At 72.6% G+C, this 55,851-nt stretch carries 55 protein-coding genes (1 of these 55 running past the window's edge); 22 read left to right on the forward strand and 33 right to left on the reverse strand.

The features are described 5' to 3' along the window. A protein-coding gene (locus ABTY56_RS06440) for an ArsR/SmtB family transcription factor (RefSeq protein ID WP_350627146.1) crosses the window boundary here: on the forward strand, window positions 1-181 show its 3' portion. 353 nt of this gene lie to the left of the window's left edge; 181 of the gene's 534 nt are visible here — the last part of the coding sequence; the start codon falls outside the window, past its left edge; the stop codon is at window positions 179-181. A gap of 56 nt (window positions 182-237) precedes the next feature. Here ABTY56_RS06440 and ABTY56_RS06445 read toward each other — a convergent pair whose 3' ends face one another. Beyond that, entirely contained in the window at window positions 238-1,326 is a 1,089-nt protein-coding gene (locus ABTY56_RS06445; protein ID WP_350627148.1) for a vWA domain-containing protein, read from the reverse strand. 404 nt (window positions 1,327-1,730) lie between these two features. Between ABTY56_RS06445 and ABTY56_RS06450 the strand changes: the two genes are divergently transcribed. Next, a complete protein-coding gene (locus ABTY56_RS06450; RefSeq protein ID WP_350627150.1) occupies window positions 1,731-2,498 on the forward strand; it encodes a hypothetical protein in 768 nt (255 codons plus the stop codon). 394 nt (window positions 2,499-2,892) lie between these two features. Continuing rightward, entirely contained in the window at window positions 2,893-3,159 is a 267-nt protein-coding gene (locus tag ABTY56_RS06455) for a hypothetical protein (RefSeq protein WP_350627152.1), read from the forward strand. A gap of 58 nt (window positions 3,160-3,217) precedes the next feature. On the opposite strand, the gene ABTY56_RS06460 is transcribed toward ABTY56_RS06455, so the two are convergent. The 3 genes from ABTY56_RS06460 to ABTY56_RS06470 form a co-directional block, all read right to left on the reverse strand. Then, window positions 3,218-4,021 (reverse strand): RICIN domain-containing protein, encoded by an 804-nt coding sequence (locus ABTY56_RS06460; protein ID WP_350627154.1) that lies wholly within the window; start codon window positions 4,019-4,021, stop codon window positions 3,218-3,220. A gap of 395 nt (window positions 4,022-4,416) precedes the next feature. Further along, a complete protein-coding gene (locus tag ABTY56_RS06465; protein WP_350627156.1) occupies window positions 4,417-5,178 on the reverse strand; it encodes an SDR family NAD(P)-dependent oxidoreductase in 762 nt (253 codons plus the stop codon). Then, entirely contained in the window at window positions 5,175-5,597 is a 423-nt protein-coding gene (locus ABTY56_RS06470) for a VOC family protein (RefSeq protein WP_350627158.1), read from the reverse strand. The genes ABTY56_RS06465 and ABTY56_RS06470 overlap by 4 nt, the downstream gene beginning before the upstream one ends. Window positions 5,598-5,644: 47 nt before the next feature. On the opposite strand from ABTY56_RS06470, the gene ABTY56_RS06475 reads away from it, so the two are divergent. Beyond that, window positions 5,645-6,367, forward strand: coding sequence for a GntR family transcriptional regulator (locus ABTY56_RS06475; protein WP_350627160.1), 723 nt, complete (start codon window positions 5,645-5,647; stop codon window positions 6,365-6,367). On the opposite strand, the gene ABTY56_RS06480 is transcribed toward ABTY56_RS06475, so the two are convergent. The 4 genes from ABTY56_RS06480 to ABTY56_RS06495 all read right to left on the reverse strand — a co-directional run bounded on the left by ABTY56_RS06480 (window position 6,334) and on the right by ABTY56_RS06495 (window position 12,749). Continuing rightward, window positions 6,334-8,790 carry a DEAD/DEAH box helicase gene (locus tag ABTY56_RS06480; protein ID WP_350627313.1) on the reverse strand — a complete coding sequence of 819 codons (2,457 nt, stop codon included), beginning with the start codon at window positions 8,788-8,790 and terminating at the stop codon, window positions 6,334-6,336. The genes ABTY56_RS06475 and ABTY56_RS06480 overlap by 34 nt on opposite strands. Window positions 8,791-8,886: 96 nt before the next feature. Further along, window positions 8,887-9,633, reverse strand: coding sequence for a VOC family protein (locus ABTY56_RS06485; protein WP_350627162.1), 747 nt, complete (start codon window positions 9,631-9,633; stop codon window positions 8,887-8,889). 84 nt (window positions 9,634-9,717) lie between these two features. Further along, on the reverse strand, window positions 9,718-11,274 hold the full coding sequence (locus tag ABTY56_RS06490) for a hypothetical protein (protein WP_350627164.1): 1,557 nt from the start codon (window positions 11,272-11,274) through the stop codon (window positions 9,718-9,720). Window positions 11,275-11,276: 2 nt separating this feature from the next. After that, window positions 11,277-12,749 (reverse strand): condensation domain-containing protein, encoded by a 1,473-nt coding sequence (locus ABTY56_RS06495; RefSeq protein ID WP_350627166.1) that lies wholly within the window; start codon window positions 12,747-12,749, stop codon window positions 11,277-11,279. A 505-nt stretch (window positions 12,750-13,254) separates the two neighbouring features. Here ABTY56_RS06495 and ABTY56_RS06500 point away from each other — a divergent pair. The 3 genes from ABTY56_RS06500 to ABTY56_RS06510 all read left to right on the forward strand — a co-directional run bounded on the left by ABTY56_RS06500 (window position 13,255) and on the right by ABTY56_RS06510 (window position 15,824). Next, complete coding sequence (locus ABTY56_RS06500; protein WP_350627168.1) at window positions 13,255-13,950, forward strand: alpha/beta fold hydrolase; 696 nt, start codon at window positions 13,255-13,257, stop codon at window positions 13,948-13,950. A gap of 448 nt (window positions 13,951-14,398) precedes the next feature. After that, on the forward strand, window positions 14,399-15,070 hold the full coding sequence (locus ABTY56_RS06505) for a VC0807 family protein (protein WP_350627170.1): 672 nt from the start codon (window positions 14,399-14,401) through the stop codon (window positions 15,068-15,070). A 166-nt stretch (window positions 15,071-15,236) separates the two neighbouring features. Then, the gene (locus ABTY56_RS06510) at window positions 15,237-15,824 is read left to right on the forward strand and encodes a DinB family protein (protein ID WP_350627172.1); all 588 of its coding nucleotides are present in this window, start codon (window positions 15,237-15,239) and stop codon (window positions 15,822-15,824) included. Window positions 15,825-15,931: 107 nt separating this feature from the next. Here ABTY56_RS06510 and ABTY56_RS06515 read toward each other — a convergent pair whose 3' ends face one another. The 10 genes from ABTY56_RS06515 to ABTY56_RS06560 form a co-directional block, all read right to left on the reverse strand. Next, the gene (locus tag ABTY56_RS06515; protein ID WP_350627174.1) at window positions 15,932-16,630 is read right to left on the reverse strand and encodes a helix-turn-helix domain containing protein; all 699 of its coding nucleotides are present in this window, start codon (window positions 16,628-16,630) and stop codon (window positions 15,932-15,934) included. Then, the gene (locus tag ABTY56_RS06520; protein WP_350627176.1) at window positions 16,627-18,954 is read right to left on the reverse strand and encodes a hypothetical protein; all 2,328 of its coding nucleotides are present in this window, start codon (window positions 18,952-18,954) and stop codon (window positions 16,627-16,629) included. Before ABTY56_RS06520 ends, ABTY56_RS06515 begins: the two co-directional genes overlap by 4 nt. Window positions 18,955-18,961: 7 nt before the next feature. Beyond that, complete coding sequence (locus ABTY56_RS06525; protein WP_350627178.1) at window positions 18,962-19,594, reverse strand: MerR family transcriptional regulator; 633 nt, start codon at window positions 19,592-19,594, stop codon at window positions 18,962-18,964. Window positions 19,595-19,764: 170 nt separating this feature from the next. Then, on the reverse strand, window positions 19,765-20,202 hold the full coding sequence (locus ABTY56_RS06530) for a hypothetical protein (RefSeq protein ID WP_350627180.1): 438 nt from the start codon (window positions 20,200-20,202) through the stop codon (window positions 19,765-19,767). Window positions 20,203-20,341: 139 nt separating this feature from the next. Next, window positions 20,342-21,130 carry a MerR family transcriptional regulator gene (locus tag ABTY56_RS06535; RefSeq protein WP_350627182.1) on the reverse strand — a complete coding sequence of 263 codons (789 nt, stop codon included), beginning with the start codon at window positions 21,128-21,130 and terminating at the stop codon, window positions 20,342-20,344. 162 nt (window positions 21,131-21,292) lie between these two features. Next, on the reverse strand, window positions 21,293-21,433 hold the full coding sequence (locus ABTY56_RS06540) for a hypothetical protein (protein ID WP_350627184.1): 141 nt from the start codon (window positions 21,431-21,433) through the stop codon (window positions 21,293-21,295). Window positions 21,434-22,794: 1,361 nt separating this feature from the next. Further along, window positions 22,795-23,409, reverse strand: coding sequence for a DUF6939 family protein (locus tag ABTY56_RS06545; RefSeq protein WP_350627186.1), 615 nt, complete (start codon window positions 23,407-23,409; stop codon window positions 22,795-22,797). 435 nt (window positions 23,410-23,844) lie between these two features. Next, window positions 23,845-24,807 (reverse strand): nucleoside hydrolase, encoded by a 963-nt coding sequence (locus ABTY56_RS06550; RefSeq protein ID WP_350627188.1) that lies wholly within the window; start codon window positions 24,805-24,807, stop codon window positions 23,845-23,847. Between the two features lie 306 nt (window positions 24,808-25,113). Continuing rightward, entirely contained in the window at window positions 25,114-25,416 is a 303-nt protein-coding gene (locus ABTY56_RS06555; protein WP_350627189.1) for a hypothetical protein, read from the reverse strand. A gap of 330 nt (window positions 25,417-25,746) precedes the next feature. After that, window positions 25,747-26,073, reverse strand: a complete 327-nt coding sequence (locus ABTY56_RS06560; RefSeq protein ID WP_350627191.1) for a hypothetical protein — start codon at window positions 26,071-26,073, stop codon at window positions 25,747-25,749. 1,255 nt (window positions 26,074-27,328) lie between these two features. Between ABTY56_RS06560 and ABTY56_RS06565 the strand changes: the two genes are divergently transcribed. The 3 genes from ABTY56_RS06565 (at window position 27,329) to ABTY56_RS06575 (ending at window position 30,070) form a co-directional block, all read left to right on the forward strand. Continuing rightward, window positions 27,329-27,886: a hypothetical protein gene (locus tag ABTY56_RS06565; protein WP_350627193.1), complete on the forward strand. Its 558-nt coding sequence runs from the start codon at window positions 27,329-27,331 to the stop codon at window positions 27,884-27,886. A 599-nt stretch (window positions 27,887-28,485) separates the two neighbouring features. Further along, window positions 28,486-29,025 carry an HAD domain-containing protein gene (locus tag ABTY56_RS06570; RefSeq protein WP_350627195.1) on the forward strand — a complete coding sequence of 180 codons (540 nt, stop codon included), beginning with the start codon at window positions 28,486-28,488 and terminating at the stop codon, window positions 29,023-29,025. A gap of 190 nt (window positions 29,026-29,215) precedes the next feature. Next, window positions 29,216-30,070, forward strand: coding sequence for a HEAT repeat domain-containing protein (locus tag ABTY56_RS06575; protein ID WP_350627197.1), 855 nt, complete (start codon window positions 29,216-29,218; stop codon window positions 30,068-30,070). A 58-nt stretch (window positions 30,071-30,128) separates the two neighbouring features. Here the strand turns inward: ABTY56_RS06575 and ABTY56_RS06580 are convergent, their stop codons facing one another. Beyond that, window positions 30,129-30,557 (reverse strand): DUF6210 family protein, encoded by a 429-nt coding sequence (locus ABTY56_RS06580; RefSeq protein ID WP_350627199.1) that lies wholly within the window; start codon window positions 30,555-30,557, stop codon window positions 30,129-30,131. Between the two features lie 181 nt (window positions 30,558-30,738). Between ABTY56_RS06580 and ABTY56_RS06585 the strand changes: the two genes are divergently transcribed. Next, window positions 30,739-31,416 (forward strand): hypothetical protein, encoded by a 678-nt coding sequence (locus ABTY56_RS06585; protein WP_350627201.1) that lies wholly within the window; start codon window positions 30,739-30,741, stop codon window positions 31,414-31,416. A gap of 82 nt (window positions 31,417-31,498) precedes the next feature. Here ABTY56_RS06585 and ABTY56_RS06590 read toward each other — a convergent pair whose 3' ends face one another. Genes ABTY56_RS06590 through ABTY56_RS06600 form a run of 3 tightly spaced genes read right to left on the reverse strand, consistent with a single transcriptional unit; the run spans window position 31,499 to window position 34,673 of the window. Further along, a complete protein-coding gene (locus ABTY56_RS06590; protein WP_030240262.1) occupies window positions 31,499-31,903 on the reverse strand; it encodes a DUF6009 family protein in 405 nt (134 codons plus the stop codon). Next, window positions 31,900-33,567 carry a DNA primase family protein gene (locus ABTY56_RS06595; RefSeq protein WP_350627203.1) on the reverse strand — a complete coding sequence of 556 codons (1,668 nt, stop codon included), beginning with the start codon at window positions 33,565-33,567 and terminating at the stop codon, window positions 31,900-31,902. Before ABTY56_RS06595 ends, ABTY56_RS06590 begins: the two co-directional genes overlap by 4 nt. Further along, entirely contained in the window at window positions 33,564-34,673 is a 1,110-nt protein-coding gene (locus ABTY56_RS06600) for a bifunctional DNA primase/polymerase (RefSeq protein ID WP_350627205.1), read from the reverse strand. The genes ABTY56_RS06595 and ABTY56_RS06600 overlap by 4 nt, the downstream gene beginning before the upstream one ends. A 1,264-nt stretch (window positions 34,674-35,937) precedes the next feature. Between ABTY56_RS06600 and ABTY56_RS06605 the strand changes: the two genes are divergently transcribed. The 3 genes from ABTY56_RS06605 to ABTY56_RS06615 all read left to right on the forward strand — a co-directional run bounded on the left by ABTY56_RS06605 (window position 35,938) and on the right by ABTY56_RS06615 (window position 37,643). After that, window positions 35,938-36,474 carry a DUF1877 family protein gene (locus ABTY56_RS06605; protein WP_350627207.1) on the forward strand — a complete coding sequence of 179 codons (537 nt, stop codon included), beginning with the start codon at window positions 35,938-35,940 and terminating at the stop codon, window positions 36,472-36,474. Window positions 36,475-36,593: 119 nt separating this feature from the next. Next, window positions 36,594-36,800 (forward strand): hypothetical protein, encoded by a 207-nt coding sequence (locus ABTY56_RS06610; protein WP_350627209.1) that lies wholly within the window; start codon window positions 36,594-36,596, stop codon window positions 36,798-36,800. A gap of 78 nt (window positions 36,801-36,878) precedes the next feature. Continuing rightward, entirely contained in the window at window positions 36,879-37,643 is a 765-nt protein-coding gene (locus tag ABTY56_RS06615) for an SDR family NAD(P)-dependent oxidoreductase (protein WP_350627211.1), read from the forward strand. Between the two features lie 97 nt (window positions 37,644-37,740). Here the strand turns inward: ABTY56_RS06615 and ABTY56_RS06620 are convergent, their stop codons facing one another. Beyond that, entirely contained in the window at window positions 37,741-38,751 is a 1,011-nt protein-coding gene (locus ABTY56_RS06620) for a glycoside hydrolase family 113 protein (RefSeq protein WP_350627314.1), read from the reverse strand. Window positions 38,752-38,911: 160 nt separating this feature from the next. Between ABTY56_RS06620 and ABTY56_RS06625 the strand changes: the two genes are divergently transcribed. Next, entirely contained in the window at window positions 38,912-39,607 is a 696-nt protein-coding gene (locus ABTY56_RS06625; protein ID WP_350627213.1) for a TetR/AcrR family transcriptional regulator, read from the forward strand. A gap of 282 nt (window positions 39,608-39,889) precedes the next feature. On the opposite strand, the gene ABTY56_RS06630 is transcribed toward ABTY56_RS06625, so the two are convergent. Next, a complete protein-coding gene (locus ABTY56_RS06630) occupies window positions 39,890-40,702 on the reverse strand; it encodes an alpha/beta fold hydrolase (protein ID WP_350627215.1) in 813 nt (270 codons plus the stop codon). A gap of 333 nt (window positions 40,703-41,035) precedes the next feature. Here ABTY56_RS06630 and ABTY56_RS06635 point away from each other — a divergent pair, with 333 nt between their 5' ends. After that, window positions 41,036-42,037, forward strand: coding sequence for a DMT family transporter (locus ABTY56_RS06635; protein WP_350627217.1), 1,002 nt, complete (start codon window positions 41,036-41,038; stop codon window positions 42,035-42,037). A 270-nt stretch (window positions 42,038-42,307) separates the two neighbouring features. Further along, the gene (locus tag ABTY56_RS06640; protein WP_350627219.1) at window positions 42,308-43,690 is read left to right on the forward strand and encodes a histidine-type phosphatase; all 1,383 of its coding nucleotides are present in this window, start codon (window positions 42,308-42,310) and stop codon (window positions 43,688-43,690) included. Window positions 43,691-43,777: 87 nt separating this feature from the next. On the opposite strand, the gene ABTY56_RS06645 is transcribed toward ABTY56_RS06640, so the two are convergent. From ABTY56_RS06645 to ABTY56_RS06655, 3 genes are all read right to left on the reverse strand, one after another. Then, complete coding sequence (locus ABTY56_RS06645; protein WP_350627221.1) at window positions 43,778-45,244, reverse strand: hypothetical protein; 1,467 nt, start codon at window positions 45,242-45,244, stop codon at window positions 43,778-43,780. Window positions 45,245-45,555: 311 nt separating this feature from the next. Continuing rightward, window positions 45,556-46,194, reverse strand: coding sequence for a TetR/AcrR family transcriptional regulator (locus tag ABTY56_RS06650; protein WP_350627223.1), 639 nt, complete (start codon window positions 46,192-46,194; stop codon window positions 45,556-45,558). A gap of 252 nt (window positions 46,195-46,446) precedes the next feature. Beyond that, window positions 46,447-47,115 carry a TetR/AcrR family transcriptional regulator gene (locus ABTY56_RS06655; RefSeq protein ID WP_350627225.1) on the reverse strand — a complete coding sequence of 223 codons (669 nt, stop codon included), beginning with the start codon at window positions 47,113-47,115 and terminating at the stop codon, window positions 46,447-46,449. A gap of 139 nt (window positions 47,116-47,254) precedes the next feature. Here ABTY56_RS06655 and ABTY56_RS06660 point away from each other — a divergent pair, with 139 nt between their 5' ends. Further along, window positions 47,255-48,316, forward strand: coding sequence for a medium chain dehydrogenase/reductase family protein (locus ABTY56_RS06660; protein WP_350627227.1), 1,062 nt, complete (start codon window positions 47,255-47,257; stop codon window positions 48,314-48,316). 190 nt (window positions 48,317-48,506) lie between these two features. Here the strand turns inward: ABTY56_RS06660 and ABTY56_RS06665 are convergent, their stop codons facing one another. After that, the gene (locus tag ABTY56_RS06665; protein ID WP_350627229.1) at window positions 48,507-48,980 is read right to left on the reverse strand and encodes a hypothetical protein; all 474 of its coding nucleotides are present in this window, start codon (window positions 48,978-48,980) and stop codon (window positions 48,507-48,509) included. Window positions 48,981-49,052: 72 nt separating this feature from the next. Here ABTY56_RS06665 and ABTY56_RS06670 point away from each other — a divergent pair, with 72 nt between their 5' ends. Next, complete coding sequence (locus tag ABTY56_RS06670) at window positions 49,053-49,196, forward strand: hypothetical protein (protein WP_350627231.1); 144 nt, start codon at window positions 49,053-49,055, stop codon at window positions 49,194-49,196. A gap of 81 nt (window positions 49,197-49,277) precedes the next feature. Then, on the forward strand, window positions 49,278-49,772 hold the full coding sequence (locus ABTY56_RS06675; RefSeq protein WP_350627233.1) for a hypothetical protein: 495 nt from the start codon (window positions 49,278-49,280) through the stop codon (window positions 49,770-49,772). Here ABTY56_RS06675 and ABTY56_RS06680 read toward each other — a convergent pair. Together ABTY56_RS06680 and ABTY56_RS06685 are read right to left on the reverse strand one after the other, a co-directional pair. Beyond that, window positions 49,760-50,398: a hypothetical protein gene (locus ABTY56_RS06680; protein ID WP_350627235.1), complete on the reverse strand. Its 639-nt coding sequence runs from the start codon at window positions 50,396-50,398 to the stop codon at window positions 49,760-49,762. The genes ABTY56_RS06675 and ABTY56_RS06680 overlap by 13 nt on opposite strands. Before the next feature lie 75 nt (window positions 50,399-50,473). Then, on the reverse strand, window positions 50,474-51,085 hold the full coding sequence (locus tag ABTY56_RS06685) for a LysE/ArgO family amino acid transporter (protein ID WP_350627237.1): 612 nt from the start codon (window positions 51,083-51,085) through the stop codon (window positions 50,474-50,476). Between the two features lie 67 nt (window positions 51,086-51,152). Between ABTY56_RS06685 and ABTY56_RS06690 the strand changes: the two genes are divergently transcribed. Next, complete coding sequence (locus tag ABTY56_RS06690; RefSeq protein WP_350627239.1) at window positions 51,153-52,064, forward strand: LysR family transcriptional regulator ArgP; 912 nt, start codon at window positions 51,153-51,155, stop codon at window positions 52,062-52,064. A gap of 11 nt (window positions 52,065-52,075) precedes the next feature. Here ABTY56_RS06690 and ABTY56_RS06695 read toward each other — a convergent pair whose 3' ends face one another. Further along, window positions 52,076-52,366 (reverse strand): hypothetical protein, encoded by a 291-nt coding sequence (locus ABTY56_RS06695; protein ID WP_350627241.1) that lies wholly within the window; start codon window positions 52,364-52,366, stop codon window positions 52,076-52,078. A 244-nt stretch (window positions 52,367-52,610) separates the two neighbouring features. Here ABTY56_RS06695 and ABTY56_RS06700 point away from each other — a divergent pair, with 244 nt between their 5' ends. Then, window positions 52,611-53,666, forward strand: coding sequence for an NAD-dependent epimerase/dehydratase family protein (locus tag ABTY56_RS06700; protein ID WP_350627243.1), 1,056 nt, complete (start codon window positions 52,611-52,613; stop codon window positions 53,664-53,666). An 82-nt stretch (window positions 53,667-53,748) separates the two neighbouring features. On the opposite strand, the gene ABTY56_RS06705 is transcribed toward ABTY56_RS06700, so the two are convergent. Both ABTY56_RS06705 and ABTY56_RS06710 read right to left on the reverse strand, forming a co-directional pair. Further along, on the reverse strand, window positions 53,749-54,885 hold the full coding sequence (locus ABTY56_RS06705) for a sensor histidine kinase (RefSeq protein ID WP_350627245.1): 1,137 nt from the start codon (window positions 54,883-54,885) through the stop codon (window positions 53,749-53,751). Further along, the gene (locus ABTY56_RS06710; RefSeq protein ID WP_350627247.1) at window positions 54,882-55,637 is read right to left on the reverse strand and encodes a response regulator transcription factor; all 756 of its coding nucleotides are present in this window, start codon (window positions 55,635-55,637) and stop codon (window positions 54,882-54,884) included. The genes ABTY56_RS06705 and ABTY56_RS06710 overlap by 4 nt, the downstream gene beginning before the upstream one ends. Window positions 55,638-55,851 lie beyond the last annotated feature (214 nt).

Here is a 55,851-nt window from a genome sequence, read left to right on the forward strand (position 1 = left end):
CACGCTGACCCTGCGCCACCTCCGACTCAGCCCGGCCAAGGCAGCCCGACTGGCCGAGGCCCTGGCCCGACTGGTCGACGAGGCGGAGGAGGACTCGCCGGACGAACCAGTGCACGGCGTCCTGGTGACGCTCTACCAGCAGGCGGACCCCACACCGCGGCCCGCCCCTGACCGTCCCTGACCGCACCGCCGCCCACACCGCGCAAGCCTCCGCCGCCATCGCGCAGGCCGCCCCCGCTACAGCATGACCAGCAGCTTGGTACCCGGGACCAGCTTGCGGTTTACGGACGTGGACTGGACGAACACGGTGTACGAGGGGTTGTCGCCGGGCTTCACCGCGACTTCCGAGGCCGGCAGGCCAAGGAGTGCGCGGGCCGCCGGACCGGAGAACACCTTGCCCGTCATGCGGCCGGTGACCGGGTCCTTCTCGGCGACGGCGAGCTGCTTGCGGCCCTGGATCTTCTCGCGCTTGGACAGCTCGTAGTAGGCGCAGCCGGTCGTGTAGGTGTGCCCGGAGCGGGTGACGAACTCGCGGATCGGCGTGGCCTCGTCGACCGGGACCAGGATGTACTTGCCGGCGTCCAGGGCGTCGAGGCTGGCCGTCACGTCGGCGGTGCTGAGGTCCTGGCCCATGGTGAAGAGGTTCCGGGTGCCGCGCACGCCCTTCTCGCGACCGCGCAGGAAGCTGGTGGCGGCCGTCTTGACGGTGCCGATGGCCTCCTCGACGCCCTTGGTGGAGTCCGCGTCCCAGATCGCGATGTTGCCCGCGGGGAAGCCGTACTCCTGAGCGGTGCGCTTGGCCAGGGAGTTCGGGACGAGGATCGCCGACGTCCAGTGGTCGGGGAGGCCGTCCATGGCGCCCTTGATGCGGCCCATCCACGTCTTCAGGACGGTCTTGCCCTCCCCGCCCATGCGGGTGTGCATCGAGCCGATCTCCGAGTAGCCGGAGGCGTTCTCCTCGCCGTCCGTCACGACGACCTGGAGGAAGGAGTGTTCGCCGTAGCCCTCCCAGATGTTCTTCAGGTCGTCGACCGACTTCACGGCCGCCTCGATCAGCGCCGTCGCGCCGTTGGCGACCTTGTAGAGGCCGCGCAGGGACGGCAGGTGCTTGACGTCCATGTCCCAGACCAGGTTGTGCACCTCGTGGTCGAACGCGTAGAGGCTGATCCGGGTCTCGTGGCCGAGCCGGTCGGACTCCTCCTGGAGGCCCTTCACGAATTCGTCCACCACGCGGATGAGCTGTGCCTCGTGCTGGCGCATCGATCCGGACTTGTCGACGACGAGCGAAACGTGGTTGACCTTGTGCTTGATCCTGTTCGCGGACATGCTTCTACCCCTATTCCAACGCGCTTTTCGACGCCATTTCCGGCGCCTTCCAGCGCGCCCCTCCGACGTTGGTTACACACTACGGCGAGGCACTGACAGTCAGCCCTGACCTGGGAGTTCGCCCGATGATCCGGAAGGTTCCGGCGAATGGGACCGGCTCTCCGAGGTGCTTTCCACGGCGCCCGGAGGGACCCTCCCCCGGAATTCACGAGCGGTGGCACGGACGCCACGGCCGCCCCGCCGTCCACATGCGCACCGAGGGCGGTGGCATCCGGGTCGACGATGTGCGTCCCGTTCCGCCCGGAGATACGCCGGCGAATTCCGCGAACCGTGCTCCACGGGGCGGATTCCGGGGCAGAATCCCCCACAGTCGGGGGGAACGCCGAGGGGGGAAGGGGCCAAGGATGGGGATCTTCAGCCGCAAACACCGGGACCGGACGGCCGCAGCGCCGCAGGACACGCACGAGGACGACCCGCTGCGGGAGGAACCGCAGGGACCGCAGGACGGACCGGAGAACGCGCCGCAGGACGCGCCGCAGGACGCACCCCGGACCGCCCCCCAGGACGCACCGCCGAGCCTGCCGCCGGCGGTGGTCGAGCAGGGCGGCTCCTGGATCTACGAGGTCGCCGGGGAGTACTCCACGGAGACCTGGGCGCCGCCCGAGTCGATCCGACGCTGGTGGGAGGTGGACCGCGACGGCAACGTCATCGGCGGGCCCGTCGAGAACGAGCACTTCGGCCCGCCCCAGGACGACCTCACCCGCGCGACCGACCCCGACGGGCCACTGGGCTGGCTGACCGACCCCGAGACGGCGATACGCAACTGGCTGGCCGTCGCGCTCGAACGGATCGTCGAGGGCGTCGGGATCCGCTGGCTCAAGGTCATCGACACCCCGGTCGTCCTGGCCGGCAACGACGCCTCGGACTTCGCCCCGCCGGACTTCGGCCAGGACCCGCCGTCCCGGATCGGCGTCGCCGTCCCGGTCGGCTTCGGGGGGCAGGTGGACGGCCACGACCCGGCGGTGGCCTGGGGCCTGCTGCTGTGGGTGATGGTGACCGACGGGTCGGAGGAGAACACCCTGCAGAACGTCTGGATCCGCTACGAGGTCGAGGCGGAGCGCGCGGACGAGAGCCTGCGCATCGTCCTCCAGGCGCCCGACATCCAGTTCTGAGAGGGTGTGCCGGGGCCTGAAGGACTTCGCGGCCCGGACGGTAAACGCCCGGGCCCGCGTACGCCACTTCCAGACAGCAGCCTGAGCCCCCGGACCGGGAGCCGCCGATGGCGGAACGCCCCGGAAGGTACACCGCATGACGGATCCCGTCGCCCTGTTGCCCCCCTCGGCACCGCACCCGCGGTGCGGAAAGTCGCCGTGGCCCTCGCCCGGTTGTGCCTGCTGCTGCGCACCCGCGCCCAACCGGCCCGTGCCCAACCGGCCCGCGCCGAGCGGGCGTCGGACGGGCAGCCGTCGGGCGGGCAGGCATCGGGCGGAGCCCGGTGAGCGGGGAGCCCACGATGCCGTTCGAGGAGGCGTACCGGCTGTACCACGGCCGACGGGACGGTGAGCCATGACCGTCCTGGCCGCGCTCGCCACCGGATGCGACGTGCGCCGGCTGACCCTCGTGAACCGCAGGGCCTGGCCGCTCGCCGGACGCGGTTCCGGCGAGCGCGAGTGGCTGCTGCGGCATCCCGGGCGTGCCGAGCACGGTCCGGTGCTCCGATCCCGAGGACGCGCCGCTGTCCCGAGGGCGCGCCGCTGTCCTGAGGGCGCGCCGCTGTCCCTCGGCCTCGTCGACGGCGATGTGTGGCACGTGCTGCCGGCCTCCCCGGGCTGACCGGCCGACGGCTTCCCACGATCGGCGAAGCGTCGTCAGCCCGGAGGCCCGGGGTCCGTCAGCCCGTCAGCCCCTCGGCGGTCCACCAGGACCGGGGGTCGTCACAGCTGCCGACGGCGAGCCGCTCGCCGTACCCCTGCTCGACGAGGCAGCCGCCCCGGTGGGCGTGGAGCCGCAGCCCGATGGTGGTCCGCCCGTCGGACGGGCTCCGCTCCGGAGGGCCCAGCGGCGGGTGGACGTCCTCGACGCGCCACCGCTGACCGGCGTCCTGCTGCCCGTCGTCGGGCAGTTCCCGGGAGAGGTAGACCGAGCCGTCCGGGTCGGCGGTGAGCACCAGGGGCCCGCCCACGTCGTCGTCCGTGCTCACCAGCGGGGACCGGACGATCACCGCACCGTCGGGAGCGGGCCGGACGAGCCATTCCTGGCTGTCCTCTCCGCTCTCCGGCATGGCGACCACCGCGGCGTGCTCGGCCGCACGGGAGGCGCCGACCCCGGCCGCCGCCATGCGCAGCGACGCCTGCCGGGAGGTCAGGGTGCCGAATCCGCTCGGCTGTCGGGGCACGGCCCCTGGCGGTGCGCCCCCCGGCGACGCGGCCTCCGGCGGCGCGGCCCGTGGCCGGGCGACCGGCTGCGCGACCGACTGCTCGGCTGGCTGCTCGGCCGAGGTCCCGGTCGGGTCGGCCGGTTCGCGCAGGAGGGCTCCGCCGTGGCCGGCCGGCTGCTCGGGGCCGGCGGTCCGGCCGGGTGGCGGTGCCTGCGTCCGCGGCGCCGCCGGGTCGTCCTGGCGGGCCACCAGGAGGCAGGCGAGCAGGGCGATCGCGATGGTGGTCTGCGCGGCGACGCGCGCGGGCCTGTGGGACAACTGGTCTTCCCTCCAGGGCGGTTCGGCGGTACGGCGGGCGCCCGTGCCGCCGCCCGGATCGGAGCCCGGTCGGCGGCACGGTCGGCGGCACGGGAGCCGGCCGCCGTCAGACGCCGTTCGGTACAACGGCCGACGCGGCCCGGAGAGACGTCCCCACGGTGAGATCGGTCAGCGTGGTGGTGTCGCCGACTTCGCCGACAGACCGCGCACCCGCACCTTCCACCGGATGTCCGCGCTCGCCCAGCGGCGCCCGAAGCCCCCGTCCGAACGGCGCGTCGCCGACCTGGCCGCCCGGGGCCTGACCGACCGTACGATCGCCCGGCGGCGCTTCGTCGGCCCGCGCCTGTGCCTGCGCCTGTGCCTGTGCCGGTGCCGGTGCCTGCCCACGGTGGAGGTCACAGACGCAGGTGCGACGCCCCGTTGAGGTCGAGGATGGTGCCGGAGGCCCAGGTGGCCTCGAGGGAGGCCAGGTAGAGCACGGCCGCGGCGACCTCCTCCGGGGTGCCGACCCGCCCGAACGGGCTCTGGTCGCGCAGGGCCTGGCCGGACGGGCCGGCCAGGCGGTCGGCGACCCGGTCGGTGGCGGTGAACCCGGGGGCGACCGAGGTCACCGAGATGCCGTGCGGCGCCAGGGCGACGGCCAGGGACTGGCCGAGGGCGTGCAGCGCCGCCTTGCTCGCGCCGTACGCGGGGTGGTCCGGCTCGCCGCGGAAGGCCCCCCGCGAGCCGATGTGCACGATCCGGCCGGGTGCGCCGCGGGCGATCATGCTGCGGGCGACGCAGTAGCCGAGGTTCGCGGCGCCGAGCAGGTTGACGTCCACCATCCGGCGCCAGACGCGCTGCCAGTCCTCGTACGACACTTCGGCCACCGGGTGGGCGTTCGCCGCCGAGGTGGCCACGGCGGCGTTGTTGACCAGGACGTCCACCCCGCCGAGCGCCGCGTCCGCGTGCTCGGCGATGTGCTCGGCCGCCGACGGGTCGCCGAGGTCGCCGTCGACCAGGACGTGCCCCTCGCCGGGCAGCGTGGCCAGGGTCTGCTCGGCCTGCTGCCGGTCCGTCGCGTAGTGCACGGCGACGCGGTCGCCCCGGGCGGCGAACGCCTGCGCCACGGCCCGGCCGATGCCCCGGGAGGCGCCGGTGACCAGGACGCCCCTCATCGGGCGAACATCCGGGTCTCGTCGCGGAACGCCTTGAACTCCAGGGCGTTCCCGGCCGGGTCGAGCAGGAACATCGTCCACTGCTCGGCGGCCTGTCCGGCGAAGCGCAGGGACGGCTCGACGACGAACCCGGTGCCGGCGTCGGTCAGTCGTCGGGCGAGGGCCTGGAAGGCGTCGACGTCCAGCACCAGCCCGAAGTGCGGCACAGGGACGGGGTGACCGTCGACGGTGCCGTGCCCGGCGGGCTCGGGGCGGGGACCGGCGACGAGGTGCGTGACCACCTGGTGGCCGTGGAAGTCCCAGTCGACCCAGCCGTCGGTCGAGCGGCCCTCCGGGAGGCCTAGCAGACCGCCGTAGAACGCGCGGGCGCCGGCCAAGTCGTCGACGGGGATGGCGAGATGAAACGCGGGACGAGTCATGGTGCCCCACCTTGATCCCCGCACCCACTCAATGTCAACATTCGGACATGAACGATGAACCCCTGCCGAAGGTGGCCCGGCGCGGACTCGCCGACGAGGTCGCCGACCGGGTCCGCGACGCGATCCTCGACGGGCACTACCCGCCCGGCTCCCCGCTGCGCGAGGTCGAACTCGCCGAAACGCTGGGCGTGAGCCGCGGAGCCGTGCGCGAAGGGCTCGCCCAGCTGCAGCGCGAGGGGCTGATCCGCACCGGCTGGCACCGGCCGACCACCGTCGTCGCGGCCACCGCCGTCGACGTCGAGGAGGTCTACCGCGTCCGCGCCGCGCTCGACCGGCTGGCCGCCGTCACCGCGATGCGCCGGGCGACGCCGGCCCAGCTGGACCGACTCGACCGGCTCGTCGACGAGATGGCCGCCGAACTGGCCGCCGGCGCCGGCGTCCCGCGCCTGCTCGCCCTCGACATGGCCTTCCACGACCGGATCTACGAGGCCGCCGGGAACGGCCGGCTCACCGCGGCCTGGCAGGCCGTACGGTCCCAGGTGTTCCTGTTCCAGCTGCAGCGGGTCTCACTCGCCCAGGGCGGGTACCGCGCACTGGTCGTCGACGAGCACCGCGAACTCGCCCGCCTGCTGCGGGCGGGCGGTGACGAGCAGGAGCTCGACCGGCTCGCCGCCGAACACGTCGACACCGCCCGCCGCAGCCTGCTGGCGCTGCTGGCGGACCGGCCGACGACCGATCAGCCGCCCACGGAGCCGCCGGCGTCCCCCTGAAGGGTGCCGCGCCGAACGCTGCCGTGCCGAACAGTGCCGCGCGGGACGGTGCCGTGCCCGAGGGCGTCCAGCAGGGCGGACTGCCGGGCGGTCAGCCTGCCCTCCAAACGGGCCTTGTCCTGCTTGCGCAGCCAGGTGCCGGGACGGAACGCCGGATCGGCCGGGCCGCCGGTGCGGTTGACGGGCCCGGTGAGGGTGCCGCCGCCCTCCAGGTAGGCCAGCAGGCGCCGGTACGAGCGGTTCCAGTCCGGCTCCAGCCGCCACAGCTCGTCCAGCGCGTCGAGCTTCGCCCCCTGCTCGCCGGTCAGGTTCTCGGCCCGGCGCTGGCGGCGCATCCAGGCGCCCACCGCGTAGTCGTCCAGCTTGGCGGTCGCCGGGATCGCCAGGTGGCCGTACTGGTGCTGGAAGGCCCGCGCGTACGCGTAGCCGCGTTCCCAGGCGCCCGCGTGCTTCGACCAGATCATCCCGAGCGCGTCCAGTTCGGAGACCCGCGCGGGGTCGAGCAGGCCCTGGCCGCGCAGGTGGCGCTGCCGGGCGAGCCAGGAGGCCAGCTCACCGTGGACGGTCCGGTCGGTGGGGTCGAGGTGCCCGTGCTCCAGATGGAACACCGCCGCCACCGCGTACATGCGCTGCCACTCGGTGGCCCGCGGGTTGAAGACCCGCAGCTTCACCGCCCGCAGGATCGTGTCGGCGTGGCGCCGGGCGTCGATCCGCAGCCACTCCACCGGCGACTGCGGCGGCACGGTCCGCTGCTCCCCCTCGGCGGCCTCCGCCGAGGCGGCAGCAGGGGCGGCGGTGGCAGGGGCGGTGCCGGCGGCGGCTGCGGCGTGCTGGGGCTGGGCCCGGTGGGCGCGCAGCTCGGTGATCCGGCCCACCACCCGGGCGTCGTGCGCGGCCAGCGCCCGCAGGACCCGCCAGATCGTCCGGAAGGAGCTCGCCTCGAACTCCGCGTCGGCCTCCGCCTTCACCGCCTCCCCCGCGTCGCGCACCTCGGCCGGGTCCGCGGCCGCCGAGTCGTCGCCAGCGCTGTCGTCACCGGCGCCGTCGTCACCGACGCTGTTGTCACCGGCGCCGTCGTCACCGACCGCCGGCGTCGGCAGGTAGACCGGGATGACCACCCACGACACCTTGCCCTGCCGGTAGGACTGGCGCAGCGCCCGGCCCACCGCCTGCACGATGTCGATGACGCTCGACTTCGGGTCGGCGAAGCAGACCGCGTCCACCGCGGCGATGTCGATGCCCTCCGACAGCAGCCGGGAGTTCGCGAGGATCCCGCACTCCTCGCCCTCCTCGCCGGGTCGTTCGCCGGTGTGCGCCTTGAACTCCTCGAACGCGGCGCGGCGTTCACGCAGCCGGTCGGTGCCGGCCACCGCCTTCGCCCAGATCCGCTCCGGCCGGTCCGCGTCGTCGAGCAGCTCGGCCGCCCCCGCCAGGGTGCCGGCGAACTCGCGTGCCGCCGCCACCCGGGAGTGGAACGTGATCACCCGGCGCAGCCGGAGGTCGGCGACCGCGCGCAGCACCGCGATCTGCAGGGCCAGGCGCAGCAGTTCCTCGTTGGTGCGCTGCGAGCGCAGGTCGGCGACGGCGGGCAGGTTGAGCAGGTCGCGCAGGTCCTCGTCCGTGACCACCGGCACCAGCACCCGGTAGTCGGCGAGGTAGCCGTGCTCGATGCCCTGCCCGAGGGTCCAGGTGTAGACGGTGGGGCCGTAGATCCGCTCGTCGTCCATCGAGCAGAGCGCGGGCAGGGTCTCGCCGGCGACGTCGTCGAGGCCCGCCGTCGCCTTCCGGTCGTCGGCGATCCGCGGCGTCGCGGTGCAGTACAGCCGGCGGGCGGCGGGGACCTGCTCGTCGTCGTGGACGGCCGCCCACGCCTTGCCCTCGGAGCCGGCCGTGCGGTGCGCCTCGTCGACCACCACCAGGTCCCAGGGCCCGAGCCCGAACTGCTGGTGGGCCTGGACGATCCGCTCCAGCGAGGCGTACGTCGCGTACACGGTGACCGGCTCCGCCGGGCCCGCCGAGGCGACCAGGTCCGCGATCCGCGCGGCCTGTGTGGTCACCCGGGCGCGCACCCGGCCGCCCGCCTCCGCGCTCTCCAGCGCCTCCTCCCGCGAACAGGCCGCCACCGCCAGTCCCCGGCGCCCGCCCCGCAGCGACCACGCCTCGGCCGTCTGCTCCAGCAGCTCGATCGTCGGCACCAGCACCAACACCCGTCCCCGGGCCGCCAGTCGACGCGCGCACGCGGCCGCGATCAGCGTCTTGCCGGAGCCGGTCGCCGCCACGACCGTCGCGCGGCCGCCCGCCTTCACGGCCTTCACGGCGGCGGAGGTGGCCTCCTTCTGGAACCAGTGCAAGGGCACCGGATTCACCGCCGCGACACCGGGCGCCTGCCCCGGGACCGTGGTCCCGGTGGCGGCGGTCGTCATGGTGTCCACGGCGCGGGTGTCTCCTGTTCCTCTGTTCTCGGGGCTGGTTCGCCGGTTCGTGCGGGGCCCGGTACGTGACGGCCCCGGCGGAGTCCCTCAGGACGACGACCGGGCGAGGATGCAGAACTCGTGGCCCTCCGGGTCGGCCAGGCACCGCCACGGGACGTCGCCCTGGCCCACGTCGAGGTCGGTGGCGCCGAGCGCCCGCAGCCGGGCCACCTCCGCCTCGTGATCGTCCGCGGGGTACCGCAGCAGATCGACGTGGACGCGGTCCGGCACGGTCTTCACGTCGGGCGTGCGGATGAACTCCAGGTACGGGCCGACGCCCTTGGCGGAGCGGAACACCGCACTGTCGTCGGTCACCTCGTGCAGGGTCCACTCCAGCGTCTCGCCCCAGAACCGCGCCATGGCCCGCGGATCCGCGCAGTCGACCACCACCGCGGCGATCGGCCCGGTGTCCCGGTACACCTCCCGGGGTTCCAGCACGCAGAACTCGTTGCCCTCCGGATCGGCGAGCACCGTCCACGGCACCTCGCCCTGGCCGACGTCGACGGGCGTCGCCCCGAGGGCCCGCAGGCGTGCGACCAACTCGGCCTGATGGGCCGCGGATGTGCTGGCGAGGTCGAGGTGCACCCGGTTCTTCACCGCCGTCTTGGCCTCCGGAACGGCGACCACGTCGACGCAGATCCGCTCCGGGTCCCGCCAGTCGTGGCCGACGCGCCCGACATTGGTCTCGCCGGGCTGCGCACTGGAGACGCTCCAGCCGAGCGCCTCCGCCCAGAACCGGCCGACGGCCGCGTCGTCAACGGCCTTGATGTTCACCAGAACAGGTCGCAGTCCCATACCGATGATCCTAGGCGCCCGCTCCGCGACGTCCGTGCCGGGCCGGTGCGTCCCCGCACCCGCACCCGCACCCGCACTCCACGATCAGCGCAACCGTCCCGACCGTCCGGCCCCGGCATCCGGCGCGGAGCCCGGACTCGGCAGGCCGGGCACCGGTGGACCAAGGACCGGCGGGCCAGGGACCGACAGCCCGGTGGCCGCGCCGGTGAGGTGCCGGTGGATGCCGTCGAGGAAGCGGGCGACGGTACGACCGGCGGTGACGGTGTCGGGGTGGCGCGTACGCAGGAACAGGCCGTCGCGGGTGCGGGAGAACCAGAGCTGGACGGTGTCGGTGACGGCGGCGCGGCTGAGGTGGTGCGGGTTGCGTGCGCGCGGGGGCTCACCGGTGGTGCTGACCGTGCGGTAGTCGAGGTAGGAGAGCATGAAGACGTCCCCGCCGGTGGGCCGCAGCCGATCGCCGAGGGCGGCGACCGTCGCGCTCAGCGGCAGCCCGGCCGTCTCCCGGGAGCGGCGGAACGCGGCCCGGGCGGTCGGGAGCGCGGCGGTGAGAGTGCCGGCGCCGCCGAGGTCGAGCGTCAGCGGCGCGACGGTGGTGAACCAGCCGATCGAGCGGGCCGACTCGGGTCGGTGCCGGGTGTGCAGGGGCACCAGCAGCCGCAGGGGAGCCGCCGCGCCCGCGGCGCGGACCGCCAGCGCGGTGGCGGCGAGCAGGCCGGTGAAGAGGGTGCCGTCCGCCTGCCGGCAGCGGTGTTCGAGTGCCGCCGTCCCGGCTGCGCCGAGGAGGACGCGGTGATCGCTGCGTTGGGGCGGGACGCTCCCGCCGGGGTCCGTTCCGAGCGGCAGCGGGAAGCTCGGCAGGGCGCCGTCGCCCTCGGCGAGGAACTGCTCCCAGACGTCCAGGGCACGGGTACGGCTGACGCTACGGGCGCGGGTGAGGCCGTCGGGGTCCGGCGGGCGGACGGTGCGGTGGCCCGCGTGTCCGGCGCTCGGGGCGAGGCGGGGCGTACGGTCCCGGGTGAGCGCGCCGAGGATCTCGGTGAGCTCCTCGGCGGCGATCGCCAGCGAGTGGGCGTCGGCGTGGCAGTGGTCGAACCCGCACACGACGGTCGTACTCGCCTCGCGCAGGACGGCCGCGCACGCGTACGAGGGCCAGGCCAGCGGGCGACAGGCCTGGTCGAAGAGCGCGGTGAGCCGCTCTCGTACGCCGTGGTGGTCCTCTCCGGCGCCCTCCTCGGCAGCGGTGCGTGCGGCGGTGAATGCGTCGGTGCGTGCGACGGTGAATGCGAGGGAGTCCACGGGGACGGCGAATCGTTCCGCCCGGTCGTCGAGGCCCGCCCCCGGTCCCGTCTCCAGTCCGGTCCGCAGTCCGGTCCGCAGGGTCGGGTGGCGACGGGCGAAGCGGGTGAACCCGGCGGCCAGCACGGCGGGGTCGACCCGGAACGTCAGGTCGAAGGCGCACGCGAGCCAGTTGCGGGCCTGCGGGCGGTGCAGCGCGGAGGCGAGGTGGAACCGCTCGTTGGCACTCAGCGGCTCGCCGGTCGCCGGGGCACCTGCCGCCGCGGCGACCGTCTCGGCCGTCGGGGCCAGGACGACCAGCCGGCCCGGAGGCGGCCGGTAGTCGTCGACCGTGATGACGTGCACGATCACACCCCGCCGACCGGGGCCGGCTCCATCGCGGCAGCCCGGGGAAGTCCCAGCGCCGCCGACGGCGTGCCCTGCAGCCCGCAGAGAACGGCGTCCTGCGGCCCGCGCACGGCGGAGTCCAGGATCCGGCGCAGGTGCCGGAGGTAGCGGTGGACGCTGTCGTGGGCGACCGGGTTGTCGGGGTAGGCGACGGTCAGACGCAGCCCCTGCCACAGCCGCCACAGCCAGACGGACACCCCGCTGACCGGCGCCCCGGAGCCGAGGACGCCGAACCTGGCGGCGGTCCAGTCCCGGGAGCCGGGGGTGTGCCGCAGGTCGACGTAGGAGAGCACCGGCGGCACGGTGTTCCCGAGGGCGAGGGCCGCGGCCGGGTGCAGTTCGAGCACGCGGGCGGGAGACACCTCGGCCATGGCGTGGGCGCGCCCGAGCGCGTCGTGGGCGGCCGTGGCGGTGTCGACGAACGACCGGCCCTGCGGTACCGGGAACTCCACGGGCACCAGGTTGACGAACCAGCCCTGCGCCGCGTGCCAGCGCCGCTCGCCGCGCGTGTGGGCGACCATCAGCCGCCGGTAGTGCGAGGTGCCGGCGAGCTCGTGCTCGGCGAGGGCGAGGGCACCGACGGCCCCGGCGGCGAAACTGCTCCCCCCACGGCGGCAGGCCCGGGCGAACTCCTCCGCCTGCGGGAGGTCGAACAGGTCGACGGTCTCGTACACGGACGGGTGCCGGCCCCCGGGTTCGACGCCCAGGGGCAGGGCGAAGGAGGCGGGCAGCCCCCGGCTCAGGAAGTCGACCCAGCGGGCGGCCACGGGGTGGGCCGGGTCCAGCGCGGCGTTGCGCCGGGCCTCGGCCAGGCAGTAGTCGAGGTGGCTGCCGGTCTCTGGCAGCCTGGCGGGCGCCCCGCCGGTCTCGGCGGTGTAGAGGGCGCGGATCTCGGCGAATACCCGTGCCAGCGAGCAGCCGTCGGTGTGGGCGTGGTCGACGGCGAAGAACAGCGTGGACTTCTCGTCGCGCACCACGGCTCCGGCCACGAAGCCCGGCCACGTCACCGGGTTGATCGCCTCGGCGAACCGTTCACGCATCCACGTCCGGACGGCTTCCCCGCTCGTACGGACGCCGAGGCCGACCGGGCGCACCGTCACCGCCTGCGGCGGCAGCAGACGGCGCGTCAAGCCGGCTCCGTCGGCCGTGAACCAGGTCCGCAGGGCGTCGTGCCGACGCAGCCAGGCCTGCCAGGCCCGGGCGAGCGCGGCGACGTCCACCCGCCCCGGCAGGTCGAAGAAGGTCGCCAGCCAGCCGTGCCCTTCCTCCGGTGCCGTGAGGTAGCGCCGCACATGGGTGGCCTGGACGTCGCAGGCGCCGACGGGATGGGCGGGCCCGCCGCCCGCCACCAGTGCCGACGCCGGCGCCGACGCCCTGAACTCGACGAGTTCGCCGGGCTCGGTCAGGTAGTCACGGATCGGGAACACCAGCACCGTGGTTCACGCTCCTGTTCACGCAGACGTTCGTCCGCACCATTGGTCGACAGCGCGGGATTGCCGTGAACGGCCTTTCCTCCCATGGCCGTTCACCCGCCGGGTCGGATCCGTCGCAAAGGGGCCGACGACCGCCCGCTGGTGCGGGGCACACCGGGGAATGTCCACGACGCCGAGGCCACCGCGCACCTCCGCGTCGACGGTCAGTGCGGCAACGATAGGGGCGAACAACGGCTCCGCCGGTGCCGCCACTCCGTCGGGGCCGGCTCGGGCCGCCGTGCGGCGCCGTGAGCGGCCCAGGGGGGCTGTCAGCGGGCCGAACGCCCGTCCGGCCGACTCGACCGCCACGCGCCGCGGCCGCGGGTCCTCACGGGATCTCCCTCCGGTCCGACCGTCAACGGCGCGCCGGTGGTTCGGATCCGGAGATCGGCCCCACGGTGGCGCCGTTGGTGCTTGCCTGATCGGGTGGGCCGGCACAGGCGGTCGTGGCCGATGTGGAGGTGCGATGAGGGTCGTGTTCGTGCACGGGGCGTGCGTACGGGACGGAGCGTGGTGGTGGCACCGCACCGCCGAGCTGCTGGAGGAGCGGGGGGTGCCGAGCGTGGCTCCGGCGCTACCCAGCTGCGGCGAGGCGGGCATGCCCGGCGGCGTCGACGGTCCGGGACTGCCCGAGGACGTTGCCGCCGTGCGACAGGTCCTGTCGGCCGGCGACGAGCCGACCGTCGTGGTCGCCCACAGCTACGGCGGCATCGTCGCCTCGGAAGCCGCTGCGGGAGTGGGGTCGGTTCGCCACCTGCTACTGGTCTCCAGCTACCTGCCCGAGGTCGGGCAGAGCCTGTCCGAGTTCGGGGACGGCGGCCCCGCCCCGTTCCTCGATGTCGACCCCGAGGCCGGCACGTTCGGGGTCCGCCGCGAGCTCCTCGTGGACACCTTCCTCCACGACTGCGCCCCCGAGGTCCAGGCCCGGGCGGCGGACCACCTCGCCCGGCAGAGCCTGCGGGTGACCGGACAGCCGGTCGGGGCGGCCGCATGGCAGCAACTGCCCTCGACCTACCTCGTCTGCGCTCAGGACCGGGGCACCCCGCCACGGCTGCAGCGCGAGTTCGCCCGCCGGGCCGGCCACGTCGTCGAACTCGACGCCGGCCACCACCCGTTCCTGTCCCGGCCCGCAGCGGTCCGGGACCTGCTGCTGCGCCTGTGACGGCCGCCGCGGACGACGCCGCCCCGGTGGCCGATGTCAACCGCCCGCAGCCCGGCCGAGGCGTGCCGTCACGGTCCGAGTGACCGAGCGCTTCGCTTGACGAGTCGAGTGCGGCCGGGCAGGCCTTGCCGGAACCGGCTCGGTGAACCCGGTGCATTGCCCGCGCGTCCTTCAGCAGCTGAACGCGGCCCCGGGTTTGGCCGCCGTCCGGCACGGAACGAGTCAACCGTGCAGACAAACGTGGCAGTCGAAGCGGGCAACGATCGCCGAGCGCGACGACGCGGCGCAGCGTGGCTCGGGCGCGGCGCGGCGTGGCTCGGACACGGCGCGGCGTGGCTCGGGCCTGGCTCGGGCGTGGGCAGATCATCTCGGCCGCCGTCCAGGTGCCGGCCGAGCCCGGCCCTTCACAAGCCCCGGAGGACGTCATGACCACACGAAGGCACCGGCGGTGACGGCCCCCGGAGCGCCGCCGCGGCCGAGCGGCCGACGTCTGCTGCTCGGTCTCGTCTGGGACATCGTGGTCCCGATCGCGCTGTACTACGGCCTGCGCGCCGCCGGCGTCAGCGTCTTCGTCGCGCTGCTGGCCGGCGCCCTCCTGCCGGCGCTCACCACGGCGGTGCAGTGGCATCGCACCCGCAGCCTGGAGGGCATGGCGGGCTTTGTCGCCGGGACCATGCTGCTCGGCGTCGCAGCCGCGCTGGTCAGCGGCAGCCCCCGGTTCCTGCTGGCCAAGGACGGCTGGCTGACCGGCGTGGCCGGGCTCTGGTTCCTGATCTCGATCAGGGCCAGGCGCCCGCTGCTCTTCCACGCCGGACGCCCCCTGCTGGAGGGGCGGTTCCGCTCCGACGGCACCTCCTGGGACGTGCTGTGGGAACGCGAGCCGGCCTTCCGACGGATCTGGCGGGTCTCGACCGCGATCTGGGGCGTGGCGATGCTGCTCGACGCCGCCGTGCGGGTCGTGATGGCCTACACGCTCCCCGTGGACGTGGTGCCCGGTCTCGGCGCGCTGCTCTGGCCGGTCACGCTGGTGCTGTTGCAGCTGGTGAACGGCGTCTACTACGAGGTGGCCGGGCTCTGGCGGCTCACCTCCGGTACGGCCACGCGCCCGGCGGACGGCTGAGCGCCCGCCTGCGGCGCCTCCGTCACTCCCGCTGTGACGGAGCGCTTCAGTCGGCCGGTTGGGTGTTGACCGGGCACGGAATCGCCCGGTTTGGGCCAGGGGCCTGGTCCGGGCGCCACGTACGGGATCTTGAGACCACGAGCAGCCCATGGCAGGCTCATGCCGCATGATCGATGAGTTCGCGAAGGACAACCTGCACGGGAGACTGCGGCGGGACCGCGAGGCACTGCTCTGGAAACTCGACGGCTTGTCCGAGTACGACGCCCGCCGACCTCTGACAGCGACCGGGACCAACCTCCTCGGCCTGGTCAAACACGTGGCCACCGTCGAGGCCAGGTACTTCGGCGAGGTCTTCGACCGACCTTCCCCGGAACCGCTGCCCCGGTGGCAGGACCACTCCGCCGGCAGCGATCTGTGGGCGACCGAGGACGAGACCCGCGATCAGATCATCGCGTTCTACCGGCGCACGTGGGAACACTCGGACGCGACGATCAACGAGCTTCCCCTCGACGCCCCCGGCCACGTGCCGTGGTGGCCGGAGCCTCATCCCAACACGAACCTGTTCGCCATCATGATCCATGTCCTCGGCGAGTCCATCCGGCATGCCGGGCACGCCGACGTCCTGCGCGAGGGTCTCGACGGCCGGACCGGGTTGCGCGCCGAACACGAGAAGCAGATCGACGAGGAAGCCCGTACAGCCCACTGCGCGAAGATCGAGCAGGCCGCCAGGTCGGCCGCGCCGATCAAACCGTGAACGACAAGCTCATCGGACTGACGGCAAGCCAAACGCTCAGTCGGCCGAATCAACCGCTCACTGGCCGACTGAAGCGCCCCGTCACACCCGGCCGTCCGAGCGGGCCCCTACGCCGGCACCCAGGCGCGGACCTCCAGGTAGGTGATGTCGGCGTCCTCGACCGCGCGGCCGGTCTCCACCAGCCAGGCCCGCATCGCCTCGGTGACGTCGCCGTGGTGGGCGGCGACCCGCCGGGACCACTCGGCGGCGTCGAAGCCGCCGGTGCTCGCGGAACCGTAGGTGCGTTCCTCGGTGCCGTCGGCGCGGGGGACGAACCCGCGGCGCAGGCCCGGTGAGTCCTCGGTCGAACCGGCCGACATCGTGAACTGGTCGGCGCGCATCCGCACGGTGAAGGCGAGGCGGCCACCGGCCCGGCCGGTGGCGTGGACGACGGGGGCAAGGTGGGAGGCGCCGGAGCGGATGGCCTGGCGCCCGGCGCGGCCGGCCATCGACCCGCCCTCCTCGCCGACCACGTCCTTGCCGCGGACGCGGGCCTTCTGCCCGGTCCTGGTGCGGCGGCGTTCGACGTTCTCCTGCGCGATCCCGGTGAGCGCCTCGGTGTCGCGCTCGCCCCCGCGCACCGCCCGTACGACCTGGCGCAGCGCGTCGACGAACGCCGCGCCCTTGCCCTTGGTGAAGAACTGCGACACCAGCGAGGCGTCGCGGCCGAGCATCCTGGCGACCTGACGCTTGGTGAAGCCCTGGTCGACGAGCTCCTGGGTCAGGCGGGCGGCCTCGTTGGGGTGCTGCGGGTCGGCCGGGCTCACCGGTCACCTCCGGCGGCTCGTTCGGCCGCGGGTTCGGCGGCGGGTTCGGCCGCGAGTTCGGCGGCGAGTTCGGCGCGACCTTGGGCGCGCAGTCGGAGGTACTGCTCCTGGCTGGTCGGGTGCGGGACGGGGCCGGTCAGGTGGCCCTTGAGCAGGTAGTCGCCGGGTTCGCCCCGGTACGGCCACGGCCGGCGCTCCGTCAGCGCGATGCCGTCGGTGCCGAAGTACACGACCGTGCCGGGCCTGGCGTGCAGGGCGCCGGCGACGCCGACGACCTCCTTGCCCTGCCGGTACTTCATGTCCAGCAGGGCGGTCCGCGCCCCCGACCACACGTAGGCGGCCCACTCGGGGTGGGCGTACGGGTCCCGGGAGAACCCGGCCTGGCGCTGCCACGTCACCACGGCGCCGTCCTGGCCGAGGATCTCCACCCCGGCGGGCAGCGTCTCACCGACCGATGTGGTGCCGGAGACCAGGCGGGGGCGCTGTGCGAAGCCGCCGAGGCCGAACAGCAGGACGGCGCGGACGGCGCGGGAGGCGAGGTAGGCGGCGGTGCGCTGCCGCTCGTCGGCGTGCACCTTCGACAGGCCGGTCAGGTCCGCCCAGGCGGCCTTCAGTCGCTTGCCCCAGTCGTCCAGCGGCTTGCCGTCCTCCCACACCAGGCCGCTCAGGACCTCGATCCGCCACGGCCCGAGGTGGTTGGAGAGCGCGAGGTGGACCTCCGCCCCGCCCGCCCAGGTCGTGAACGTGGCACCCGGCTCCGACGGGTAGACCCAGGCGCGGTCGCCGGTGACGGGGGCCGGGAGCAGGCCGACGTGCTCCCACCCGGCCGGGACGGTGACCCTGACGTTCCAGTGCGAGCAGGACATCAGGGCCTTGGTCTGTTCGGCCTCGGTCATCGCGGCGAAGGCCCGCGCGGTGATCCGCTGCGGGGTGCCGACCGGGGACTTCCACAGGTGCTTGGCGTAGGCGAAGGTGCGGTCGTACTCGACCAGGGCGGGCAGCTCGTCCGGGACGCGCGGCGGCAGGACCAGCTCGGTGCGACCCTGGCCGGCGGTCGCGTGCAGCAGGCCGCGCAGTTCCTCGGACAGCACCGGGTAGCCGCCGGCGAACCGGCCCTTGGTCGGGACGGTGCGCGACCACAGGTCCCGTCCGGTCTGGCTCGGCGAGCCCATCAGGACGACGTCGTCCCAGTGCCTGCGCAGCGCCTGCCACAGCAGCTTGAACGCCTCGCGCACCGTCACCACGTCGGCGCCGTCCGGGTCGAACCACTCCCCCACCGAACGGATCTCGGTGCTGTCGCCGTCAGGGGCGGCGACGGGAGCGTAGCGGCCGACGGGCTGGCGCTGATGCACGAAGTGCCCGGCCAGCCGGTCGCGGCCCGCGCCGACGGCGGTGGTCCACCGCTCGGAGGGGGTGTTCAGCCAGGCGGCGACGGCGTCCTTGAGCGTGCTGTACCGCTCGGCTCCGTCGTGCCAGGGGGCGCCGGCGGTGATGTAGACGCGCTCGGTGCCGGGGGCGGCGGCCAGGACGGCGTCCAGGATCTCGCCGGGCGTACGGGCGCCGAGGGTGAGGCGCACGACCCGATCGCGCACCGCGAGGTCGCCGGTCGCGGCGTCCAGGAACACGGTGGCGCGGGCCTGCTGGACGAAGTTCGGTCGCTTGGACAGCAGCCCGGTGGTCACGGCCTCGAACCGGTCCCCCGCCGGGCCCTCGGGGACGGTGGGCAGCTCGCGGGGGCCGACCTCGGGCAGCGGAGCGGCGTCGGCGTCCGGCCTGGCCTCGGCCGCCGGGTGCGGCGGGGCAGCGACCGGAGCGACCGGAGCGACTGAGGCCGCGGGTTCGTCTGACGTAACGGCGGTGGCGGTGGCGGGAGCGGTGGCGGGAGCGGTGGCGGCAGGGTTCTCGGCGGCGGCCTGCTCGGCAGCGGGGCCGGCCGGGCGGGTCAGCGCCGGGGCCACCGCGACCGGACCCACGGGCTCGGGCGCCTGCTCCTGCTCCTGCTCCTGCTCCGGCCGCAGCTCCGGCTCCGGCCCCCCCACGACGGCGGACCGCTCCCCCGCCGGGGCGGCGCGGACGGCGGACGGGGTCGGGTCCAGCACCGGGGCGAGCCGCACCACGTCGCCGAGCGTCAGACCGGCGGCCTTGGCGATGGCGTCGGCCTTCGCGCCTTCGAACCCCGCGAGCCCGGTGACCCGGCGCGCGCGCTGGGCGGCGAGCTTGTCGAGTGCCTTCCGGGCGGCCGCGACGGCCTTCTCCGCGGCGGTGATCTCCGCGCGCAGCTCCCGTAGTCCGGCGAGCTCGGCGGTGTACGTCTTGCGGTCCATCAGCGGGTCACTCCCCTTCCCCGGCGGCGACCGCGGCAGCGACCGGAGCGGTGGGAACGTAGGCGATCGGGCCGCCTGACACCGACGGCAGGCGGGTGCCCAGCAGCACATCGGCCAGCCGGGCATCCTGCGGGTCGACGGGGCCGGCGGCGTTGGCCGGGGCGGTGAGGTCGGCCAGGCGGCCGGCCAGGCGGGCCGCCGGGAACCGGAAGCGGGCCGCGGTGCCGGCGGCGCCGTCGGACTCCCACAGCGTCAGACCGGTCAGCACCGCCACGACGAACCCGGTCACCGTCACCGGCAGCACGCCTCCGGCCGCGACCCGGGCCGGATCGCACCGCCACCAGCCGGACAGCGAGGCCAGCAGCTGCGCGTCGTCCAGCGCCGTCCCGAAACCGACCCAGTCCCGGCCCGGCTCGTCCACCCGCCTGAGCGCGTCCGAACGCAGCACGGCCACCTCCGCCGTACCGAGCCCGCTCAGGTCCGCGACCGGCCGGTCCTGCAGCGCCTGCAGCGCGGCCAGCGGGAACACCTGCCGCCCCGTCCCCCGCACGCCGGGCACCACGCCGGTCGCCATCAGCTTCTTCACCGTCGGGATGGAACACCCCAGCGCCGACCCGGCCTGCCCGGTCGTCACGAACACACCCAGACCTCCACGCCCACGCCTCTGCAGCTGACTCCAAAGACTAGTCCACCCCACGCCGTCCCCCCGGCAGGCACCCTGCCGCGCCCGCTCCTCCACGGCCGCCGCCCCCAACCGTCACCGCGACGGTGGGGACGGTGCGGGCATCCCATGACCCTTGTCGCCGGGTGTCAGAGCTTCCGCAGGCACAGGACCATCGAGCCGAGGTCCGTCGAGCTGTTGTCGCCGAGGGACCAGCTCGGGACGGCCTCCGCACAGGTGTTCTCCGTCGGCGCGTCCAGGCGGGCGAGCACCCTGAAGTACGCGTAGGCCCTGTTGTCCTCGCGCATGGCTGCGCGGACCTCCAGGAGGCCGCACGGCATCGTGAGCCACTTCGCGGCGCCGCCGGTCCTGCCGTCGTCGACGGGGTACTCCTGGCCGACGCAGTCGCCGGCCTGGACCGTGGCGATGTCCTCCTCGAACAGGGAGGTGAACACGCTGACGAAGCCCAGGATCAGGGCGAGTACGACGAGCACTCCGACCGTGTGCGGGGTGTACCGCAGCACACCCCGCGCGTACCGACGGTACGGGCCGGCCTCGCGCGGATCAGCGGCGGACAGCGGCTTCATCGGATGCTCCCCCATCGGTCCCCATCAACACTGAGCGGATCAGTGTCGGAAGCGAAAGGATCCCATCAACTCCTCTGCCAAATAGCCGATTTGATGAAGCATGGCAACCCGCAGCCGGAACGTTGCCCGTCGTCGCTTGTCACCGGTGCGGGACGGGTACGCCCGCCGCGCGGAGCCGGGCCTCGGTGAGCGCGGTCAGCCGGGCCGAGACGGGTGCCTGGTCGCCGCGGTGGTCGTTGATCAGCCGGTACTGGGCGCCCGCCCCGCGCCAGGCCCGCCGGCCGGCCGGGTCGCCCAGCAGTGCGGGGTTGGCGAGGTAGTGGTCGGCCATGGCGGTGGCGAGTTCCTCGATCCTGGGGTCGTCCGGCGCCCAGGTCTCGGCCTCGCAGCCGCGTTTGGCCAGGTCGACGTACACCGGGTCGTCCAGGCAGCGTTCGAGCCGGGACAGGAAGCCGTCGAAGCCGTCCGGCACCATCGCCCGGGCCAGGACCAGGGCCTCGCGCTGCGCGGCCACGTAGTCGGGGCCGAAGCCGAGCCCGGGCATCCGCTCCAGGAGCGCGCAGGCACGGTCGGGCAGCAGAGCCCGGTCGCCCTCGGCGAGCCGGTGCAGCGTGTCACGGCGCGCGCTCAGCTCCTCGATCCGCTCGGTCAGCCGCCGCCCGACGTCGGCGAGGGCGGCGGCGAACTCCTCGGCGTCGGCGTCGGCGTCGGCGTCGAGCAGGGGCCCGATCTCGGCCAGCGGCACCCCGGCGGCCGCCAGCGTGCGGACCTGTACCAGCCGCAGCAACTCGGCCGACCCGTAACGCCGGTAGCCGGAGACGTCACGTGGCGGCTCGGCGACCAGCCCGGTCTGGTGGTAGTGCCGCAGTGTCTTCACCGTGACTCCGACGAAGGCCGCCGCCTGTCCGATCGTGACGCCGTTCACCATCTGCTCGACCTGCCTCGGGTTCGTGGTGGACGGGCCACGCCGGCCCTACGCGGCGCGACCCCGGTTCGACTGCGACCGTCGCGCCCCGCACGCGCGACCGAAAAGCAGAGCGATCCCCTCGAAGCGTACGGGCACGCGTGCCCCGCACGGGAGTTCAGCCCGTCAGCCGTGCCGGGTCAGGCGCTCCGCTCCGGCGCGGCTGCGCCTGCCCGCACTGCCGGCCCAGTGGCCCCGCTCGTCGTTCGCCCGCATCGGCGCCCCGAGGAAGCCGGATCGGACGATCTCCTCGATCGCCTCCCGCAACTCCGGACGGTCCTGCCCCCCGTTCGAACGAGGTGGTGGACATGTCGCTCCTTCACATCCGTGACGCCCGACTCCCCACCGGGCCGCCCCCCCCCCCCCGAGCCTCCACCCCGCTCCAGGGTCAACCTCGACGGTGATCCGGCTCACAGCCGTCACCGGCCCGGGAGGACGCCGACCGAGGCTCGGCGAAACCCTGCGCCGCGGCCTTCGACCTCGGACGGATCGATGAAGCAGCGGCGGCGTCCCGGCTGCCCCCGAGCCCGTAGTGATCCCATGGGCCGTCGAGGCGACGCCGAGAGCGCCCGGACATACTCCATGTCTAATAGATGTTTACAGCGTCTTTTGTGTTCAACGCGCCGAACGCAGACCACCGTCCCGCGCGAAAACGCACCTTCGCGCGCGACAACGGCCCCTTCGGGCTCCAAAACCACCTCGGAAACCACTTTGCATGCATGCGTCAACCCGCCGACGCGTCGGAGCGACTTGAGAGGTTCACGACCAACGAGGTTCCCCTGGCTTACGTGATCCACGATCCGCCACATTGGTCAGCGGACATCGAGGGTCATCCCATCGCCAGGCTCGTGCCCACCATCCACCGTAGGGATCACGGCCCAGCACGACAGAGGGCGCCAACGGGCTCGCGAGCGCCGGTGCCCACCGACGTGCCGCTTGGTGACTGCTCAGCTGTTCGGGCCGCAGATGTCTTTGCCGGGCTGCCGGCGGGAGTACCGGACAGTGGCGCACTCTGAGATCGCTGGCCTGCCGCCCTCGGCAGCGGTCTGGCTGTAGAAGACCCCACCCCAGGCATCCGAATTTTCCGCGGAAAATTCGGAGACATCGGGCGACCCTCGAACCCAGTCGCCGCGGGCGGTGGCACAGGGTCGATCCTCGGACCCACTCAAGCCGAGCCGGCGTCAGATCGCGATGGGCCTCTCCCCCGCACTCGGCCCTCTGCCCCCGCCGCCAACCGCCATCGGCGGCGACGTGCCGAAGGCGTCACAGAATTTTCCGCGGAAAATTCGCGGCTGCCGGAGGCCTGGCTTCTCGCCGTGTCAGTACCAGGCAGCCTTCGTCGTCGTTGGGAGTCGACTCCCCCGGCACCGCCATGGCTAAGCCGATCACGGCATGAAGGGGGCCGGTCGGAGGATCGGATCGGCATCCGGTCCCAACCGTCCGCAGACCCCCGGAATTTTCCGCGGAAAATCAGTGGGTCGGCTCGGTCCCCGGCCTCCGGCCCAACCGAGTCGCCGAACCCTCAGACGGAGCCGCTGTCCACAGCACTCAACGGATCTCGGCCATGGCTGCACGGTGTCCGGCACATCGCATGATCACCGCTCCCGCCTCCGGGTCGATCAGGGCATTCACTCACTGACCGTGCCACAAGCCTCGGCATCGTCTTCACTGGGCCAGCGGCCTTCGATGTGCAGCTGGACGAGCGCGGCGTGCGAGAGCGGGCTGCTGTGGTCGGTGACGTCTCCGTTGGTCGTGTAGTCGAGGAGTACGACGTCGTCCTTGTTCCTGATCAGCTCGACCAGGTCGGCAACGCGGTGCTCCAGGATCCACCGGTAGGCCGGCAGGTAGATCCGGCGCCGCGCTGTTTCATAGGGCAGCAGCCGGTCGCCGTGCAGACCGGCTCGGTGGCCTTGGACGGGACCGTATCGACGTACGGTCCGCTTCAGCCCCTTCATCGTGGTGACCGCCAGCCTCGCGGGGTCGACGTCGGAGTCCTGGAAGACCTTGAGGGCCTGCCAGATCCCCTCCACCGACTGACTGGTCACCCCATCGCTGTAGGGAACGGGGATGCCACCGTGCGGGTAGAAGGGGCTCAACCGCACCCACGGTTCCGATGCCTTGGAGGTCACGTCGATGATCTCCGCACCGGGGAAGGCGGTAGTCAGTAACGTCGTCGCACGGCGACGGTTGGCAACTCGGATCGGCATCTGGGGCCCCTCCCCTGGTTCGATGACATCAACCACCGAGCATCCCCGATGCCACTGACACCCCGGCTGCCCGCAGCCCCGGGCGCCACCGACGAGCAGCCAACGCACGGAAATCCTGCAGGTGTTCGAGGCGAAGCGGAGAGGGCCGCTGAGCACCGACTGTCCTCTGCCACTGAACCCTGACCTATTGCCACTGAGCTTTGACCAACGTCGGTTCGTGACATCGAAGTTTGATCGCCGCGGCTCAGCGGCCGGCCCGGGGCGGTCCTCCTGGCCGGGGAGGTCGGCCGGAGCCGAGGCGCTGGCGGGTACTCACGGGCTGCTCCTGACGGTGCTGGTCCCTTCTTGCGGCCGATCCCGAGAGCACCGAGCAGGGATTCGCACGCCGCTTCCGGGTCCTCCATCGAGCGGCTCACCCCGGCGTGCGTGCACTGGAGGGGGCTCCTTCAGGCTCGCTCGGAGCGAGGGCCGTCACCCGGTAGCCGTGAGGACGTCCAGGAATCGAGCGTGGTCGACCGAGACCGAGATCCGCGTCCGGGTGCCGGCCGCCGGACGCGCACCCCAGGCGCCGCGCTCGCGGTACACCTCGACCTCGCGGAACGCACAGACGGATTCGTCGAGCGCCACGGCCGCCGCGAGCGGGTCGTGGAAGGCCTTGCCTGCGCGGCGCTTGGCCAGGTAGACCCCCATGCCCTCCCGCACGAGCGCCATCCCGGGTGTGAGCCGCCGCGCCGACAGGGCGGCGTGCATCGCGCCGTCGTAGACGACGCCGTGGCAGACGTTCTTCGAGACGAGCACCCGCTCACCAACGTGGGGCGATCGCAGCAGCTTCAAAGCGGCGTCCGGGGCGCCGTTGAAGTTGAACGTCGGGCAGGTCTCGCGTCCCTCGAACTTGGGAAGACGGTGTTCGGGCGGGACGACGGAGTCGCCGGCGAAGCCGCCCTGCGCGACCCAGCGGGCGATGCGCACGTCCGGTTCCCGTTCCAGGAGCATGCCGGGATTCTTCAGCGGCGCCCCCGTGAGCAGCGTCGCGTCCCCGCTTGCGAAGGCGTCCCGCAGCAGCTGCCAGGCCTCGACGTCGGGTTCGCGAGCCGGAACCTTCCCAAGCCATCGGCGGTGGAAGCCCGACACCGGCTTCACGTCGGTGCCGGGCCGGTACGCACCGACCGGCACGGGCACCCCGAGGCGCCCGAGGAGGTGCTTGACGATGCCGACCTGCTCATCCGATCCGGGCATCACCGTCACGGCTACCAGGCGTGCCCACGGATGGGTCGCGAGGGCACACAGGGTGAAGACATCGTCGGGGTCGCCGGTCTCCATGTCGAACACGATCGGGATTGCCATACCCGCGACCGTACCGATCCGACGGAGCGTCACCAACGGAATATCGGCGAGACGAGCGCGTTCGACCGCCTCCTGTTCGGCGGCGCCCACGTCACCTCTTCATCCGCCTCACTCCTCCTGAAGGCCGCCTTGATCCGGCGCGGAGCACCGCTGCGGGTGATGACCTCACGAAGGCGTTCGACCTTCGATGTCACGAACCGACGTTGGTCAAGGTTCAGTGGCAATCGGTCAGGGTTCAGTGGCAGAGGACACCGACGCCTGCCACTCCGCGAGCCGGATCGGCGCGGGACCGGGCTCGGAAATTTTCCGCAGAAAATTCGGACCCACGGCGAGCTGCCGGGCTGGGCGGACTCGGCCGGCCGGACGACGGCCACAGTCGAAGGGGGCCGTGTCCGGTCAGTCGCAGATCCCGAGATGCAGGATGGTGGCCCAGTCCCTGGAAACCAACAGCAGGTTGCGCCACCAGATGTAGCCCGTGTGCGGGCCACTGACATCGCCGGAGATTAGGACCGGCCCCAGATGCGCCTCGATGAGGTCGGCGATGCCGGCGGCGAGTTCGCCTGCCTGCCGGATCTCAGCGGGCGTGCGCAGGTTGGAGTCCGAGTACCTCTGGGCGGGCTGCATGTACCCCTCGGTCACCTGTCGGCGGAGAACATCCCGCCAGGCCCGTGGAGACTCGAACGGGTCGACCGGCGTCATGACCTGGTGTCCGCTCGCCCCCTCGTCCTACACGGCTCGAGCGAGAGCCTTCATCCGTCATGACCGGGTGCCACCCCAGCCACTGGGACGACATGGAACAGCTCTAGGAACGACACATGGTTGCAGTCGTCGAGCAGCTCCCCAAGCGGTTCTGCTGCGGCTGACACCGCGTCTGGAGCGTGCAGTGGGTTCAGCATGAGACGTCCGAATCCTCTGTGCGGGTCTGCGCTTCGGCCTCAGTGTGTCAGCGGAGCACGACGAACCAACCGCGTTCAGAGCGGGGGCTCCCGGACCTCGCCATGACCGGCTGAGACACACCCGGCGTCTGTGTCAGTCAGCCGGATGCGCCCGCTTCAGCGCAGCCCGCAGCCGCCTGATCTCGTTGATCAGACGCGGCATGTCCTGTCGCGCGCCGGCGATGAATTCGATGTCCGCGTCGGTCTGGGCGTCTGCCCCGATGACTTCGCGACCGCCGGTGACGCGAGTCAGGTAGATCTCGTCGTCCTCGTCTGCGTCGGCGCTGAGCTGGATGAAGCTCGTACCACCGATCCCGTGCCGACTCTCCATCCAGCCGACCCACGGCCCCGGAGAGGCGGCGGCAACGCGCCGCTCGATCGCGGACAGCTCTTCCTTGGACAACGGCTCGACGGACTCCATGATCGAAAGCCTCCCCCGGCCCTGACTGCATGTCCAGACCCAGCCGCCAGGACCTGTCGAATTTTCCGCGGAAAATCGTTGAGCCACGGACCGGGTGACGCCGACTCCGGGGATGCCCGACTGTGGCTGCTCAGGCCATGCCGGGTGCGACGCCCCGGAGTGGACCTACTCGCGGCACCGGGGCCGCAGGGTTCGACTCCGACACTGACGAGTTCGTCCCGAGGATCAGATCCACCAACGAACGCTCCGAATCCAGACTGGGGATGCGAACGCCTTCGCCACTGTGGCTCGCGACTGGGTCGCCCGAGGTGATCGCCAGAGCCGCGGAAGGCGCCCGGCCCGGCAGCAGTCTGTGGCGTGGCGCGCCCGCGAGAGCGAGACCGTCGGGCTGCTCACCGCCACCCTGTCCCGCCCTGGCGCTCGCCGGCAGCTCCCCTCCCCCGCCCACTCACCGACAGCCAGGCCCAGTCGATCCTCGGTCGCCCCGCCCCGGTGGTCGGCGACTCCACCCCGCCGTTCCCGACCCACGGAACACCATCGCCGCCGGGTGGAGGCTCGACCGTCGGGCCCGCCGAAGACTGATCGAGCAGGGCTGGACGGCCGGCTTCCGAGACCTGTCCGACGTCATCCAACCGAAGCGGACACCCCGAGCACTGACCCCGGCTGCGTCTCCGACACCAGCTTCATCGCCCTCCACCGCCTCGATCGACGTGCCTGTCGAGACGCGTGCGGAGCCTGCCCGCTACTCCTGCGTCACGACCATCAGACGTCGGGGGAGCTACGGCACCCCGCCCCGGAGTGCCCCCAAATCGGCGCGACGAATTTTCCGCGGAAAATCGGGACCGCCCAAAGACTCGCCCTGACCTATGGAACACCGGGCGAACCAGCTGTGGATGCCCACGGTGTTGATTCGACTCGGGAGACGACGGCGGCAGCGTCCGCCAGACGTGGCCACGATCCGCGTGAGGAATTTTCCGCGGAAAATCCGAGACGGTCCGGGGATCGGGGACCGGCTCCGAGTTGTGGATCAGTGGACAGATGCCCGGTCAGCTGACCAGTTGCCCACAGCCGGATCGGAAGCCGCACCGAGCCCACCCGGCTCATCACGGATCCCAGTGTCGCCACGGCCTCAGCCAAGGCCTTCGGTAGGCGCACAGTGCCCCGGCCACCCCGGGCTGCGTCACAAGCCCCGGTCGCTGCCGACCGAGGAAAAACGCGTGTCTGCGGGAAGTGCCCCGGTGCGAGACTGCTCGCCATGACCACACCTGAGCTCAGCGAACTGGACTACCTTCGGGAGATCGAGCGTCTCGCCCACCGTGTCACCGTCGAGGCCTCCAACGAGGACTGGCTCTCGTACGAGCCTGATCCGGAGGACGCGACATCTCTCCAAGGCAGCGTCAACGCGCTCGCCCGTGTCCTGCGCAGCTATCACTTCGAAGGCGACGGCTGCATGGAGGAGGACCGTCCCTTGGTCCGGCTCGTCGGCGCCACTGTGCTGAAGCCCGGGATCATGCCGGCCGGGATGGACGAGGACTATGAGGAAGTGTGCGCGCGAATCGGTGTCGACCCACGGCCGGACGGCTGGGCTCTGTGGAACACCTGGGACGACAGGGGCCTTCAGGTGACCATGGTGGTGTCCGCCGTCGAGACCACCCAGGGCCTCTTCGAGAACTGGTCCCGGGGAAGGGCGCTCGACCCGGTGACCCCGCTGCCCTCCCAGATTGCTCTTGTCCGCCGGGGCTGGATCGGCCCGATGACGTTCTCGCCGCGTGGCGTCGGCAAGACCGGCTGCGGCGGGCAACCGTTGTCCTGACCCCCGCGCTCTGCGGCCCATGTGTGTCCCGACCACTCCGGCTCAGAATTTTCCGCAGAAAATTCGGGACCACTGGAAGGGCCGTCGAAGGCAGTTGCCGGACCGCGAGACAGCGCGCCGCGGACGGCACGCAGTGCCGGACTGTCCGCGCTCACTGCGCTCTCCACGCTTCGAAATTTTCCGCGGAAAATCCTGAGCCCGTCGACACCGCCGAACGCACCCGGCTCGGCCCGACGTGCGCCGGGTCGAGGGTGAGGCTCACGCACTGCCCGCGGTCGCCCTCCGGCGGTTGGAACTCCTCGACGTCGGTGAACGGTCGGAGGCCTGCCAGACTCTGCCGGGATCCCCCGTCCCCCGCTCCACCGCCCCGTTGCACGGTCGGATCCGGGGCTCGTGGGATCCGAAATTTTCCGCGGAAAATCGTCCGGGCCGATCCGCGAACCGACTCTGGCCATCGGCGGGGGAGAGGCCCGGCAGATCGTTGCCCGAGCGGCCCCAGAGCTGAGCACGACGCGACGCCACCAGGAAATCCGCTGGGCCCGGCGCAGGTCGGCCGCTACCGTACGGGGACGATCTCCGGGGGTGACCTGATGCGGCCGATGCTGCTGATAGACGTGGACGGGCCGCTGAATCCGACTGCGGCGAAGCCGTACCGGAGGCCTGAGGGCTACGAGACGCACCGGCTGATGACCCCGCAGTGGGAGGCGGCCGAGCAGCGCAGGCTCAGGGAGTGGGGCCTTCCCAACAAGCAGGCGAAGCCACTGCGGGTCTGGCTCAACCCGGATCACGGGCCGGCGCTCACCGCCCTGCCGTACGACCTGGTGTGGGCGACGACGTGGGAGGAGGAGGCCAACACCTTCCTCTCACCCCTCCTGGGGCTTCCCACCCTGCCGGTCATCACGTGGCCCGATCCGCGTCCCCAGCCCGACGGCGGCGTGTTCTGGAAGACACCGGAGATCGTGGCCTGGGCGCAGGGCCGCCCGTTCGCCTGGGTCGACGACCAGATCACGGACGCGGACCGCGGCTGGGTCCAGGCCCACCACCACGGCCCGGCGCTCCTCCACCGCATCGACCCGAAGACCGGGCTGACGACGGACGACTTCTCACTTCTGGCGGACTGGGCGCGAGTGATGGTTTGACGGGTCGGTCATTCCTCCCGCAATGGCGTCCGGCAGCAGCCGATGCCGAGCCGGCTCGTTCGTGTGATCGCCGGATGGCACATGGCGACGACTACCTTCACGACCACGAGCGCTGGGCCATTTCCGTCACCACCATCACCGCCACCACCCGTACAGCAGCCCCGCACCACCCGCTCATAGGGTGAGGCACATGGCAGGGATTGGCGGGGCAGGGAAAACGGCAACGGAGCGTGCGGCGCTGGAGCGCGCGCTGGGGGAGTTGGATGCGCGGCTTGCCGCGGATACCGAGCGCGGGTACGACGCCCGCCGTCGGTGCGAGCCCCTGGTGGAGGAACTTCGGACACCCGCCGCCGCGTTCCTGCGGCCGGAGCTGGAGCAACGGCTCTCGCGCTTCGTCGATGCGGACGACTGCTTCGCCCGGGACCGGATCGCCCACGCCCTGGCGGGTGCCTGCGGCCGGGACGCCCTGCCCGCCTTGCTGCGCGCGTTGGTGACCGATCGCAACGACGACGGGGCCACGCTGCAGCTCGACGTGCTCAAGCTCTTCACCGCATGGCCCGAGACCTCGCTCGAACTGGCGCTGGAACGCGCCGCTTCCGACGACCCCGGGACACGGATGGTGGGCCTCTGGGGCCTGACGGTCATCGACTTCGGCGGGGCCAGGTACTTCGGGCTGATCGCCGACGCGGCACGCGACCCGAACCCTGCGGTACGCGCCCACGCGATGACCACCCTTGGCACCGTCTTCGGCACGGGCGATCCCTCGACGGCCCGAGCCGTCCTGATCGCCGGCACATACGATGCCGCGCCCGAGGTCCGCAGAGCAGCAGTCATGGCGCTCTGGGGGGCTCACGAAGCGGCGGTCACCGACGCCCTCGTGGCCCGCACCGGCGACGCCGATCCCGAGGTCCGGTACCGGGCGGCGTGGACGCTGTCCCGACGCCCCGCCCCCGAGGCCCGAGCCGCGCTCGAACGACTCACGGCCGATGAGGACGGGAACGTCCGCGACGCTGCACGCCAGGCCCTGGCTCAGCCGACGCGGTGACCCTGATCCGTGCGGCGCTGATGCCCTCCGGCTCGGAGCGGACAGCTGATCGGCGCGCTCAGTCCGAGTTGAGCCACACCAGTACCCCGGGGCCGTCCGGCGTGATCACCGGCACCCAGGCCTCGTCGGCGTCGCCGATCCGGCTCTCGTCCAGCCGCAGCGGGTGCGGCTTCTCGGTGGTCCCGTCGCACGCCCAGTAGCGGACGGCTCCGATGAGGTCCCGGAGCCGCTCCCGCTCGTCATCCGGCCAGACGTGGTTCCAGGTGCCCGCACCTCGGAAGTGCTTCTCGAAGAGCTCGCGCAATGCGTCCAGCTCGTCGCGGCCGGACAGCGGTACCAGGAAGCCCTCGATCCGGCCCTGACGGCAGGCCGTTCCGCCGTACTGCTGCTGATAGACGACCCCGGTCTTCGCCTCGACCAGCACGGACGACCAACCGCGCCCGCTGGTGCCGTCAGGGTCGAGGAAGACGAAGCGCCGAGAGCTCATGGCGGCAGTCTTCCGGCCGGCCCGCCGTGAGCTCAACGGCATTTCGATCCACGGCTGCGGCGGGTCCGTCATGCACGCTGACGGACAGTCGGACGCCTGCGGGCACGGGAACGATCTTGGCTGACTAGGCTGAAGCCGCACGTCAATGGCCGTGAACGGCGGCCGGGGAGGGTTCTGGGCAGTGGAGAAGATGGGCGAGCAGGGCGAACTGGACGAACTGCGGGCGCGACTGGCCGCGCTGGAGGCCGAGGTGGTCCGCCTGCGCGAGGAGTCCGCGGCGGCGCGCACGGCTGCGGCACACACCGCGGAGGCGCGCGCTGCGGAAGCGCGCACCACGGAGGTGCCCGCTGCGGCGGCGCGCACCGTGACGAAGCGCGGAGCGGCGACGCGTGAGACAGGGGCCGCGGTCACAGCCACGGCCACGAGCAGGACCACCGGCAAGGCCAGGGCCACGGCCGTGACGGCAAGGGCCGGACGGGACGGCACGGAAGCCGGCTCCTCCGCCGACACGCACACCCCGGTGCCGGACGCCGTCCGCCCCGACCAGGTCGAGATTCACCAGTCGATGACCGGCCTCGCCGACGCCCTCGGCGTCATGAGGTCCGAGCAGGCCGACCGGATCGACCGGATCGGCCGGGCCAATCGAGCCAACCGGGCCCTGCAGGCCGAGCAGGCCGAGCAGGCCGAGCGGGCCGAGCAGGCCCTGCAGGCCGAGCGGGCCGAGCAGCAGACGCAGGTGCTCCGCACCCGCCCCCCGGAGGCCCGGAGCAGCGCGCCAGCCCGGCACAGCCAGTTCCTGGAGAGCCTGCTGGCGGGCCAGGCGGTCCTCCAGGAGGAGCCGCACCGCGAGGGCCGCTAGCCACCCGGGCCGGGCGCACCTCGGGCACCCCGGGTTCAGCGGCCGGCCCCGAGCTCACGCTCCAGGCCTCACGCCCGGGGCCTCACGCCTTCGGAAGCGTTATCCCCAGCTCCAGCATCGCCGGCGAAGCCGGGCCGCCCTCGGAGCGCTCGGTCTTGTAGCCCTTGACTCCGGGGGCGACGGTGCGCGGGTCGACGGCCTCCGAGGGGGCGCCGGTGGAGTACAGGCCGTCCGGGTCCTGGTCGCGGTCGTGGGGCAGCAGCCAGAACACGCGCCGGCGGAAGGTACCGGAGGCCCGCGAGGACTTGGCATCGGGGCCGAGGATCGCGTAGCCGACCATGCGGCCGTCGCGGTGGTAGGCGGGGCGGCCGCGGCGCGTGGTGAGGCGGTCCAGCGACTGGCGGACGTAGTCGAGGTCGGAGGTGTCCTCCAGCCAGACGAGGTCGGTTTCGTGGGCGAGCTCGGCCGGGTCGATCAGCGCGCTCACGCGTTCTGCTCCTCTGTGTCGTCGGTGATCAGGCCGATGCCCGGGTAGTACTTGCGGCTGTTGGACAGGACCATCTCCTTGGGAGAGGTCATACCCAGTGTCTCGCGGACTCGTGCGGCGAAGGCACGCCCGGATACGGGATTGGCGCCCTCGAAGCCGCACCAACGGGTGTAGGCGCCGAAGAGCTGGGATTGTTCGGCGCGCATGCCCTCGCCTGTGATGCATGCCTCCTTGAGGAAGCGGCCGACGTGGTCCTCGGTCTCCGCGTACGCGGTGGTGGCGACCTGGACGCGCTGGGGACCCGCGAGGTCCTTCTCGCCGGCGAAGTAGCGGCGGGCACCGTCGATGAGCCACGCGAGGATGCCGGGGCCCTCCTCGGCGACGAGGACGTGCGCCAGGTTGTCGATCTTGCGTTCCTCGGGGACGACCCGTTCGAACGGGATCAGGCGCATGCGGCGCCAGAAGGCGAAGCCGCCGGTGCCCACCTCGGGGCGGTGGTTGCCGAGCAGCCAGAGCTTGTGGGTGGGCTCGAAGGAGAAGAAGTCCTGGCGCATCCGGCGGGCCTTGATCTTGTCGCCGCCGGTGAGCAGCTTGACCCGGGCCTCGTCGAAGCGGTCGCCGGGCTTGAGCTCGGAGCACACGATGATGCGGCGGCCGTGGAGCTCGGCGAGGTCGGTGGGGTGGCCGTCGAAGGTCTTGGCCATGAGGAAGCCTGGCGGGGCCGCGTCCGCGTAGTCGCCGAGCAGCTGGATCATGACGTCGAGGAGGACGGACTTGCCGTTCTTGCCCTGCCCGTAGAGGAAGGGCATGACCTGGGCTCCGACGTCGCCGCTGATGGAGTAGCCGAGCAGCAGGTGGAGGAAGTCGCGGGTCTGGCGGCCTTCCTTGTCGTCGCCGAAGGTGTCGGTGAGGAAGCGGTTCCAGCGCGGGGTGGGCATCCGGGCCGGGGCCAGGGTGGTGGACCGGGAGTGGTGGTGCACCTTCGGGTCGGGCGGGACGATGGCGCCGGTGCGCAGGTCGACGACGCCGCCGGGGGTGCACAGGGCGTAGGCGTCGGCGTCGAGGAGGGCGGCGTTGAGGACCATGCCGGGGGCGGACTTCGCCTGGGCGAGCATGGCGTTCATGCCGGAGGTCGACAGGGCTCGGCGGCGGTGCCGGCGCAGGTCGGTGTTGGTGTAGAGGCCGCGCGGGTCGTGGGTGGCGATGCTCTCGGCCATCTCCCCGGCTGCCCACAGGACGGTGTCGTCCTCGTCGAGCTGCCAGCGGTGGGTGGACCAGCGGTACCAGCCGATGCCGGGGACGTGGCGGTAGTCGCGTCCGTAGAGGTGGACGAAGAGCTTGGCGTTGCCGCGGTCGGAGAGGGAGTCGGGAAGCAAGCCGTGGGGGCTCGCCTGCGGGCCTCCGGAGGTCTCGGCGTGCTGGGCGGCCTGGGGGCCCGGTGCCTTCCGCGCGGGGGCCCCGTGGAAGGGCTGCGCTGACTGCTCCGCCTGCCCGGGCTGCACCGGCGGCTGGGCGGTCTCGGCGGGGTCGTCGAGCAGGCTGTCCTGGACGGCGGCGCCGTGCCAGGGGGCCTGCGAGGGACCGGGGACCGGCGGGTACGCCAGGATCTGCTGGGCTGCGGCCACGGGGTCGAAGACCGTCCTCTTGCGGGTGCTGTCGGTCATCCGCGGGCCTTCCCGATGTGCAGGGGCTGCCGGGCGCCGGCAGCGAGGCCGGAGCGGATGACTGCGGAGCTGTGCCGGTCCTGGGTGGGCCGGGCAGTGCGAGCGGCATCGAGGAGCAGCTGCTCGGCGGCGGTGTGAGTCAGGTGTCCGGCGGAGACGAGGCCTCCGACGGTGTAGGCGGCGCGGTTGAGCTTGCCGGTGAAGCCGGCGCCCTCGGGCGTGGTGGCACAGTCGGTCACGTCCTGTAGGACGGTGTCGAGGACGCGTTCGGCTCCGCGCTTCCCGCCGCCTGCGGCCACCACGGCCTGGCGGGCACGGTCGGGCACGGGGGAGGGGGCCGGGACAGCCGAACGGGCCTCCGGCCTGTCCTTGAGGTGCCCGGTGCGGACGAGCTCCTCGGCGAGCCACCGGGGGAGGGGCGCCGGGACCGTGGCGCCGGGCAGGGCGGTGTAGGTGCCGACGCTCGTGGTGGTGCCGGGAGCGACGATGTAGCCGCCGTGCGCCCGGATGTCGACCTGCCAGGCCAGGGCCCGTCCGCTGGAGGAGCCGGTGGAGCAGGTGAAGCGCTGGTGCTCGTCGTCCAGGTACCAGATGTGCAGGCCGCCGGAGGGCGTACGGACGCGCAGTGTGGAGGTGTCCTCTGCCGGGTCGGGGGCGCGACGGAGAGCGGCGAGCAGGGCCAGCGTGTGGTAGCCGTTCTCCAGGCCGTCGAGGTCGACGTGCTCGTGGATGGGGATGCCGGGCAGGATCCGGTCCCGGGCGGGGACGGTGCCGGGGTGGCTGTCGACGTCGATGACGACCAGGCCCGAGGGACCGCAGGCGACACCGGTGCCGAAGTCCGGATTGGAGCGCCACCAGGCGGTGATGACGTCCTGGTCGACGGTGGCGGCGTGGAAGCCGTGACACCAGCGACCGAAGCCGGGACAGGCACAGTCGCTGGGGGAGTGCGGGGACTCCTGACAGGGCTGACAGTTGGCGGGCGGCGTCTTGCGCCCGGGAGCCAGCGGGTGGACCGGCCAGCCCTGAGCCGCGCACCAGCGGGCAACGGCCAGCGCATCCGGCTGGCGGCCCGTTCGGTCGCTCCCCACGGCCTGCGGCGCCGTCACGCTGGTCCCTCCCCCTTGGTTCAGTAGCTGCTTCAGTAGCTTCAGTCGCTCGGTAGCTGCCCGGTGTTGAGTCGCTCGTTCAGTCGCTGACGGCAAAAAGCCAGGTCAGGGCATTGGTGAGCGCCGGATCAGCGACTGAAGCGACTGAAGTCCAGAAGATAGCTCACACAGACTATCCGAGCGAGCACGTACGCACCCGGAGTGGCGTCCCTTGCGGGGAAACTCAGCTACCCAAACCCGGGGGAGCGACCGAGCCACTTCGGTCGCTGTTTTGGGTCCGGTGACATTTTCCCAGGTCAAAGCCGGTTTTCAAGCCAAACAGCGACTGAAGCGACTGTAGCCCGGGTCTATAACGCGCACACGCACACAGGAATGTCTTCATATACCCAACCTTGAGTCGCTTCGGTCGCTGCGGGAGTGGGTGAAGCGCCTCTGACCTGGGGTTTTATCCAGCGACTGAAGCTCAGCGACCAAAGCTACCGAGTCTCTTCGGCCCGGTAGCTCGGCGTGTCGCGCCCGCCAGGACCGTACCGGAGACGCAGGAAGGTCCAAGGTTCGGTCGCTTGAGTCGCTTCGGTCGCTTGCCCGCCGGTGGCGGTACGACTCAGCCCCCGCGTGGGCCGCCCCGCGTGGCCGTGGCTGTGCAGGACAAGTCCCTTCGTTGAGTCGCTTCGGTCGCTTCAGTAGCTACGGTCGCTCGGGCGTCTTCCGGTGGGGGGAGCAGCAGGACGACCTCTCCCACCAGGCCTCTTACCGCCGGGGCAGGAAACATCTGACGCTCGCAGCGACCGAAGCGACTCTGACCACGGGTTGAAGGACGCAGCGACCGGACAGCGACCGAACCGGCTGGGACCCGTCCGTCGCTCTTCGGTCGCTGCCGCCCGGGGGAGCGACCGAAGAGTTTTCCGGGAGATGCGTGACCTCCCCGCCTCGCGGTCGTTGTTCCTGCGGATCCCGCAGGGTGAGGGTCGCCCGACCCGATCGACGGAAGGACCTCCGCGGATGGGCGTCAGGCTGGGCGTGATGGTGCTGACGACCGGCGACCGGCGATCGGAACCGGGAGCTGACCGTCCTGCTGGACGGACCGAGTCCCCCGCCATGAGGTCGAGTCGTACTGCAACCGGGAGGGGTGGCCAGGGCGTCGACGAACGACATGGGGTGCGGGGTGGGGTCCTGGCGTCGGTGCGGGACCGGATTGTCAGTGGTCGCCCCTAGCCTGTCGGTACGACGAGTGCCGAGTGCCGAGGGCGGACGGGTGCGGGGGATGAGCGTGGATTTCTTCTGGCGGCGGGTGGCCGAGCGGTCCCTGGACGAGCTGTCGCCGAAGGCGCTCGTCGGGCTGATCCCGCACTGGTTCGACAGCGAGTTCGGGTCTCTCAGCGCGGCCGGTGAGGTGCTTGGGGTGGGGCGCAACGGCTACCTGATACACGTTGCTCTCACCGGGGCGTCCGGCGGTGCGGGTGCTGATGCGACGGCGGCGCAGCTGCCGGTGTTCGGTGGTGAGGAGCGGGTCGAGACCGAGGGAGACCCTGGCAGCGACTCGCGCCGCGAGTGGAGGGTGTTGGTGCTCCGGCCCGACGAGGTGCGGACGGCGTCGGCCTTCCTGGCCGGCGTGGACGTCGACGACCTGGTGGCCGCGTCCGATGCCGCACTGGCGGCGGAGGTCGTGTCCCTCGGTTTCGCCACCCCGTGGAGCGAGAAGTGGTCCAGGGCCCTGGCTGCGGACTTGCGCGAGCTGAAGGCCTTCTTCGCCGGGGCCGCCGCTGCCGGCGACGCGGTCATCACGTTCGAGTCCGCGTGAGCCGGTACCCATGGCCGTGCCCGCATCGGCGTCGTGAGCGGTGCGGATCGATTTTCCGCGGAAAATCGGTGGGCGCCGGATGCCTGCCCGTTTTGTCCCGGGATGATCGGCCTGGAGACGTGGACCGGCGCGACCCGCGTCCGGCGCTTCGCGAAGAGCTCTCCGGCGTCGGGCGGTGGATGTACGAGACCGCCGTCCGTGACGGGCAATCGCAGCTCGCCGACGGGATCGCCCACCTCTTCGGCAAGGCCGAGTGTCCGCGTTGTGCCAGCGTGTTCACCGTCGCGGACGAGTACGCCTCCGCCAACGGCCCCTGTTCCGCATGAGACAGAGGGGCTAGTTAGGTAAGCCTATCCTTATTACTCTGTTCGGAGAGTGTCACCGGCCACGATCGAGGAGCGGACATGGGAGACCTCAGCGGGAAAGTCGCACTGGTCACCGGCAGCAGCCGGGGCATCGGACGCGGGATCGCCGAACGCCTGGCCCGGGACGGCGCCCTGGTCGCCGTGCACTACGGCAGCAACGCGTCGGCGGCCGAGGAGACCGCCGCGACCATTGCCTCTGCCGGCGGCCGGGCGTTCGTCGTGGGCTCCGAACTGGGCGTTCCCGGCGACGTGGACATGCTCGTGGCCGGGCTGGAGGCCGGACTGCGCGCACACGGGGAATCGACGATCGACGTCCTCGTGCACAACGCGGGACTCAATCTCATGGGGCGACCGATCGAGGTCCTCACCCCGGAGGAGTTCGACCGGATGGTCGCGGTCAACATCAAGGCACCGTTCTTCCTCACCCAGCGGCTGCTGCCGCGGCTGCGCGACGGCGGCCGGATCATCAACATCTCGTCGGTCTCCACCCGCATCGCCTCCGCCCACGGCATCGGCTACCCGCTCACCAAGGGCGCGCTCGACGTGTTCAGCCGCACCCTGGCCAAGCACCTCGGTCCCCGCGGGATCACGGTGAACTCCGTCGCCGTCGGATTCACCCGCACCGACATGACCGCCGAGGTGCTGGCCGACCCGGCGAACCTGGAGCGCAACATCGGCCTGACCGCGCTCGGCCGGATCGGCCGGGTGCCGGACATCGCCGATGCCGTCGCCTTCCTTGCCTCCGACGACGCCCGCTGGATCACCGGCACCACGATCGACGTCACCGGCGGCGTCGGCCTGTGAAGACAGCCGGGAACCCCACCGCCCGCGCGGCGACCGTCGAACCCGACCCGCCCTTGGTGCATGACAGCGCCTCAGGTCGCGGTCCACGCCCGGGGTGTCACCTCCGGTACCGCTGCGCCACGGCCGCGAAGGCGGCCTTGGGTTCCCATTCCATGTCGGGGTAGGTCTGCCCCCGGCGCCCTTCGAGGAGTCTGACGATGCCGAGGCCGGCCCGGTCCAGGTCGTCCCTGGGGTCGCCGTCCGGGCGGTGCGGGTAGCCGGGCAGGGCGAACAGGAACACGAACGCGCTGTCCACGCCCTCGGTCTCGAAGATCTCCAGCAGTTCGCTCAGATATGCGGCCTGACCGGCCTCGTCACGCTCGTATATGCCGTTCAGCCGTACAGGGGCCTTGGTCTCCGGGTCGTGCTCGACCACTTCCAGTACTCGCCCGCCGCGGTCTCCCGCACCGCGGTAGGCCGCGGTGCCGAACCCGGTGATGGCGAGCGGCTTCGGGCCCTGGGCCAGGGTGCGCACCGCTTCCCGGAACCGGTCGGCGACCTCGGCGGAGCGGATCAGCTCGAAGGTCGCGATGTCGAAGGGGGTCCAGTCGACCTGCTCGAACTGGATGGAGGCGTAGGTGAGCCTGCCCCCGAAACGCTCGCGGACCGTGGCTGCGGCCTCGTGGAGGAACGCGTTGATGCGCACCCCGAGCTCGCGCATCGCGTCCGCCCGTCGCTCGGGTCGGCTCATCAGCTGCTCGACCCGTTCCTCGGGGCTCCCCCCGGGCAGGAACCCGCGGTTCATCACGCTCAGCTCGACCCCTGCGACGAACACGACCGTGGCCCCCTGCTGCCGGAGCCGTTCCGCGAGCTCGGCGCAGTCGCGGAAGAGCGCGAGGATCTGCTCCGGGTCCAGCTCCAGCGGATAGGGCGAGAACCAGACCTCCAGGCCGAGCTCTGCGGCGGTGCGGGCGGCCAGCTCCAGTCGCTCCGGGTCGCCGCCGATGATCTGGACCGCGTTGCAGTGCAGGTCGTCGCGGATGATGGCGAGTTCGCGCCGGACCACTGCGGGGTCGAGGTTCTCGCGGGATGTCCGGCCGTGAACGACGAATCCGGTGTCGTAGGTCATTCCTCGTGCTCGCACGGTGCCCGTCCTCTCTGTCGGGCCTCGGTCGGGGCCCGGTGGGGTCGAGGCTGGCAGAAAAGCTGCGCGCACGCAAGATTGCGTACACGCAAAATTGCAAGCACGTAAGTTTGCGTGCGCGCAACTCGTATGGAACGCTGGCACCGTGACGACACCACCATCGGCAGGGCTGCGGGAGCGGAAGAAGCAGGCCACGCGTGCGGTGCTACGCGAAGCGGCCCTGCGCCTGGCCGTGGAGCGAGGACCGGACCAGGTGCGGGTCGAGGACATCGCCGAGGCGGCCGGGGTCTCACCGCGCACCTACAACAACTACTTCGCCAGCCGTGAGCAGGCGATCGTCTCCGCCGTCACCGCGGACCGGGAGGCGCGGATCGCGGAGGCGGTCGCGGCCCGGCCCGCAGGAGTGCGCCTGGCCGACGCCGTCACCGAAGCAGTGGTCGAGCAGTACACGGACACCGGTGGGCACGACCCCCGGGCGTTGCTGCTGATCACCACCCGGACCGCGCTGCGTGACGCCTTCCTCGACTCCACCGCCGGCATCGAGATCCCGCTCACGGCGGTGATCGCCGAACGCCTGGGTGACACGGGAGTGCACACGGCCCGCGTCCTCGCGGCAAGCGTGGCTGCGGCGGTGCGCATCGCGCTGGAAAGCTGGCTCCGGCCGGCCGGGAGCGCCGGGAGCGCCGGGAGCGCCGGGAACGCAGAGGCTGCAGAGGCCGCCGGGAGTCTCGGTGCCGGAGGACTGGTCGTCCCCTCCGGCTCACTGCCCGACCAGCTCCGCGCCGCACTGGCTCCGCTCGCACCCGCGTTCGACACCGCCGAGCGAGGCGCCCAGCCCTGACGGGGGTGCCCACCTCGACCCACCCGGGCGGCGACAGGCGGGCTGACGTCGTCACCGTCGGCGTCACCGTGGTCTCGATCCGACGGCGGCCCAGGGGCCAAGGGCCTAGGGTCAAGGGCTCAGGAAGTGGGGCTCGGCCCCGTCATTCGGGGCCCAGGACGCCCAGCTCGACCTCCTCGAACACCCGCGACCACCACCTGTCCTCGTTTCTCGGCGTTGTGCTCGTCCATGGCGCGGATTCTGCCTTCCGGCTGCGACCGCGATCCGCCGGACCGGAGGACCTCAGGCAGGCCGCGCGGTGGTGAGGAAGTCCAGGACGAGCGGGCTCGCGACGGCGCGGAACTCCTCGAAGTAGGCGTGCCGTGCGCCGGGGATCAGATGCAGTCGGGCGCCGGGGATCCGGTGGGCGAGCAGGGGCGCGTTGGCCGCGGGGTTGAGCAGGTCGTCGCTTCCGTGCACGACGAGGGTGGGTGTGCCGATGCCCGGCAGGAGGTCCCACGCGTCGTGCCGGTTGCTGGCCGTGAGGTGGTGGCGCCGGGCGTGGGCGGGCATGCCCGGGTCGCCGAGCGTGTGGTGGGGGCCCGGACGGGTCGCGAGCCAGTCCGGGGTGTACATGAGTTCGAGGAGGGCCTGCCGGGCCGCCGCCGGGGCGGGTTGCGCCAGTGACCTGCGCACATCGTTGTCGCGTTCGACGCCGTGCGGGCCTCCGGGCGAGGTGCAGCCGAGCACCAGGGCGCCCACCCGGTTCGGGTGGCGGGTGGCGAGCTGCTGGGCCACGCGCCCGCCCATCGAGGTGCCGTAGACGTCGGCCCGGTCGATGCCGAGTTCGTCGAGCACGGCGATCGCGTCCCGCGCGAAGACCTCGGTGCTGTAGGGCCTGTCGGGCTTGTCGCTCTCCCCCGTACCGCGGTAGTCGAGGGTGATGGTGCTGCGGACGGCGTGGAAGTCGTCGCGCACGCCGTCCCACCAGTGGTGGTTGTTCGCCTGGCCGGCCAGCAGAAGGAGCGGTGCCCCCGCGCCGCGGACCTGGTAGGCGATCCGGACCCCGTCAGGCGTCGTCGCGTGTGCCGTCGTGTGCTCGGTCGTTTGCTCCATCGGTACCCCTCGCCCCCGTCATTTCTCGACGGGAAGAGTACAGCGCGTGTGGTGCGGGCGGGGCCGCCCAGCGGGCCTCGGTCGGGCGCAGGCGCCCGAAGAATCACGAGGGGGGCCTTGCCCCGGATGGCGTACGGTGGGGATCGTGCCTTTTGCAGCAGTTCTCCCGCCGCCCGCCCTCTGAGGCGGGTCGCCGTCGACACCGGCGCGTAGGTGGGCCGTGGGCCGCGACGCGCTGATCGGTCGTGCCCCGCAGACGCGAGACCACGACCATCTGCTCCGTCTGGAGAATCCTCCGTGTCGAAAACTGCTGTGGCATCGACCCCTGCCCCCGTGACGGCGTCACGCTCCGTGCGCCGCGGCCTCGCCTACCTGGCGTTCGCCGGCCTCACCTGGGGTACCACCGGACCCGCCGTGGACATCGTCTACCGGTCCAGTGACTTCGGACCCGTGGCCGTCTCGTTCTGGCGCCTCCTGACCGGCGTGGCGCTGCTGCTCGCGGCCCGCGTCTTCCGGCCCGCCCGCGTTGTCCGGCCCGCCCGCGTCTTCCGGCCCGCCCGCGTTGTCCGGTCGGCCCGTGCCTTCGGGCGCGCCCGCGACACGCGCAGGATGCCGCGGCCCTCGGGCCGCCGTGTGCTGCTGTTCACGGGCACCGGCGTCGGCGTGGCGGTCTTTCAGACCGCCTACTTCGCCGCCGTGCAGGACACCGGGCTGGCCGTCGGCACCATCGTCACACTCGGGGCGGCCCCGGTGCTCACGGCGGCCGCCGGACGCGTGTTCCTGGGCGAGCGCACCGGACCGGCCGGGCTGCTCGCGGTCGCCGGAGCGCTGACCGGCCTCGCCGTTCTGGTGCTGGGCAACCGGGCCGCCGACGCCGTCCACCCCTTCGGCGTGGGGATGGCCCTGCTGTCCGCCGCGGGGTTCACCGTCTCCAACGTCCTCGGCCGGTGGACCGGACGGCATGGCGACGGTGAGGACCCGTACACCCTGACGGTGGGGTCCTTCGCCGTCGGCGCGGCCGTCCTGCTGCCGTTCGCCTGGGTCGAGGGCCTCGTGCCGCACACCGCCCAGCCGGGCCATGTCGTGCTGCTGATGCTCTACGTCGCCACGGTCACCACGGCAGTTGCCTACCCGCTGTACTTCGCCGGGGCGGGTGCCGTCCGGGCCGCCACGGCGTCGGTGGTGATGCTCATCGAGCCGGTCGGCGCGGCGGTGCTCGCCGTACTGCTCCTCGGCGAGCGGCTCACCGCGGCCACGGTCATCGGCACGGTGCTGATGCTCACGGCCATCGCCGGCCTCGCGGTCGCCGAATCGCGGCGGGAAGCGAAGGTCTGACCGCTCACTGACCCGTCGCGCCGCGGGATGAGGGCGCGGCGGGAGGACGGCGATGTGGTGCGCCGGGACCGACCGGTTCCGGCGCACCACACCCCACACATCGGACCCCGAGGCTGCCACCGGGCGCCCGCACACCGGTCCGACGGCGAGCGTTCGGCCTTCCTTCACCCGGGCCATGACACGGCGTCGGCCATGCTTTGCGTGCCCATGCCACTCTGCGGCGGACCGCAGCTACCGACAGGTAGCCCCGCACCGACCCGAAGGGCCGCCGTGAAGCGCACCGCCCCCGTGTCCGCCCCGCTGTCCGCCGCCGTGGCCGTCTGCCTCGCCGCCGGCGTGCTGTTCACCGCCGGCACCGCCTCCGCGCGGGAACATCCCGGTTCGTCGCACGCCGGGCGCGACGTCTACGGAACGAAGACCCCGTACGCGCCGCAGGGCGAGCCCGGCCACTACCAGAAGGCACCAAAGGGCTTCGTGCCGGTCTTCACCGAGAACGTCGCCCGCCACGGCTCCCGCGCCATGACGGACAGCGGCGACGGCGACGCCGTGCTCGCCCTCCTGCACAAGGCGCAGGACCAGGACGCGCTCACCGGCCTCGGTGCACAGCTGGGCCCGCAGGTGCGGTCACTGCTGGCCGCGGCCTCCGCACTCGGCTACGGCAACCTCTCCGCCCGCGGTGCCGAGGAGCACCGACAGACCGCGCTGCGCCTGGAGCAGCGGCTGCCGAGCCTGTTCGCGGGCATCGCCGCCCGGCACGAGCCCATCGTGGTGGAGACGTCGGGGGTGCCGCGTGCGGTCGCCAGCGCCGATGCGTTCACGGGCGCTCTGGCCTCCGGTGACCCGGCGCTGGCGGGCCTGATCAAGGCGCCGGTCACCGACAAGAACCTGCTGTACTTCTACAAGCAGCCGCAGAACGCCGACTACCAGGCGTACGTGAAGAGTGATCCGCAGCTGGCCGAGGTCCTCGCCGGGATCGACGGTGACCCGCGCACCGCCGAAGCGGCGTACCGCGTCGTGGCGCGCCTGTGCCGGGAGGACTTCGCTGCGGCACTGTCCGCCGAGGAGCAGGTCACCTTTGCCCGGTCGCTGTACCAGCTCTACAGTGCGGCGCCCGACCTCAGCGTCGAGGCGCCGGACGTGGACCTCACCCCGTTCCTGGCCCGCCGCGACGCCCAATGGCTCGCCTACCTCGACGACGCCGAGGAGTTCTACCAGAAGGGCCCCGCGTTCAGCGGACGCACGATCACCTACCGGATGGCCGGGGTCCTCCTCGACGACCTCCTCACCCAGGCCGAGGCCAGGGCCGACGGCAGCAACGGCAACGGGGCGGTGCTGCGCTTCACCCACGCCGAGGAGATCGAGCCGCTCGCCGCCCTGATGGGACTGCCCGGCAGCACCGAGCCCGCCGATCCCGCGAAGCCGTACGCGTACGGGAACAACCCGTGGCGCGGGGCCGAGGTCTCGCCGATGGCGGCGAACATCCAGTGGGACCTGTTCGCGAACACGCCCTCCGAGGGCGCGCCGGCCGCGTACCTGGTGCGCATGCTCTACAACGAGAAGGAGACGGCCTTCACGTCGTCCTGCAAGCCCGTCGCCAAGGGCAGCTACTTCTACGCGCTCGACGAGCTGAAGCACTGCCTCGTGCACGGCTGACCCGCGCACCGTCCGCCCTCGTCGCCGTCGACGAGGGCGACGGCGACGAGGGCGGACGCAGCTGCCGGGTCCGGCGATCGCGGCCGGCTACTCGGCGGAGACCCGGACCACGCCCGTCACCGTTCCCTGCAGGACGGTTCTGCCGGGCGCGATCGTCCCCGCCATCTGCAGGGTGTCGTAGACGAAGCCGCTGCCCAGCCAGGCGCGTCGGACGACGCCACCCGTCTGCGGGTCGATCTCCGCGTAGTAGTAGGGGTCGAGGACGGTGGTGGTGTCGGTGCCGGGGACGACCGGCTCGCGCAGGACGGTGCGGATGAGGCCGTCGGCGGTGGACAGCACGGGGACCGCCGAGGAGCGCAGGGTGGTGTCCCAGGTGAGGTCGCAGCCCGTCCCGTCCGGACGGACGTCCACGCGTGACAGTCCGCCCCGGAAACTGCCCCGGGAGGGGACGCTCGGTCCGGCACCGGCGGGCAGCGCCGGGTAGGGGTAGCCGTAGGTGCCGGCGATGAAGACGGCGTTCCCGGATCCGATCGGCGCGTTCTCGCTGCCGCTGCCTCCGGCTTCCAGGACGGGAGTGGAGCAGACCTGGTCGCCGCTGTCCGCTCGGAAGACCAGGAGGTGGACGGTGGGGGAGGCGTTGTCGACGATGGCGAGGTAGTCGGTTCCGGTGCGCGGGCCGAAGAACACCGGAGTGGATCCGGTACCCCAGGCGAGCTGACCGGGTTTGCGTCCCGGCCCGCGGTCGTAGGCCCGGCGCCAGACGATCCGCGGGGTGCCGTTGGCGTCGGAGGTGAGCAGGTACAGGGCGTGGCTCGTGGCGACGGCGGTGCCGCCAGGAGCGGTGGAGATGGAGTTGGCGATCGTCTCGCCTGCCGGGAGGGCGAGCGAGCGGACCGTTCCGGTGCGGTCGTCGGCGGTGCCGACCAGGCCGCCCGCGGTGGCGAACCAGACCCGGCCCTGCCAGTCCGGGGCGATGCCGACCGAGCCGTCGCCGTCCGGTATCGCGCCGGTGAGCGGGAGGGAGCTGTCGACGGACAGTTGCCGGCCGCCCGCGGCCGTGCGGTGGTGAGCGATGCGCAGCAGGGTGCGGTTGCCGTCGATGGTGACCAGCCGGTCCTCGTCGTCCAGGTAGGCGTAGACGCCGCCGAGCAAGGTGCCCTTGGCCAGGGGGAGTTCGGCCAGCGAGTCACCGGTGGCGGGGTCGAGCAGGTGGACGGTCGGGGTCCGGCCGAAGATCGTGGTGCAGAGCGCGACGGGGTAGCCGTCCGAGCCGACCAGGACGGTCGGGCAGGCCGACTGCAGTGCGGTGCGGTGCGAGGTGAGCCGGCCGGGGCCGGGCCCGGGCAGCGGAGTGGTGTCGGAGGATCCGGTGTCGCCGTGCATGGTCGCCGTGCCGTTCGGGCCGGCGAACGGATTCTGCGGCGGCAGGGGCGGCGGGTACGAGGGCGTGGCCGGTGAGGGCACGGCCGGTGGCGCGGCCGACGCCGGTGTGGCCAGGGCGAGCAGGGCGGCTGCCGAGAGTGCGGCGGTACGCGTGAGTGCCTTGAGGCGCATGGGAGTCCCGTCGGAGAGAGGTGAGGGTCGGACAGCGGTGGGGACCGCCCGGCCTCGGTCACAGGACGTGGCTGTGCGCCATGGCGGGGTTCTGCGGGAAGCAGCGGGAGCCGGCGGCCGGCCGGGCGGGTCACCACGTTCAGTGGGCGTGGTGACAGATCGCGGAGCACGCGCGCGCCAGGTCGACGTCGAGTCGACGGCTCAGGTGGGCGTGGCGATCCATGCCGACCATCGTGGCAGGCTGACGATCCGTCATGCAAGGACGTACCACGGACTGGACCCGGCTGCGTCCCGTGCTTCCGGGGCGGACGTCAGGGGAGTGTGGCGTCGAGGAAGGCGCACCAGGCGGCGTGGACGCGCTCGGCGTGGGAGCCGCTGCCGTTGCCGCCGTCGGTGCCGCTGTTGTCGCCGTCGCTGCCGGTGCCGCCGTCGGTGTCGGTGTCGGTGAGGAGGTCCAGCAGCAGGCCGCGGAGGACGGCGAGCACCACGGTGGGATTGGCGCCGGTGCCCTCCAGGACGCGTCCGAGGGGTGGCAGCCACTCGTCCAGCGAGGTGGTGCCGAAGCCCTGCCAGGGCCCGTCGTGGCCGAAGGCGCGGACGTACCCCTCGAAGAACAGCCGCAGCGCACCCCGGTGCTCGGGCTTCGTCAGCCACTCCCAGAGCAGTTCGAGGGTCTCGCGGGCGCTGCCGCCCTCGACCTCGGAGCGCTCCAGCAGAGCCAGCTGCTCGGCCCGCCCGACCGCGAGGACCTCCCGGACCAGCTGCTCCTTCGACCCGAACAGGTACAGCAGGACGCGCGGGCTGGAGCCGATCTCGGCTGCCAGCGGGCGCAGGGAGAGGTCGGACACGTTGCGGTCGGCGACGTAGCGGACGGTCGCGGCGAGGATCTCCTCGCGGCGCGGCGACGGGCGCGGCGACGGGCGGGAGTTCGCATCGGCGGGAGCGGACACGTGGCCTATCGTTCCACTGAAACGAGTGTTTCAGTGAGAGGGGAGGCCGCCATGGCCGCCACCGGACCCGCCACCGGACCCGCCACCGGACCCGCCACCGGACCCGCCACCGGACCCGCCACCGGCGCGGGACCTGCCACCGCCGCGGGACGTGCCACCGCGCCCGCCACAGGGAGGTAGCCGAACAGGGGAGCGGTAGGCGCGGGGTGGCAGCGCACCACGCCCCCACCCCGCGCGTACCGGGTTGCCGCGCTACGCGTCCTTCAGGTGCGCGAGGCCGGAGACGAGCCGGTCGGCGATGTCGGCCGGCCAGGGGAAGGCGCTGGTGACCGCGCGCTGGTGGGCGAGGCCGTGCAGGCCCAGCCACAGTGCGACCGCGTCGCTGGACGGTTCGGTACTGGTGGCCTGACCTGCGGCGACGCAGTCTCCAATGGCCGTGGCGAAGACCTCCAGGGCTTCCGCGCCGAGCGCGGTGAGGTCCGCCTCGGTGATGGAGCTTTCGCCGAGGGTCGGTGTGAAGAGGCCCCCGAACATGGTGCGGTACCGCCCGGGGCTCGTCCGGGCGTAGTCCAGGTAGGCGTCGCAGACCGCGCGCAGCCGCTGCCGGGGGTCGCCCTCGGTGTCCTGTGCGGCGGCACGCAGATGGCGTTCCAGCTCTGCGAACTCCCGCTGCACCACGGCCAGGACGATGGCCGGCTGGTCGGGGAAGTGCGGGTAGATGGACGGGGCGGCGATCCCGACCCGCCGGGCGACCGACCGCAGGGTGATGGCGCGTTCGTCGCCGCTCTCGTCGAGGAGGGCGACCGCGGCCGCGATGATCTCTTCGCGCAGGCGCCCGCCCTCGCCACGGCGGTTGCGCGCGCGGGCCGGTTTGGGTGCGGCGGCTTCCGGTGTGCCGGTTCCTGCCGTGCTGGTTTCCACTGTGCTGGTTTCCTTCACGCCCGTCACCTTACGCCGTGAAGCTTACGGGCATGAAGCCTTGCGGGCGTAGCCTTACGCATGTAACTTTACGGCTGTAGGCACAACGGCCGACAGCCAGCCCCGCCCCGAGGAGTCCGTCATGACCGGCACCACGCCCACGTCCACTTCCGCCGCCACCGTCGCCACCGAGATCGTCCTGCCCGGCGTGGTCGAGCCGAACGGCCTGGAGGTCCGCACCCGCTCCCTGCCCGCTCCCGCCGCCAGCCAGGTCGTCCTGCGGATGGACGCGACCGGCGTCTCGTTCGCCGAGCAGCAGATGCGCCGCGGCAAGTACTACGACCAGCCGCCGTTCCCCTTCGTGCCCGGCTACGACGTCGTCGGCACGGTCACCGCCACCGGGCCCGGCGTGGACCCGGCGCTGACCGGCCGCCGGTTCGCCGCGGTCACCAAGACCGGCTCCTGGGCCAGCCACCTGCTGATCGACGCCGCGGACCTGGTGCCGGTGCCGGACGGCGTGGCCGCGGACGCGGCGGAGACCGTGGTCGTCAACGGCATCACGGCCTGGCAGATGCTGCACCGCCTCGCCGCCGTCCGCCCCGGCGGCACCATCGTCGTCCTGGGCGCCAACGGCGGAGTCGGCTCCACCCTCGTCCAGCTGGCCCGGCACGCCGGCATCACGGTGATCGGCACCGCCTCCGCACGCCACCACGACGCGGTCCGCGCCCTCGGCGCCACCCCGGTCGACTACCGCGACCCGGACATGTACGCCCGGATCCGCCGGCTTGCGCCGCAGGGCGTCGACGCGGTGTTCGACCACGTCGGCGGCCCCGGCCTGACGCAGTCCTGGCAGCTGCTGCGCCGCGGCGGAACCCTCGTGTCCTACGGCACCGCCGCGACCAAGGACGAGACGGGCAACTCGCGACTGCCCGTCCTGAAGGTCTTCGCGCGGCTCCTCCTCTGGAACTACCTGCCCAACGGCAAGAGCGCGCACTTCTTCAACATCTGGGCCGGTCGCCGCCGCCTCGAGACCTTCCGCCGCCGCCTGAGCGAGGACCTCACCCAGGTGCTCCGCCTGCTCGCCGACGGCGTCCTCACCCCGCAGATCGCCGCCCGCATCCCGCTCGCCGACGCGGCCGCCGCCCTGGAACTCGCCGAGTCCCGCACGGTCGCCGGCAAGGTCGTCATCGTCCCCGGCGAGTGAGCCGAGCGAAGGGCCGCGCCCCCAGCCGCCACCAGCGGTCAACCGGCGCCGGTCCGATGCCACGAGCCCGGGCCGCCCCCGCCCGGCCCGGCGGTCCCTCGGTTCCTGGGCCGCGTTTCAGCGCCTCAGCGCGTCAGCGCGAGACGCGGGCTTCGATGCTCGCCTTCCTCCAACCCGCCTGACGGCAACGTCACAGGAGTGGCCCCCGGGAGGCGCCCCGTCCGTCGGGCCAGTCGAAGCACAACTCTCCGGTCAGCGCAGCGTCCAGCCACTTGGCGAGGTCGATGCCCTGTGGTCGGCAGTCGCCTTCTGCGGCGGACCACATGGCGCCGTCCGGGTCGCGGAAATCGATCATCGACCACCTCGTGCAGCCCCAGTCGTAGAGCGGCACCACCCCGGCGGGCACTCCTCCGGTGGGGTCAGGTCCGTGCTCGTAGGATTCCGCGATGTGCTCGTGCCACTGCCCGACGTCGACCGGCAGGACCCCGTCGGCGGGGCCGAAGCCGCCGTTGGACACCTCGGTGTAGAGGCGCCGCAGAAGGGTGGGAAAGGTGAACCCGATGACGCGTTCCGCCCTGACAACGGCCGCCGGTGGGGCCGGCGGGGGAGCCTGCCGCTCCCGGGCGATCCTTCGGCAGGCCGCAATGATCTCGTCATCGGTCACCGGGTGATCGTAGGGGCCTGGTGTGCGCGTGCGTGTTGCTCACCCTGCCCGGCGGCATACCTGCTGGGCACCGTGACGACGAACCCGGCCGACCACGAGCTGGAGGACGGAGCCCGGCGCGCCGAGCTGTCCCGGGGGCCGGTTGCAGCGACCGGTCTCGTCGTCGGATGCGAGGGCGAGCCGCTCGACCCGCTGTTCGACACCGACCGGTCCTGACTCCGTGCCGGTCGGCGCTCGTCTGTAGCGTGTTTGCGAGGTTATTTGTGCTCACCGCTTCGGGCTGCCACTGTGTCCGCCATGAAGATCACGATCACCGTGGAGAATCCGACCCCCGAGGCGCTTGAGAAACTGCTCGCCCTGGCTGCCATGCCGGCCGCCGTCGTGACCGCCGTGTCCGACGAGCGCTGGACCCCGGAGCGGGCCCGCTCGTACTACGAGCGCCTGCCGCCCCGCGCGCAGCAGATCCTGCTCCAGGTCGTCGAAGGCGACGGCGAGTGTGCCGCGGACGAGTTGAAGGCGAACGGGCGGAGCCTCCGGGGATCCACCGGCGCGTTCCGCCGGGTGCTCTCCGAGGGGAAGCGGACCGGCCTCTGGCCGGAGGCGCTGCCCGCGCCCCTGGTGTCCCACGTCGTCGGCGGGCAACTGAAGAAGCTCGAGATGCCGGGCCGTGGTACGGAGCAGTACGCGCTGCCGGACTTCGAGGAGGGCCTGCGTGATCTGCGGGGCGTGGGGGCGGCGACTGACGACGCAGCCGCGGAGCCGCCGAAGCCGACGGCAGGTCAGGAGATGTGAACGGCCAGCCCGCACAGGCCGAGCCCGTTCGCGGCCGCGGTGCGCCACAGCCGCAGCGGGCCGTCCAGGACGCACTCCTCTCGGGGGGAGTAGTGCAGCCAGTCCTGGGCGTCCGCCGCGGCGCGTTCGGCGTCGGTGAATGCGAGGGCGCGTTCGACGTCCGGCAGGGTCCGGCGGACCTGGGCGGAGGTGAGGAGGAAGTTGCCGCACCAGCCCGGCAGGAGGGCGGCGCGGGCCGGGCCGATGGCGTGGAAGAACGACGGGACCGCGTAGTCCTTGGAATGGACCGAGGTGAAGATGTTGTCGTCCGAACGGTCCGCCCACACGTTCTCGATGGCGGAGAAGTCCGGATCGACGGTGCCGGAGCAGAGGTCGTCGACGTGACGACCCGGGGTGGTGAGGTCCAGGAACGACCGGATGGCCGCGTCATCCGCCGCCGCCGTGTGCCCGGAACTGCGGTACCACGTGCGGTAGTCGGGCAGCGGTGCCTGCTGCCACCGCTCCCAGCGACGCCGGGCGTGGGGCTCGGATCGGTCCGCTTCCATCGCGGGCAGCAGCCGGGGGGACAGCTCGGCGATGAAGGGGTCCGGGTGGCTGCTGATCGCCCAGATACTGGTGAAGCCCATGCCCCGGACGGTAGTACCCGGCACTGACAGACACGCCTCCTGCGCGGGCAGGACGCCCGCGCAGCGGAGGTGCCGTCAGGCTCCCGCGGCCAGGGACAGGCCGGTGACCAGCATCGTCGTCGCGACGAGGGCGTCCAGGACGCGCCAGGAGGAGGCGCGGCGGAAGAAGCCGGTGAGCAGGCGGGCGCCGAATCCCAGCGCGGTGAACCAGCACACGCTGGCCACGGCGGCGCCGAGTGCGAACTCCCAGCGCAGCGTCCCGTGGGTGGCGGCGATGGCGCCGAGCAGGAGCACCGTGTCGAGGTAGACGTGCGGGTTGAGCCAGGTCATCGCGAGACAGGTGAGCACCGCGCGGCGGCCGGAGTGGACGGTCGGTCCGCCGGCCTCCAGGCTGGAGGCCCGGAAGGCGCGGCGCGCGGCGATCACCGCGTAGCAGAGCAGGAAGACCGCGCCGACCGCGCGCACCGCCGTCAGTGCCGTCGGCCACGCCGTGATCAGCGCTCCGAGCCCGCCGACGCCGCAGGCGATCAGTACCGCGTCGGAGGCCGCGCAGATCGCGACCACCGGCAGGACGGCCTCCCGGCGGACGCCTTGGCGCAGGACGAAGGCGTTCTGCCCTCCGATGGCGACGATGAGTGACAGTCCGGCTCCGAAACCGGCGGCGGTGGCGGTAAACGTGCTTCCCATGGGCGCAACCGTAGGCAATCGGCATATCAGAAGGCCAGCTAAACATTTTTACGTATCCTTAGCTGTCATGAAGGCTGAGCTGCCCCACGACCTGGTCCGGACCCTGCTCGCGGTCGTCGACGAGGGCACCTTCGACGCCGCCGCGGCGGCCCTGCACGTGACGCCCTCGGCGGTGAGCCAGCGGATCAAGGCCCTGGAGCAGCGCACCGGGCGGGTGCTGCTCACCCGCTCGCGGCCGGTGAAGCCGACCGAGTCGGGCCAGGTCGTGGTGCGCTACGCCCGTCAGCTCGACCGCTTGGAAGGCGACGCGCTCGACGCGCTCGGGATGCCCGGGGAAGGAGAGGACGCCGGAGCCTCGGGCCCCTCCTGGCTGCCGATCGCGGTCAACGCGGACTCACTGGCGACCTGGTTCGTACCCGCGCTGGCCCCGCTCGCGCGGGACGCGCGGATCCACGTCGACCTGCGCCGCGAGGACGAGGCGCACACCACCGCCATGCTGCGCGCGGGCGAGGTGATGGCGGCGGTCACCTCCACGCCCCAGCCGGTGGCGGGCTGCTCGGTGCAGCGGCTCGGCGCGATGGTCTTCCTGCCGGTGGCCACGCCGCAGTTCATCGCCCGCTGGCTCGACGGCGACGCGGCCCAGCTGCTCCCGGACGCCCCGGTGGTCTGCTTCGACCGCCGCGACGAGCTGCAGGACGCCTTCGCCCGCGAATTGACGGGCGGTCGAGGAGCCAGCCCCCGGCGGCACTACGTCCCTTCCAGTGAGGGCTTCGCCGATGCCGTCGCCGCCGGCCTCGGCTGGGGCCTCGTCCCGCGCAGCCAGGCCGAGCCCCGGCTGCGCAGCGGGGAACTGGTCCGCTTCCTCCCGCGCCGCACGGTCGAGGTCCCGCTCTACTGGCAGCAGTGGCGCCTCGACTCGCCCGCACTGGCGGCCGTCGCCACGGCCGTGGCGGCAGAAGCGGCACGGGCGCTGCGGTAGCGGCCGAATCCTTATCCCGCCCCGTCCTGCCGCCGCTGCCGGTGCTCCTCGAACCGGCGCTCCAGGTCCGCCTTCCAGCGAGCCGCGTTGCTGCCGTCCAGCTGGCCGGCGAAGGCCCGGTAGGCGGCCGGCACCAGGGCCTCGCGGTCGGCGGGCTCGGCCGAGGCGATCGCCCAGAGTGCCTCGCCGGTGTCGTTGTCCAGCCCGCTGCAGGAACGCGGTCCCCCGCCCGCGACCACACGCTCCAGTTCCGCGTGGAAGGTCTGCCGCAGCTCCTGGTCGGTCGGCCACCTGTGGCGCATCCCGGCCTCCTGTCGACGTCGAACTCGAACTCGAACTCCCCTCCTTCGGAAGGGACTCGGTTGCCCAGGCATCGGTTCCACGGCGTTCCACAGCAGTCCACAGTGTTCCACGGCGATCCGCTGAAACGAGCCGCCCAGGGACCCATGACCGCCCACCTCGACCGGGCGCGTCCGCCTTACGGATTGCTGACACCCTCCCGTTGCGACGGTCCACGACGCGGTTCGACGGGTAGCGTCCCGGGGCATGAGGATTCTGGTCACCGGCGGCGCCGGGTTCATCGGTTCGGCGGTCGTGCGCGCCCTGGTCGAGGCGGGCCATCAGGTCCGGGTGCTGGACGCGCTCCTGCCCGCGGTCCACCCGTCGGGGGTGGCGCCCGAGTTGCCGGCCGGCGTCGAGTTCCGGCACGGCGACGTACGGGACGCGTCGACGGTGCGACGCGCGCTGGCCGGGGTCGACGCGGTCTGCCACCAGGCGGCCATGGTCGGCCTCGGTCTCGACCTCGACGACGCCCCCGAGTACGTCGGCTGCAACGACCTCGGCACGGCCGTGCTCCTGTCCGCGATGGCCCGTACGGGGGTGCGGAACCTGGTGCTGGCCGGATCGATGGTCGTCTACGGTGAGGGCCGGTACACGTGTCCGGAGCACGGGGACGTGGCGCCCGGACCGCGGCGCCCGGACGATCTCGACGCGGGCCGGTTCGAGCCGCCCTGCCCGGTGTGCGGGGCCCCGCTCAGGCCGGGACTGGTGGACGAGGCCGCGCCGGGCGATCCCCGCAACGTGTACGCCGCGACCAAGCTCGCCCAGGAGCACCTGGCCGCGGCCTGGGCCCGCGCGTGCGACGGGTCGGTCCTGACGCTGCGCTACCACAACGTCTACGGCCCGGGGATGCCGCGTGACACCCCGTACGCCGGGGTGGCCTCGTTGTTCCGTTCGTGGCTCGCCCGCGGCGAGGCTCCCCGGGTGTTCGAGGACGGCGGCCAGCGCCGGGACTTCGTCCACGTCGACGACGTGGCGGCGGCGAACCTGGCCGCCCTGGAGGACGTCGCCGGACGCCTTCCGGGCCGTGCCCGGGCGTACAACGTCGGTAGTGGGGAGGTGCGTACGGTCGGCGAGATGGCCCTGGCGCTGGCCGACGCCTACGGCGGGCCGGCCCCGGTGGTGACCGGGCAGTACCGGCTCGGGGACGTCCGGCACATCACCGCCGATTCCTCCCGGCTGCGTGACGAGCTGGGCTGGCGGGCCCGGGTGCCGTTCCTTGCGGGGATGGCCGAGTTCGCCGCCGCCCCGCTGCGCGCCTGAGGAGCCGGGGGCCTGGGCGTCCGAGGAGCCGGAGCGCCGGAACGCCCGAGCGCCCGGGCACCCATGCGCCCGGGCGCTCCGGCTACCCGCGAGCCGCCGGGAGCGCGATCTCGAAGCAGCAGCCTCCGGCGACGTTGCGAACCCGGGCGCGCCCGGCGTGCGCCTCGACGATGCCGCGGACGATGGCCAGTCCGAGCCCGGCCCCGCTGTCCCCGCCCTCACCGGGATCGCGCCGCGGCGTGCGGGCGGCGCTGCCCCGCCAACCGGTCTCGAACACACGGGGGAGGTCCTGTTCCGGGATGCCTCCGCAGCCGTCGGTGACCGAGAGGACGACCGTGTCGACCTCCCGGCGGGCCGAGACGGCGACGACGCCGTCCTCGGGCGTCGACCGGATCGCGTTGACGAGGAGGTTGCCGAGCACCCGGGTGATCTCCCGGCTGTCCACCTCGACCGGTTCGGCGGCGACCTGACCGCCCTCCAGGCGGACGCCGCGCTGGCGGGCCAGGGGGTGGGCGCCGGCCAGGGCGTCGTCGACCAAGTCGTAGACGGACACCCGGGACACCGACAGGGACAGCGCGCCGGCCTGGATGCGGGAGAGCTCGAAGAGGTCGTCGACCATCCCGGTGAGCCGCTCCACCTCGGTACGGATCCGCTTGAGGTAGTGCTCCGGCTCGTCGACCACCCCGTCCTCCAGGGCCTCGGCCATGGCGCGCAGCCCGGCGAGCGGGGTGCGCAGGTCGTGGGAGATCCAGGCGATCAGCTCGCGTCGCGAGGCGTCCAGCGCCTGCTCCCGGGCACGCGACTCGGCGAGCCGGGCACTGGTGGCGGCGAGTTCCGCGCTGAGCTGGGCCAGTTCGAGCCCGAGGGGATGCGCGGGTGCGGTGAAGCCGCTGTCGCTTCCGACGGTGCGGGCGGCGGCGGTCAGGGCGCGGCTGCCCGCCACGACCTGACGTCCGAGCACGGCGGCCGTGAGCAGCGAGACCACGGACGCCATGCAGAGGACCGTGATCACCACGCCGAGGTCGTGTCCGGACAGGAACATCGCCTGGGCGACGGCGAACGTCCCGGAGGTGACGGCGAGTACGGTGACGGCGGCGACGCAGAAGAGCGAGAGCGCCATCGAGCGGCGGCGCAGCAGCCGTACGGCGACCCAGCCGAGCAGGCCGGCGCCCGTGGCGCCGAGCCCCGCGAACAGGGCGATCAGCAGCAGGTCCTTCACGCGGGGCCGTCCTTCTCGTCCGTCACGGGGTCGTAGCGGTAGCCGACGCCCCAGACCGTGCTGATCAGCGTCGGTGCGGCGGGGTCGTCCTCGATCTTCTCGCGCAGCCGGCGCACGTGGACGGTGACGGTGGACAGATCGCCGAAGTCCCAGCCCCAGACCCGCTGCATCAGCTCCTGCCGGGAGAAGACCGCCCGGGGGTGCCGGAGGAAGAACGCGAGCAGGTCGAACTCCCGGAGCGTGAGGAGGAGTTCGTTGCCTCCCCGGTGGGCCCGGCGGGCCTGCGGATCGAGGGTGATGTCCCCGGACGCCAGCGGTCCGAGGGCCGACGCCGGCGGGGCGGCGGCGCGGGAGCGGCGCAGGACGGACTGGACGCGCAGGACGAGTTCGCGCGGGCTGAAGGGCTTGGTGACGTAGTCGTCCGCGCCCAGTTCCAGGCCGAGGATGCGGTCGGCCTCGTCGCCCTTGGCGGTGAGCAGGACCACCGGGAGGTCGGCGCCGTCCTCGGAGGCGCGCAGCCTGCGCAGGATCTCCAGTCCGTCGATCCCGGGGAGCATGAGGTCCAGGACCAGGAGGTCGGGGCGGTGGGTGCGGGCCAGGTCCAGGCCTTGGTGGCCGTCGCAGGCGCGGTCGACCCGGTGGCCGGCCCGGGTGAGGTAGCCGGCGACGACCTCGCCCACGGTGAGGTCGTCGTCGATCACCAGGATGCGGGCCGGGTCCGGTGACGCGGCGGAGGCGGGGCTGTCGTTCACCTCGCCGAGGATACGAGCCGTGGCCGTCGCGGGGTGCCCCGCGGGGGCCGACGTTCGCGTTCCGTAAGATCGCGGCCCCCTTCCGGGGCGTCGGCCCCCAGCGGAACGCCGGCCTCCCGGCCCGTCGGCCCTGCCGAACGCCCGGCCCTGCCGTCGGGCGGCCCGACGTAGGACTTTCGTAAGGGCGCGGTTCGGCCACCACGGCCCCGCCCGC

The sequence above is a fragment of the Kitasatospora sp. NPDC097691 genome (genome assembly GCF_040302665.1).
In the GTDB taxonomy this organism is placed as follows: Bacteria; Actinomycetota; Actinomycetes; order Streptomycetales; family Streptomycetaceae; genus Kitasatospora.

Excerpts from the sequence above, each read along its gene's own strand:
- ABTY56_RS06535 (WP_350627182.1), bottom strand. The coding sequence starts at position 21,130 with ATGGTGAACGGCGTCACGATCGGACAGGCGGCGGCCTTCGTCGGAGTC.
- ABTY56_RS06530 (WP_350627180.1), bottom strand. The coding sequence starts at position 20,202 with ATGAAGCCGCTGTCCGCCGCTGATCCGCGCGAGGCCGGCCCGTACCGT.
- ABTY56_RS06675 (WP_350627233.1), top strand. The coding sequence starts at position 49,278 with ATGAAGATCACGATCACCGTGGAGAATCCGACCCCCGAGGCGCTTGAG.
- ABTY56_RS06500 (WP_350627168.1), top strand. The coding sequence starts at position 13,255 with ATGAGGGTCGTGTTCGTGCACGGGGCGTGCGTACGGGACGGAGCGTGG.
- ABTY56_RS06475 (WP_350627160.1), top strand. The coding sequence starts at position 5,645 with ATGAACGATGAACCCCTGCCGAAGGTGGCCCGGCGCGGACTCGCCGAC.
- ABTY56_RS06480 (WP_350627313.1), bottom strand. The coding sequence starts at position 8,790 with ATGACGACCGCCGCCACCGGGACCACGGTCCCGGGGCAGGCGCCCGGT.
- ABTY56_RS06700 (WP_350627243.1), top strand. The coding sequence starts at position 52,611 with ATGAGGATTCTGGTCACCGGCGGCGCCGGGTTCATCGGTTCGGCGGTC.
- ABTY56_RS06555 (WP_350627189.1), bottom strand. The coding sequence starts at position 25,416 with ATGACGCCGGTCGACCCGTTCGAGTCTCCACGGGCCTGGCGGGATGTT.
- ABTY56_RS06620 (WP_350627314.1), bottom strand. The coding sequence starts at position 38,751 with ATGACCTACGACACCGGATTCGTCGTTCACGGCCGGACATCCCGCGAG.
- ABTY56_RS06615 (WP_350627211.1), top strand. The coding sequence starts at position 36,879 with ATGGGAGACCTCAGCGGGAAAGTCGCACTGGTCACCGGCAGCAGCCGG.
- ABTY56_RS06680 (WP_350627235.1), bottom strand. The coding sequence starts at position 50,398 with ATGGGCTTCACCAGTATCTGGGCGATCAGCAGCCACCCGGACCCCTTC.
- ABTY56_RS06580 (WP_350627199.1), bottom strand. The coding sequence starts at position 30,557 with ATGAGCTCTCGGCGCTTCGTCTTCCTCGACCCTGACGGCACCAGCGGG.
- ABTY56_RS06595 (WP_350627203.1), bottom strand. The coding sequence starts at position 33,567 with ATGACCGACAGCACCCGCAAGAGGACGGTCTTCGACCCCGTGGCCGCA.
- ABTY56_RS06645 (WP_350627221.1), bottom strand. The coding sequence starts at position 45,244 with ATGCGCCTCAAGGCACTCACGCGTACCGCCGCACTCTCGGCAGCCGCC.
- ABTY56_RS06685 (WP_350627237.1), bottom strand. The coding sequence starts at position 51,085 with ATGGGAAGCACGTTTACCGCCACCGCCGCCGGTTTCGGAGCCGGACTG.
- ABTY56_RS06570 (WP_350627195.1), top strand. The coding sequence starts at position 28,486 with ATGCTGCTGATAGACGTGGACGGGCCGCTGAATCCGACTGCGGCGAAG.
- ABTY56_RS06520 (WP_350627176.1), bottom strand. The coding sequence starts at position 18,954 with ATGGACCGCAAGACGTACACCGCCGAGCTCGCCGGACTACGGGAGCTG.
- ABTY56_RS06575 (WP_350627197.1), top strand. The coding sequence starts at position 29,216 with ATGGCAGGGATTGGCGGGGCAGGGAAAACGGCAACGGAGCGTGCGGCG.
- ABTY56_RS06605 (WP_350627207.1), top strand. The coding sequence starts at position 35,938 with ATGAGCGTGGATTTCTTCTGGCGGCGGGTGGCCGAGCGGTCCCTGGAC.
- ABTY56_RS06470 (WP_350627158.1), bottom strand. The coding sequence starts at position 5,597 with ATGACTCGTCCCGCGTTTCATCTCGCCATCCCCGTCGACGACTTGGCC.
- ABTY56_RS06510 (WP_350627172.1), top strand. The coding sequence starts at position 15,237 with ATGATCGATGAGTTCGCGAAGGACAACCTGCACGGGAGACTGCGGCGG.
- ABTY56_RS06445 (WP_350627148.1), bottom strand. The coding sequence starts at position 1,326 with ATGTCCGCGAACAGGATCAAGCACAAGGTCAACCACGTTTCGCTCGTC.
- ABTY56_RS06695 (WP_350627241.1), bottom strand. The coding sequence starts at position 52,366 with ATGCGCCACAGGTGGCCGACCGACCAGGAGCTGCGGCAGACCTTCCAC.
- ABTY56_RS06450 (WP_350627150.1), top strand. The coding sequence starts at position 1,731 with ATGGGGATCTTCAGCCGCAAACACCGGGACCGGACGGCCGCAGCGCCG.
- ABTY56_RS06485 (WP_350627162.1), bottom strand. The coding sequence starts at position 9,633 with ATGGGACTGCGACCTGTTCTGGTGAACATCAAGGCCGTTGACGACGCG.
- ABTY56_RS06560 (WP_350627191.1), bottom strand. The coding sequence starts at position 26,073 with ATGGAGTCCGTCGAGCCGTTGTCCAAGGAAGAGCTGTCCGCGATCGAG.
- ABTY56_RS06660 (WP_350627227.1), top strand. The coding sequence starts at position 47,255 with ATGACCGGCACCACGCCCACGTCCACTTCCGCCGCCACCGTCGCCACC.
- ABTY56_RS06455 (WP_350627152.1), top strand. The coding sequence starts at position 2,893 with ATGACCGTCCTGGCCGCGCTCGCCACCGGATGCGACGTGCGCCGGCTG.
- ABTY56_RS06690 (WP_350627239.1), top strand. The coding sequence starts at position 51,153 with ATGAAGGCTGAGCTGCCCCACGACCTGGTCCGGACCCTGCTCGCGGTC.
- ABTY56_RS06465 (WP_350627156.1), bottom strand. The coding sequence starts at position 5,178 with ATGAGGGGCGTCCTGGTCACCGGCGCCTCCCGGGGCATCGGCCGGGCC.
- ABTY56_RS06630 (WP_350627215.1), bottom strand. The coding sequence starts at position 40,702 with ATGGAGCAAACGACCGAGCACACGACGGCACACGCGACGACGCCTGAC.
- ABTY56_RS06565 (WP_350627193.1), top strand. The coding sequence starts at position 27,329 with ATGACCACACCTGAGCTCAGCGAACTGGACTACCTTCGGGAGATCGAG.